The 55336-nt window shown below is 66.0% G+C and carries 52 protein-coding genes (2 of these 52 only partly in view); 30 read left to right on the top strand and 22 right to left on the bottom strand.

The window, feature by feature from the left end; genetic code table 11:
- Together ACX36O_RS10950 and ACX36O_RS10945 are read right to left on the bottom strand one after the other, a co-directional pair.
- Window positions 1-2590, bottom strand: partial view of a translocation/assembly module TamB domain-containing protein gene (locus ACX36O_RS10950; RefSeq protein ID WP_488359776.1) — the 5' portion only. Its footprint begins 2003 nt before the window's first position; 2590 of the gene's 4593 nt are visible here — the first part of the coding sequence; it begins with the start codon at window positions 2588-2590; its stop codon lies beyond the left edge, outside the window.
- Entirely contained in the window at window positions 2590-4749 is a 2160-nt protein-coding gene (locus ACX36O_RS10945) for an autotransporter assembly complex protein TamA (RefSeq protein ID WP_213361547.1), read from the bottom strand. The genes ACX36O_RS10950 and ACX36O_RS10945 overlap by 1 nt, the downstream gene beginning before the upstream one ends.
- Window positions 4750-5211: 462 nt before the next feature.
- Between ACX36O_RS10945 and ACX36O_RS10940 the strand changes: the two genes are divergently transcribed.
- Window positions 5212-5910 (top strand): outer envelope protein, encoded by a 699-nt coding sequence (locus tag ACX36O_RS10940; protein WP_349772152.1) that lies wholly within the window; start codon window positions 5212-5214, stop codon window positions 5908-5910.
- A 26-nt stretch (window positions 5911-5936) separates the two neighbouring features.
- Here the strand turns inward: ACX36O_RS10940 and ACX36O_RS10935 are convergent, their stop codons facing one another.
- The 5 genes from ACX36O_RS10935 to ACX36O_RS10915 form a co-directional block, all read right to left on the bottom strand.
- Entirely contained in the window at window positions 5937-7121 is a 1185-nt protein-coding gene (locus ACX36O_RS10935; protein ID WP_488359775.1) for a vWA domain-containing protein, read from the bottom strand.
- Window positions 7115-7732, bottom strand: a complete 618-nt coding sequence (locus tag ACX36O_RS10930; protein WP_371686586.1) for a GNAT family N-acetyltransferase — start codon at window positions 7730-7732, stop codon at window positions 7115-7117. Before ACX36O_RS10930 ends, ACX36O_RS10935 begins: the two co-directional genes overlap by 7 nt.
- 101 nt (window positions 7733-7833) lie before the next feature.
- On the bottom strand, window positions 7834-8682 hold the full coding sequence (locus tag ACX36O_RS10925) for an AAA family ATPase (protein ID WP_488359774.1): 849 nt from the start codon (window positions 8680-8682) through the stop codon (window positions 7834-7836).
- A 157-nt stretch (window positions 8683-8839) separates the two neighbouring features.
- A complete protein-coding gene (locus ACX36O_RS10920; RefSeq protein ID WP_213361542.1) occupies window positions 8840-9715 on the bottom strand; it encodes a PPK2 family polyphosphate kinase in 876 nt (291 codons plus the stop codon).
- Window positions 9716-9742: 27 nt separating this feature from the next.
- On the bottom strand, window positions 9743-10180 hold the full coding sequence (locus ACX36O_RS10915) for a DUF1841 family protein (protein ID WP_213362733.1): 438 nt from the start codon (window positions 10178-10180) through the stop codon (window positions 9743-9745).
- 279 nt (window positions 10181-10459) lie between these two features.
- Here ACX36O_RS10915 and ACX36O_RS10910 point away from each other — a divergent pair, with 279 nt between their 5' ends.
- From ACX36O_RS10910 to ACX36O_RS10900, 3 genes are all read left to right on the top strand, one after another.
- A complete protein-coding gene (locus ACX36O_RS10910; protein ID WP_371686583.1) occupies window positions 10460-11134 on the top strand; it encodes a nucleotide-binding protein in 675 nt (224 codons plus the stop codon).
- Window positions 11135-11299: 165 nt separating this feature from the next.
- Complete coding sequence (locus ACX36O_RS10905) at window positions 11300-11893, top strand: malonic semialdehyde reductase (RefSeq protein ID WP_213361539.1); 594 nt, start codon at window positions 11300-11302, stop codon at window positions 11891-11893.
- Window positions 11894-11906: 13 nt separating this feature from the next.
- The gene (locus tag ACX36O_RS10900; protein WP_213361537.1) at window positions 11907-12674 is read left to right on the top strand and encodes a sulfite exporter TauE/SafE family protein; all 768 of its coding nucleotides are present in this window, start codon (window positions 11907-11909) and stop codon (window positions 12672-12674) included.
- 73 nt (window positions 12675-12747) lie between these two features.
- Here ACX36O_RS10900 and trmL read toward each other — a convergent pair whose 3' ends face one another.
- A complete protein-coding gene (gene trmL / locus ACX36O_RS10895; RefSeq protein ID WP_213361535.1) occupies window positions 12748-13215 on the bottom strand; it encodes a tRNA (uridine(34)/cytosine(34)/5-carboxymethylaminomethyluridine(34)-2'-O)-methyltransferase TrmL in 468 nt (155 codons plus the stop codon).
- A gap of 254 nt (window positions 13216-13469) precedes the next feature.
- Here trmL and ACX36O_RS10890 point away from each other — a divergent pair, with 254 nt between their 5' ends.
- The 6 genes from ACX36O_RS10890 to ACX36O_RS10865 all read left to right on the top strand — a co-directional run bounded on the left by ACX36O_RS10890 (window position 13470) and on the right by ACX36O_RS10865 (window position 21122).
- The gene (locus ACX36O_RS10890; RefSeq protein ID WP_213361531.1) at window positions 13470-14153 is read left to right on the top strand and encodes a TetR/AcrR family transcriptional regulator; all 684 of its coding nucleotides are present in this window, start codon (window positions 13470-13472) and stop codon (window positions 14151-14153) included.
- 82 nt (window positions 14154-14235) lie between these two features.
- Window positions 14236-16032: an acyl-CoA dehydrogenase C-terminal domain-containing protein gene (locus ACX36O_RS10885; protein WP_213361524.1), complete on the top strand. Its 1797-nt coding sequence runs from the start codon at window positions 14236-14238 to the stop codon at window positions 16030-16032.
- A gap of 100 nt (window positions 16033-16132) precedes the next feature.
- On the top strand, window positions 16133-16570 hold the full coding sequence (locus ACX36O_RS10880) for a DUF2147 domain-containing protein (protein WP_213361517.1): 438 nt from the start codon (window positions 16133-16135) through the stop codon (window positions 16568-16570).
- 91 nt (window positions 16571-16661) lie between these two features.
- The gene (locus ACX36O_RS10875; protein WP_213361516.1) at window positions 16662-19061 is read left to right on the top strand and encodes a 3-hydroxyacyl-CoA dehydrogenase/enoyl-CoA hydratase family protein; all 2400 of its coding nucleotides are present in this window, start codon (window positions 16662-16664) and stop codon (window positions 19059-19061) included.
- Between the two features lie 19 nt (window positions 19062-19080).
- Window positions 19081-20277, top strand: a complete 1197-nt coding sequence (locus ACX36O_RS10870; RefSeq protein ID WP_371686582.1) for an acetyl-CoA C-acyltransferase — start codon at window positions 19081-19083, stop codon at window positions 20275-20277.
- Between the two features lie 80 nt (window positions 20278-20357).
- Entirely contained in the window at window positions 20358-21122 is a 765-nt protein-coding gene (locus tag ACX36O_RS10865) for an enoyl-CoA hydratase (RefSeq protein ID WP_213361514.1), read from the top strand.
- A 3-nt stretch (window positions 21123-21125) separates the two neighbouring features.
- On the opposite strand, the gene hemG is transcribed toward ACX36O_RS10865, so the two are convergent.
- Window positions 21126-21653: a menaquinone-dependent protoporphyrinogen IX dehydrogenase gene (hemG, locus tag ACX36O_RS10860; RefSeq protein ID WP_213361513.1), complete on the bottom strand. Its 528-nt coding sequence runs from the start codon at window positions 21651-21653 to the stop codon at window positions 21126-21128.
- Window positions 21654-21749: 96 nt separating this feature from the next.
- On the opposite strand from hemG, the gene ACX36O_RS10855 reads away from it, so the two are divergent.
- Window positions 21750-22253, top strand: a complete 504-nt coding sequence (locus tag ACX36O_RS10855) for a thioesterase family protein (RefSeq protein WP_213362731.1) — start codon at window positions 21750-21752, stop codon at window positions 22251-22253.
- Between the two features lie 13 nt (window positions 22254-22266).
- Here ACX36O_RS10855 and ACX36O_RS10850 read toward each other — a convergent pair whose 3' ends face one another.
- A complete protein-coding gene (locus ACX36O_RS10850) occupies window positions 22267-23247 on the bottom strand; it encodes a ComF family protein (protein ID WP_488359773.1) in 981 nt (326 codons plus the stop codon).
- Between ACX36O_RS10850 and ACX36O_RS10845 the strand changes: the two genes are divergently transcribed.
- A complete protein-coding gene (locus ACX36O_RS10845; RefSeq protein ID WP_213361510.1) occupies window positions 23246-24196 on the top strand; it encodes a class I SAM-dependent methyltransferase in 951 nt (316 codons plus the stop codon). The two genes, ACX36O_RS10850 and ACX36O_RS10845, sit on opposite strands and share 2 nt — an antisense overlap.
- A 75-nt stretch (window positions 24197-24271) precedes the next feature.
- On the opposite strand, the gene ACX36O_RS10840 is transcribed toward ACX36O_RS10845, so the two are convergent.
- Window positions 24272-25045 carry a class I SAM-dependent methyltransferase gene (locus ACX36O_RS10840; RefSeq protein WP_213361509.1) on the bottom strand — a complete coding sequence of 258 codons (774 nt, stop codon included), beginning with the start codon at window positions 25043-25045 and terminating at the stop codon, window positions 24272-24274.
- Between the two features lie 94 nt (window positions 25046-25139).
- Here ACX36O_RS10840 and ACX36O_RS10835 point away from each other — a divergent pair, with 94 nt between their 5' ends.
- Complete coding sequence (locus ACX36O_RS10835; protein WP_213361508.1) at window positions 25140-25814, top strand: SCO family protein; 675 nt, start codon at window positions 25140-25142, stop codon at window positions 25812-25814.
- A gap of 78 nt (window positions 25815-25892) precedes the next feature.
- On the opposite strand, the gene ACX36O_RS10830 is transcribed toward ACX36O_RS10835, so the two are convergent.
- The 3 genes from ACX36O_RS10830 to ftsY form a co-directional block, all read right to left on the bottom strand.
- Window positions 25893-26630 carry a ZIP family metal transporter gene (locus tag ACX36O_RS10830; RefSeq protein ID WP_213361507.1) on the bottom strand — a complete coding sequence of 246 codons (738 nt, stop codon included), beginning with the start codon at window positions 26628-26630 and terminating at the stop codon, window positions 25893-25895.
- A 250-nt stretch (window positions 26631-26880) separates the two neighbouring features.
- Window positions 26881-27837, bottom strand: a complete 957-nt coding sequence (gene rpoH / locus ACX36O_RS10825; RefSeq protein ID WP_250131041.1) for an RNA polymerase sigma factor RpoH — start codon at window positions 27835-27837, stop codon at window positions 26881-26883.
- A 252-nt stretch (window positions 27838-28089) separates the two neighbouring features.
- Window positions 28090-29241: a signal recognition particle-docking protein FtsY gene (gene ftsY / locus ACX36O_RS10820; protein WP_213362729.1), complete on the bottom strand. Its 1152-nt coding sequence runs from the start codon at window positions 29239-29241 to the stop codon at window positions 28090-28092.
- Window positions 29242-29639: 398 nt separating this feature from the next.
- Between ftsY and rsmD the strand changes: the two genes are divergently transcribed.
- The 4 genes from rsmD (at window position 29640) to ACX36O_RS10800 (ending at window position 32015) form a co-directional block, all read left to right on the top strand.
- Window positions 29640-30398, top strand: coding sequence for a 16S rRNA (guanine(966)-N(2))-methyltransferase RsmD (rsmD, locus tag ACX36O_RS10815; RefSeq protein WP_213361505.1), 759 nt, complete (start codon window positions 29640-29642; stop codon window positions 30396-30398).
- 78 nt (window positions 30399-30476) lie between these two features.
- Complete coding sequence (gene coaD, locus ACX36O_RS10810; protein ID WP_213361503.1) at window positions 30477-30965, top strand: pantetheine-phosphate adenylyltransferase; 489 nt, start codon at window positions 30477-30479, stop codon at window positions 30963-30965.
- Complete coding sequence (locus ACX36O_RS10805) at window positions 30962-31249, top strand: DUF1294 domain-containing protein (protein ID WP_488359772.1); 288 nt, start codon at window positions 30962-30964, stop codon at window positions 31247-31249. Before coaD ends, ACX36O_RS10805 begins: the two co-directional genes overlap by 4 nt.
- 43 nt (window positions 31250-31292) lie before the next feature.
- Window positions 31293-32015 (top strand): 2'-5' RNA ligase family protein, encoded by a 723-nt coding sequence (locus tag ACX36O_RS10800; RefSeq protein ID WP_371687106.1) that lies wholly within the window; start codon window positions 31293-31295, stop codon window positions 32013-32015.
- 67 nt (window positions 32016-32082) lie between these two features.
- Here ACX36O_RS10800 and recJ read toward each other — a convergent pair whose 3' ends face one another.
- The 3 genes from recJ to bioA all read right to left on the bottom strand — a co-directional run bounded on the left by recJ (window position 32083) and on the right by bioA (window position 36432).
- Complete coding sequence (gene recJ / locus ACX36O_RS10795; RefSeq protein ID WP_371687107.1) at window positions 32083-33792, bottom strand: single-stranded-DNA-specific exonuclease RecJ; 1710 nt, start codon at window positions 33790-33792, stop codon at window positions 32083-32085.
- 3 nt (window positions 33793-33795) lie between these two features.
- Window positions 33796-34827: a phosphoglycerate mutase gene (locus tag ACX36O_RS10790; protein WP_371687108.1), complete on the bottom strand. Its 1032-nt coding sequence runs from the start codon at window positions 34825-34827 to the stop codon at window positions 33796-33798.
- Window positions 34828-35067: 240 nt separating this feature from the next.
- On the bottom strand, window positions 35068-36432 hold the full coding sequence (gene bioA / locus ACX36O_RS10785) for an adenosylmethionine--8-amino-7-oxononanoate transaminase (RefSeq protein WP_213361497.1): 1365 nt from the start codon (window positions 36430-36432) through the stop codon (window positions 35068-35070).
- A gap of 166 nt (window positions 36433-36598) precedes the next feature.
- Here bioA and ACX36O_RS10780 point away from each other — a divergent pair, with 166 nt between their 5' ends.
- The 4 genes from ACX36O_RS10780 to ACX36O_RS10765 are packed head-to-tail and all read left to right on the top strand — an operon-like array spanning window position 36599 to window position 39865.
- Entirely contained in the window at window positions 36599-37852 is a 1254-nt protein-coding gene (locus ACX36O_RS10780) for a lipoprotein-releasing ABC transporter permease subunit (RefSeq protein ID WP_488359771.1), read from the top strand.
- Window positions 37845-38558 (top strand): lipoprotein-releasing ABC transporter ATP-binding protein LolD, encoded by a 714-nt coding sequence (gene lolD, locus ACX36O_RS10775; RefSeq protein ID WP_213361495.1) that lies wholly within the window; start codon window positions 37845-37847, stop codon window positions 38556-38558. Before ACX36O_RS10780 ends, lolD begins: the two co-directional genes overlap by 8 nt.
- A 30-nt stretch (window positions 38559-38588) precedes the next feature.
- On the top strand, window positions 38589-39029 hold the full coding sequence (locus tag ACX36O_RS10770; protein WP_488359770.1) for a DUF6970 domain-containing protein: 441 nt from the start codon (window positions 38589-38591) through the stop codon (window positions 39027-39029).
- Complete coding sequence (locus tag ACX36O_RS10765) at window positions 39026-39865, top strand: TatD family hydrolase (RefSeq protein ID WP_213361492.1); 840 nt, start codon at window positions 39026-39028, stop codon at window positions 39863-39865. Before ACX36O_RS10770 ends, ACX36O_RS10765 begins: the two co-directional genes overlap by 4 nt.
- 65 nt (window positions 39866-39930) lie before the next feature.
- Here the strand turns inward: ACX36O_RS10765 and ACX36O_RS10760 are convergent, their stop codons facing one another.
- The gene (locus ACX36O_RS10760) at window positions 39931-40776 is read right to left on the bottom strand and encodes a mechanosensitive ion channel family protein (protein WP_371687109.1); all 846 of its coding nucleotides are present in this window, start codon (window positions 40774-40776) and stop codon (window positions 39931-39933) included.
- A 51-nt stretch (window positions 40777-40827) separates the two neighbouring features.
- On the opposite strand from ACX36O_RS10760, the gene ACX36O_RS10755 reads away from it, so the two are divergent.
- The 6 genes from ACX36O_RS10755 (at window position 40828) to ACX36O_RS10730 (ending at window position 46205) form a co-directional block, all read left to right on the top strand.
- Window positions 40828-41352: a DNA-deoxyinosine glycosylase gene (locus tag ACX36O_RS10755; protein ID WP_213361491.1), complete on the top strand. Its 525-nt coding sequence runs from the start codon at window positions 40828-40830 to the stop codon at window positions 41350-41352.
- Between the two features lie 92 nt (window positions 41353-41444).
- Entirely contained in the window at window positions 41445-43127 is a 1683-nt protein-coding gene (locus ACX36O_RS10750; RefSeq protein WP_213361490.1) for a DASS family sodium-coupled anion symporter, read from the top strand.
- 38 nt (window positions 43128-43165) lie between these two features.
- Entirely contained in the window at window positions 43166-43948 is a 783-nt protein-coding gene (locus ACX36O_RS10745; protein WP_213361489.1) for a class I SAM-dependent methyltransferase, read from the top strand.
- A 2-nt stretch (window positions 43949-43950) separates the two neighbouring features.
- Entirely contained in the window at window positions 43951-44883 is a 933-nt protein-coding gene (locus ACX36O_RS10740; protein WP_213361488.1) for a DMT family transporter, read from the top strand.
- Window positions 44884-44907: 24 nt separating this feature from the next.
- Complete coding sequence (locus ACX36O_RS10735; protein WP_213361487.1) at window positions 44908-45711, top strand: SDR family oxidoreductase; 804 nt, start codon at window positions 44908-44910, stop codon at window positions 45709-45711.
- A gap of 173 nt (window positions 45712-45884) precedes the next feature.
- Entirely contained in the window at window positions 45885-46205 is a 321-nt protein-coding gene (locus tag ACX36O_RS10730) for a BON domain-containing protein (protein ID WP_213361486.1), read from the top strand.
- A gap of 88 nt (window positions 46206-46293) precedes the next feature.
- On the opposite strand, the gene ACX36O_RS10725 is transcribed toward ACX36O_RS10730, so the two are convergent.
- Entirely contained in the window at window positions 46294-47229 is a 936-nt protein-coding gene (locus ACX36O_RS10725; protein ID WP_371687112.1) for a DMT family transporter, read from the bottom strand.
- 98 nt (window positions 47230-47327) lie between these two features.
- Here ACX36O_RS10725 and ACX36O_RS10720 point away from each other — a divergent pair, with 98 nt between their 5' ends.
- Entirely contained in the window at window positions 47328-48323 is a 996-nt protein-coding gene (locus ACX36O_RS10720; RefSeq protein WP_488359769.1) for a quinone oxidoreductase family protein, read from the top strand.
- A 182-nt stretch (window positions 48324-48505) separates the two neighbouring features.
- On the opposite strand, the gene ACX36O_RS10715 is transcribed toward ACX36O_RS10720, so the two are convergent.
- Window positions 48506-50581: an ATP-dependent helicase gene (locus ACX36O_RS10715; protein ID WP_488359768.1), complete on the bottom strand. Its 2076-nt coding sequence runs from the start codon at window positions 50579-50581 to the stop codon at window positions 48506-48508.
- Between the two features lie 216 nt (window positions 50582-50797).
- On the opposite strand from ACX36O_RS10715, the gene ACX36O_RS10710 reads away from it, so the two are divergent.
- Both ACX36O_RS10710 and ACX36O_RS10705 read left to right on the top strand, forming a co-directional pair.
- A complete protein-coding gene (locus ACX36O_RS10710) occupies window positions 50798-51784 on the top strand; it encodes an AEC family transporter (RefSeq protein WP_213361479.1) in 987 nt (328 codons plus the stop codon).
- A gap of 299 nt (window positions 51785-52083) precedes the next feature.
- Window positions 52084-53604, top strand: a complete 1521-nt coding sequence (locus ACX36O_RS10705; RefSeq protein WP_213361478.1) for a catalase — start codon at window positions 52084-52086, stop codon at window positions 53602-53604.
- A gap of 118 nt (window positions 53605-53722) precedes the next feature.
- Here ACX36O_RS10705 and ACX36O_RS10700 read toward each other — a convergent pair whose 3' ends face one another.
- Together ACX36O_RS10700 and pip are read right to left on the bottom strand one after the other, a co-directional pair.
- Window positions 53723-54277 (bottom strand): hypothetical protein, encoded by a 555-nt coding sequence (locus tag ACX36O_RS10700; RefSeq protein WP_213361477.1) that lies wholly within the window; start codon window positions 54275-54277, stop codon window positions 53723-53725.
- 212 nt (window positions 54278-54489) lie between these two features.
- A protein-coding gene (gene pip, locus ACX36O_RS10695; RefSeq protein WP_213361476.1) for a prolyl aminopeptidase crosses the window boundary here: on the bottom strand, window positions 54490-55336 show its 3' portion. The gene runs 149 nt beyond the window's last position; the window shows 847 of its 996 coding nt (coding positions 150-996); the start codon falls outside the window, past its right edge; the stop codon is at window positions 54490-54492.

Genomic DNA, 55336 nt, shown 5'->3' with positions numbered 1-55336 from the left:
TGTGTGCGTTGCCCGGTACGGAGCCGGTCAGGTCGATGCGAAAGGCGCCGGTTGTCGCTTGCAGGGTGTTGCCGGATTGCAGCAGGCGGATCTGCACCGGGTTGGCGAGGGCCGCCTGCCAGGCCTTGTTCTGCAAGGTATCGCGTAGCTGCAGTTGCGTGGCCTGCAGGTTGGCCTGCCAGCCGTTGGCCAGCTTGCCGCCACTGCCGCGCAGCGCCACGCGCATGTCGCGCGTGCCTTGCTGCATCTCGCTGCGGCCCTCGATGGCGGCGTTGGCCAGTGTGCCGTTCACACTCAGGCGCGTGTTGCGCAGGTAGGTGGCGGATTCTGCCGGCTGACCGGCGGTGTTCAGGGTGAGGGCGGGGGCGTCGAGCAGGGCGTTCAGTTGGAGGTTGCGCCCGTTGTTCTGCCAGCCGCCGCGCCAGCTGCCGTCCAGCCGGATGCTGCCGCTGGCGATCTGCTTGCGCAGGCCTTCGGTGCCCGGCCATTGCTGCAGCCAGTTCAGGGTTTGCTGCAGATTGGCGACGGCCAGTTGCAGCCTGCCCTGTCCGTTAGCCTCGCTCAGCATGCCCTTGACGCTGCCACGGGTGCCGGGCAGCGCGAGGTCGAGATCGGCCTGCGCGGCCTTGGTCGGCACCGAGTAGCTGCCGCTGCCTTTCAGTTCGGCATCGTGCGAGCGGGCCAGGATGCGTGGCAGGGTGACGGTGTCGTTCTGCCACTTTCCCTGCACGTCGATCACATCGACGGCCAGGCCCTTGGCCGCCTGCGCGGCGCGGCCCTTGCTGTCGCCGTCCGAGCGCAGCAGGATGGTGAAATCGACGGGCACCTGGGCCAGCGCCTGGCCGCTGGTCAGCGGCGAACTGGCTTTCAGCGCTCCGCTGATCGGGGCGGCGGCCAGTCGCGTGTCGATCAGGCCGGGGTTGAGGTGGCTGACGGTGACGTCGCCGGTCCAGCCTTGTTCCGGCAGGTAGCGGCCGCTGCCTTGCAGCGTGCCGCCGTTGCGGCCCTGGTTCAGCAGCAGGCGCTGGATGTCGAGCGCGCCGCGCTGGTAGTGCAGCTGGGCATCGAGCTGGCTCAGGGGCAGCAGGCCCTTGTCCCAGGCGCCTGCTTCGTCGTTGCTGGCCTGGATCCAGGCTTTCCATTGCGTGTCACCCAGGAAGCCGAGCATGCCGGGAGCCTGGCTCGCTGGCGGGGCCGAGGCGGGGGAGCGGGGAACATGGGGTGTGGCTTGCGCCACCTTGCCGGACGCGACCGGCTCCAGCGCCAGCGCCCCGTGCAGGCGCGTGCGCGGTGCGCTCGGCCAGAAGGCCTGCACGTCCAGTTGCTGCCATTGGGCGCGGGCACGGGCCAGCGGCTGGGTTTTCCAGGGATGGACACCGGCCTGCAGCTGCAGGCGCGTGCCTTGCGTCGCAGGGACTTCGGCTTGCGCTTTGGCGGCGGGGGCAGGGGCCGACGCCTGGCCCCCGGTCGCCGCAGGAATCAGCTGCAAGGGCACCACGGTCGCATCCACATCCAGCAGCGCATCCGGCCCGGCCAGCGTCCCGCGGATCTGTGCGCTGGCCTGCAGGCGCTGCGCCGGCATGCTGTTGCTGGCAGGCAGGTGCAGCAAGCCCCGGGCGCTGATGTCGGTGCGCATGGGAGCCTTGCCATCGATTCTGGCATCGGCCTCGTAAGTGCCGTTGGCTACGGTCAGGCCATCCAGGCGCAGGGTGTGCTGCGCCGTGACGCGGTCGTAGTCGTAGCGCCCGTGCAGGTTGGTGATGACGGTATCGCGCGCGGGGACGGTGGGTGCGGGCGCTGCCTCTGCAGGCAACAGTTCCTCGCCGCTGGCTGCCGAGGCGGCGAGCCCGGCCGCAGAGGCGACCAGCTCTGCCGGTGTGGCGGCACTGCCGGACACGGCCGGCGCCTGCAGGCGCTTGCGCTGGACGGACTGCTCCCGCCTGTCCTCGGCGCGCTTGGCGGCCGAAGCCTTGGCTGCTGCCTCTTCGGGCGACTGGTACTTGATATCCTCATCCTGCTGCTTGCCGACGATGCGCAGCGTGTCGATCCGGAACGGCAGTTCCACGCTGACCGGCAGCGTGAACGACTGCAAGGCTTGCTTGGGCGCAGTGACCGGCTTGGCGATGCGAGTGTCCTGCAGCGTGGCGGTGCGCACGTGCACCTTGCTGAAGCGCGTCGCGCGGTCCCACAGGGCGGCCAGCTCCCAGCCCACGTCCACATTGTCGAGTGTCACCACCAGTTCGCCGCCGGTGTAGCCGCCTGCGTCGGTGCCCTGGCTGGTCCAGATCAGGCGGTCGATATGGCCGCCCTGGCGCACGGTGCCACTCACGCCGTCGGCTTGCAGCGTCATGGTGGAGGGCATGTAGCCCTGGATGATGTGCAGTACGGTAGCCAGCGACTGGTCGCGTGCCGACCAGTACCAGACGCCGGTGCCGACCAGCCCGATCAGCAGGATCAGGCCGAAGATGGACCAGGCGCTCCAGCGCGCGGTGCGCCGGGCGGCGCGGCCCAGACGCTGGCGGCGCGTCAGCGCGGGCGGTGCGTCGCTGGCAGCTGCAGGGTCGACGGGAGGAAGAGGCGCCTTTGCCATCAGAACGTGAATCCCAGGTTCATGTGCAGCCGCACCTTTTTGCTCTGGATGCCGTAGGCCACCGACATCTGCACCGGCCCCACCGGGCTGCGCCAGAGCGCACCGGCACCCACGCCCACCTTGAGCGGGCGCAGGTCCTGCGGGCGGTTGGCGACCGAGCCGGCATCCATATAGACCACCGTATCCCAGTCCGACGGCTTGCCGCGCAGGAACAGCGGACGGCGGTATTCCAGGCTGCCGGCCACCATGTAGCGGCCGGGTTCGCCGTAGCCGTCGCCGGAGTCCACCCCGATATCCTGGTAGCCATAGCCGCGCACGGTGGCATCACCGCCGGTCAGGAACAGCAGGTTGTAGGGGATGACGGCGTCCTGCTTGGCATAAAGCCCTGCCCCTTCCAGCCGCACCACCAGTTCGCCGTTGCGGCGCTTTAGCACGCTGGAAGCTGTCGGCGCCTGCAGCAGCGGTTGCGCACTCAGGCCTGCGGCATTGCCGGTGGCGATGGCCTTCAGGTCCTGACGCAGCGGCAGTGCCTTGCCCACGCCTTCGCGCAGGCCCTCGTCCAGCGACAGGAAGCCGAGGTAGCGTGCGGCAAAGCGGCCAAATGGTGTGCGCTGCGGCTGCAGGGTAAAGCCGCCGCCCACCTCCAGCCCGATGCCGTAGCCGCTGGTGGGATAGGTCTGGCTGTTGAAGCGGCGGTAGGTCCACACATAGTTGGCGCTGAGCGCCTGCGACGCTTCCTTCTCCCCATCGCTGAAGCGGGTGCTGCCGTGGTCGTACTGCAGGTAGTAGGTGCGGTCGATGCTCTTCTCGAGCTTGGTGCGGCCGAAGCGCAGCTGTTGCGTATTGAAGATGATGTCGTCGTACTTCTCGCGCGTGACCGAGGCGTTGGCCAGCCAGCGCCAGAGCTTGTCATCGGGCGGCGCCAGCAGGCTGGTGCTGAAGGCCTGGCGCACCTTGTCCACCTGCAGCTTGTTGATGCCGCGCCAGCCGAAAACCGGCTCCTTGTTGTGCGTGTGGTCGATCGAGACGCGCGGCCCGCGATCGGTGCTGAAGCCAACGCCCAGCACCAGCTTCTGCAGCTTGGCCTCTTGCACCTGCACCAGAACCGGGGCGTTTTCCGGGTTGGATTCGGGGGTGGTGTCGATGCTGACGAAGGCGCCGGTGTAGTAGCCGCTGTCGAGCAGGCGCTGCTGCGCATCGACCATGTCGCGCTGCTTGTAGTCGGCGCCGGGCCGCACGCGCGTGAGGCGTTCGATGATGACCGGATCGTAACGCTCGGCGCCCTTGATCTGCACCGGGCCGTACTTGTACACCGGGCCGGAGTCGTAGTCGATGCGCAGGTTGGCGCTGCTGGTATCGGGGTCGATTACGGCCTGGCTCTCGGCCAGCTTGGCGGTGGGGAAGCGCTCAGCCTGCAGACCCCGCAGGGCCAGCGTCTTGGCATCGCTCCAGGCCGTTTGCGTGAACGGGTCGCCCTGCGGCAGGCCCCAGCCGTTGTAGATCTCGCCGAGCTGGGGCAGGGCGGGCGGGTAATTGGTGATGGCGCCGCCAAAGGTCAGGTCGACCTGCTGCACCACGGTGCGCGGGCCGGGCTCGACCGTGATCACGACCTCGGGCAGCGGGCCGCGCGCTTCGGCGGTGGTACTGGCCACGTGGGCCTGCAGTTCCTGCCGGATCTCGGGCGTGAAATAGCCTTGCGTGCCCAGCAGCTGGCGGATATTGGTTTCGGAGTTGCTCAGCAACTGGCGCAGTTCGGCATCGTCCAGGTCGGACACCTTCTGGTAGCGCTTGAGTTCCAGATGACGCTCCAGCAGCGTGCGGATATCGTCGTCGGGCGATTCGATGCGGATGTCGAAGGACTTGCCTTGCGAAACGGGGGAGAAGGCAGGGTCTTCGCTCGCGGGCGTCGTGCCCTCCGCACCGGTTTGCGCCAGATCGGCAGCCGGCTGCGGCTGGGCGGAACGGGTGCTTTCTGTGCTGGCGGGCTGTGGCGCCAGTTCGCTGGCCGTGGCCGCCTGGGCATGAGCGCCCGTGCACGCACCCGCCAGCACGGCTCCAGCCAGCAAGGGGAGGGGCAGGGGCCAGGGCAGAAAGCGGCAGGACGAAAGCGTGGATTGCAAGGGACTGGACAGGCGGGCAGTGGCTGGAGCAGTGGCCATCGAGCGCGCTGCAAGAAAAAAGCACGCACGCGCGACCCTGCCTCGGGGCAACGCACACTGTAGCGCATTCTGCGTGCCTGTCTGGTGCCCAGATGTAAACAGGAATCCTTTCAGTCACCGTTTACGCAGGCGGCAGTGGCGGTGCCGACCGCGGACCAGGCTTCTGCCCGCGCTGACGGACTCCTTGCCTGTTGCTTGCCCGATAGGGCGAGCGTCCTGACAGCGCAATTTGTCTGACGAAGCAGACAAGCGCAAGGTGCCGGCTGGCACAATGCCCGGCGCGATTCACCGGGGCATGCGGATGCCCCGTTTTCTTTCCCTCAACACACCATGTCCCTCTTTACCCCCACGCGAGCAGCGCTTGCTGCCGCCCTGAGCATGACCACGCTGGCCGCCAGCGCCGCCGAATGGAGCGATTTCTCGCTCACCTATACCTACGGCACGCGCTAAAAGGAACCCTATGTGGCCGATGGCGCGCCCATCGCCAAGAACATCGTCACCGCCCGCTATGTGGATGGCGACAGCTGGGGCGGCAACTTCGTCAACCTCGACCTGCTGAAATCCGACGCGGTCGACAACAAGGCCACCGAGGCCTATCTGATCTATCGCCGCCTGTTCGATTTCGGCAAGATCAGCCAGAAGGACCTGAGCTTCGGCCCGGTCAAGAGCGTGGGCGCCACGGTGGGTTTCGACCTGAACACCAAGAACAGCCCCGAATACGGCTCACGCACGCGCACCTTCGTGGCCGGCCCGACCTTCATCATGGACGTGCCGCAGGGCTTTCTGAACCTGAGCGTGCTGGCGATGTGGGAAAGCAATGACCCGGCCGCAGCCAAGCTGCCCAGCCGCTACTGGTACAAGACGCACCCGGTGCTGGACTTGTCCTGGGGCATTCCGCTGGGCAACAGCAACTGGCAGTTCGGGGGCTACGGGCAGTACATCGCGGCCAAGGGGCAGAACGAGTTCGGCGGCCCGACTTCGCCCGAAACCCATGTCAATGCGAACCTGATGTATGACCTCGGCCCGAAATTCGGCCTGCGCCAGGGCCAGCTCAAGGCCGGTTTCGGCTATGAATACTGGCGCGCCAAGTTCGGCAACCCCGTCAGCGTGCCGGGCGCGACCGCGAAAACGCCCTACGTGAGCGCGGAATACCACTTCTGAGCCAGGAGGGCCCAAGGCCCCCGCGCTCACAACAGCGTCTTCATCCCCGTTTCCAGCCCCTGCAATGTCAGCGGCACCATCTTTCCGTGCCCGACGATCTGCTGGATGATGTCGATGCTCTGGCGGTACTGCCACACGCCCTGCGGTTCCGGGTTGATCCAGATGTGCTTGGGAAAGGCCTGCAGCAGGCGCTGCAGCCACACCGCGCCGGCTTCCTCGTTGTTGTACTCCACGCTCCCGCCGGGCTGCAGGATCTCGTAGGGACTCATGGTGGCGTCGCCCACGAAGATCAGCTTGTAGTCCTTGTTGTACTTGCGGATGATGTCCCAGGTCGGGAACTTCTCGGCGTAGCGGCGGTGGTTGTTCTTCCACATGTAGTCGTAGACGCAGTTGTGGAAGTAGTAGAACTCCAGGTGCTTGAACTCGGTCTTGGCCGCGCTGAACAGCTCTTCCACGCGCTGGATGTGGTCATCCATGGTGCCGCCCACGTCCATCAGCAGCAGCACCTTCACCGTGTTGTGGCGTTCGGGCTGCATGCGGATGTCGAGCCAGCCGGCATTGGCGGCGGTGGCGCGGATGGTGTCGTCCAGTGCCAGTTCCTCGTGCGCTCCCTGGCGCGCGAACTTGCGCAGCTTGCGCAGGGCCATCTTGATGTTGCGCGTGCCCAGTTCCTGGCTGTCGTCGTAGTCGCGGTAGGCGCGCTTTTCCCACACCTTGACGGCGCTGCGATTGCGGCTGGCGCCGCCGATGCGGATGCCGGCCGGGTTGTAGCCGCCGTGCCCGAAGGGCGAAGTGCCGCCGGTGCCGATCCACTTGTTGCCGCCGGCGTGGCGCTCTTTCTGCTCCTCGAGCCGCTTCTTCAGCGTCTCCATCAGCTCGTCCCAGCCCATGGCCTCGATCTTGGCCTTTTCCTCGGGCGTGAGCAGCTTCTCGAAGGTCTGCTTCAGCCAGTCCGCGGGAATTTCCTTCAGGATCTCGCCCACATGCTCGATGCCCTTGAAATACATCCCGAAGGCCTGGTCGAACTTGTCGAAATGGCGCTCGTCTTTCACCAGGCAGGTGCGGGCCAGGAAGTAGAAGTCGTCCATACTGCAGGCGTCGCTTTCGGGGCCGACCACATTGGCCTGCAGCGCTTCGAGCAGCGTCAGGAATTCGCGTACCGACACCGGTACCTTGGCGTTGCGCAACGCCTGGAAAAAGGGGATCAGCATGGGGAATCCTTGTAGAAGGCCAGGCGGTACAGCAATTGCGCCCTGGCTTCGGGCCATTCGCCGGCCGCCATGCTGTACATGACGGTATCGCGCACGGTGCCGTCGCGGCGCAGCGCGTGGTGGCGGATCACGCCATCCTTTTTGGCGCCGAGGCGCTCGATGGCACGTTGACTGGCAAAGTTGAAATTGTCGGTGCGCCAGCCCACCATGGCGGCCTTGAGCGTCTCGAAGGCATGCTCCATCAGCATCAGCTTGGCGGTGGTGTTCACATGGCTGCGCTGCACGCTGCGCGCGTACCAGGTGTGGCCGATGCACAGGCGGCGGATGGGGGCGTCGATGTCGTGGTAGCTGGTGGTGCCGAGCACACGTTCGCTGGCCTCATCCATCACGGCAAACGGCAGGCGCGTGCCGGCTTGCAGCATTTGCAGGGCGGTGTCGATGTAGGCCGCTTCGTCGCCGGGAGCGGGCACGCTGGTTACACGCAGCTTCCAGAGCTCCCCGTCGCGGGCAGCGGCCGCCAGTCCCTCGGCGTGCCGGGGTTCGAGCGGTTCCAGCCGCACGCCGTTGCGGCGCAGCGTGATGGGAAAGGTCCAGGTCGTGGCGTTGTTCATGGCGCGGCTCCGGTAATGGCGAAACGGGGTTGCTGGTCAGCGCATCCTGCTCAGCAGCGATGACGGTTCTGTGACGCAGCCGCCTGCTTCGCCTGCGCGGATCAGCGATTGCGGTTCTGCATCGCCACCAGCTTCTCGAACAGGGCCAGATCCTGCTCGTTCTTCAGCAGCGCGCCCAGCATGGGCGGCACCTGCATCTTGCCGCCTTCGCTGGCCTTGAGCGCGGCGGGCGGCACCTCTTCGGCCAGCAGCAGCTTGAGCCAGTCCAGCAGTTCGGAGGTGGAGGGCTTCTTCTTGATGCCCGGAATGCTGCGCAGCGTGGTAAACGATTCGATTGCCGCGCCCAGCAGTTCCTGGCGCAGGTTGGGGAAGTGCACCTCGACGATTTTTTCCAGCGTGGGCGTGTCCGGGAACTGGATGTAGTGGAAGAAGCAGCGGCGCAGGAAGGCGTCCGGCAATTCCTTTTCATTGTTGGAGGAGATGAACACCAGCGGGCGGTGCTTGGCCTTGATCAGCTCGCGCGTCTCGTAGCAGTAGAACTCCATGCGGTCCAGCTCGCGCAGCAGGTCGTTCGGGAATTCGATGTCGGCCTTGTCGATCTCGTCAATCAGCAGCGCGACCGGCTGGTCGGCGGTGAAGGCCTGCCACAGCACGCCCTTGACGATGTAGTTCTGGATGTCCTTGACGCGGTCGTCGCCCAGCTGCGAATCGCGCAGGCGGTTGACCGCGTCGTACTCGTACAGGCCCTGTTGCGCCTTGGTTGTGGACTTGATGTGCCACTGCAGCAGCGGCATGCCCAGCTCGCTGGCGACTTCCTCGGCCAGCATGGTCTTGCCGGTGCCGGGCTCGCCCTTGACCAGCAACGGGCGCTTGAGAGTGATGGCGGCATTGACCGCGAGTTTCAGGTCGTCGGTGGCGACGTAGTGGGAAGAACCCTGGAATTTCTGCATGGTGGAGAATCCGTTGATCAGGCGATAAGAATGGGTTAGGTGAGGAAAGGCATCGCGGTGTGTCGGTACGTGTTGCCATTCGCACGGTAGTGAAAGCTGCCCCGCACGATGCTGCACACCGCTTGCCGGCATGGTGCCGCACGGCGGCAGCGCAGGCTTATTCGATTGTCAGCCCTTTCAGCTCCTTGTTCGGCGGCGGATAGTCGAGCTTCAGCTCCTTGAGCCGGTCGCGCACCAGTGTGCCGATCATCAGGTTGCGGTGCGTCTTGCTGTCCGAAGGGATGATGGTCCAGGGCGCCCAGGGCGTGCTGGTGGCGCCGAGCAGGGCGCCGTAGGCATCGCTGTAGGCATTCCACTGCTTGCGCGCTTCCAGATCGTCGAAGTTGAACTTCCAGTTCTTGGTCGGATCATCCACGCGTTCCTGCAGGCGCTCGCGCTGCTCTTCCTTGCTGATGTGCAGCATGCACTTGATGATGACGGTGCCGGTCTCGGTCAGCATGCGCTCGAAGTCGTTGATCTGGGCAAAACGCTGGCGCGTGGTCTTCTCGTCGATCCAGCCCTTGACCACCGGCACCAGCACGTCTTCGTAATGGCTGCGGTTGAACACCACGATGTCGCCGGCGCGCGGCATGGCCTGGTGGATGCGCCACAAGTAGTCGTGGGCGCGCTCTTCCTCGGTGGGGGCCTTCCAGCCCACGGTGTGCACGCCCAGCGGGCTGGTACGGGCGAACACGCCACGCAGCGTGCCGTCCTTGCCGGCGGCATCGCGCCCCTGCAGCACCACCAACACCTTGTGGCAGCGGCAGGCCAGCAGTACGTCCTGCAGCTGGTTGATCTCCTCGGCCAGCACCTCGACCTGCGCCTTGTCCATCTCCTTGTCGCCGCTGGAGTAGGGCTTGGCGCCGGGGTCGTAATCCTTCAGGTTGACCGGCCTGGCCTGTGCATAGGCGCCGTAGCCTTCACCGGCATCACCGCCCTTGGCGGGCGCGGGTTGCCATTCCTTCAGCAGCTTGCCGTTCTTGTTGTTGGCCATGGTGAATGTCCTTGTGCTCACAATAAATCAGTCCTGCGTGGCCTTGCGCTGCACGCAGTCGATATACGACTGCCCGTCCGGCGGGCGGCCGGCGCGCTGGCTTTCCCACAGCATGCGGCCCAGGCAGTCCATCACGGCGTGGTGCGCATCGTGCAGATCGCCGCGGCGCGCGGCCAGCAGCTCCACGGCCTGGCGGATGCCGCGCGGCTGGTCGATGCTGCACTGCTCGCTGATGGTGAGGTGCATGGACAGGTGCAGAAAGGGATTGGTGCTGCCTGCCTCGTCGGGCTGGTGCATGCTGGCGATGGCGGCGTCCACGTCGGCAAAGTCGGCGTGGTATTCGGGATGTTCGTCCATCCAGCCGGCAATCAGCGTTTCCATGGCGTCCAGCGGCTGGCTGGCGCGCCATTTGGCGTAGGTGGCGCAGAAGTAGCGGCGCACATCGGTCTGGCTGGGTTGCATCAACATGGGAAACGGCTCTCGCAATGGGTTCTGCGTCTATTCTTACATGCTTGCGCAGGCTGTGCAGGGCGCGACAGCGGCGGCGGCTGGCCTGTTTTCTGCCGGCAGAAACGAAAAACAGCAAAAAGCAATCCCGAACGACCGTTTTGCGGTAGATGACAACGCCGTTTAGGGGGTACAGTGCGCTGATGCCCCGCAGGGGCGACGCCCGGCCGGTTCGGGTGCCGTTGTCCATGGCCGGCACGCAGGCGCGGGTGCCGTGTTCACGAGGAGGTCGTTTCCATGCCAGTCGTCGTTGTGATCAACCCCAAGGGGGGAGTCGGCAAGTCCACGGTGTCCACCAACGTGGCGGGGTATTTTGCGTCCAAGGGCGCCCAGGTGATGCTGGGTGACGTGGACAAGCAGCAGACCTCGCGCTGGTGGCTGGAACACCGCCCGGCCCATGCCAACCCCATCCTTCCCTGGGACATCGACGACGAGCACAAGCTGAAAGTGCCCAAGGGCGTGACGCATGTGGTGCTCGACACCCCCGCCGGTCTGGACGGCAAGGCACTCAAGGAAGTGCTCAAGCTCGCCACCAAGGCCATCGTGCCGCTGCAGGCCAGCGTGTTCGACATGCACGCCACGCACGAATTCCTGCGCGACCTGGCCGACTACAAGAAGGCCGCCCGCATCGACATCGGCCTGCTGGCCATGCGCGTCAAGGACAACACGCATTCCTTCCAGCACCTGCAGGACTTCTGCAAGGAGCTCCCGTTCCCGCTGCTGGGTGCCGTGCGCGATACGCAGAACTACGTGCACCTGGCCGCCCAGGGCCTCACCCTGTTCGACGTGACGCCCGGCCGCGTGCAGCGCGACCTGCAACAGTGGGAGCCGATCACGCGCTGGCTGGACGAGCCGGCCCGGCCGCAAACGGGCACGGGCAAGCACGCCTCGGATCCGAACGCCTGGTACTGATTGCGGCAGGCGGGCAGGGCGGCATACGGCGTCCGGCGCTGGCCGGTTCCGCAGCCGTATCGCCCGGATGCCCCTACGCCGCTGCGGGGATGTCGGCAGGGCGTCGTGCGCAAGCGCGAAGCCCCTGCGCATACTGCAGGTTTTGTCACTGATTCCGCACGACCCATGTCTTCCAACCGCCTGAATGACGCCGCCCTGGCGCAACTGTTCCTGGATGCCCGCACCGCCAACGGTTTTACCGATGAGCCGGTAGCGCCCGAGTTGCTGCAGCAGATCTACGATCTGGCCAAGATGGGGCCCACTTCGATGAACTGCCAGCCCGCGCGCTATGTGTTCCTGACCACGCGCGAGGCACGCCAGCGCCTGCTGCCCTTCCTGATGGAGGGCAACAAGGCCAAGACGCTGGCGGCCCCGGTCTGCGTGATTGTCGCCACCGACACACGGTTCCATGCACACATGGACAAGACCTGGCACGACCCGTCCGGCCAGCAGCTGTTCGCCGGCAACGAGGCGCTGGCTGCCGCCACGGCACAGCGCAACGGCACGCTCTCGGGTGCCTACTTCATGCTGGCCGCACGCGCCCTGGGGCTGGACTGCGGCCCGATGAGCGGTTTCGACGCCGCCGGCGTCAACCGCGAGTTCTTCCCGGATGGCCGCTTCCAGGCCAACTTCCTGCTCAACCTGGGCCATATCGACAACAGCAAGACTTTTCCGCGCAACCCGCGCCTGAGCTTCGACGACGCCTGTCAGGTGCTGTGACCGGTTTGCTGCGATGCCGCTGCCCCTGATCACCGACTGGCATTTCTACGCCTTCGCCATCCCCGCCGTGCTGCTGCTCGGCATCAGCAAGAGCGGCTTCGGCGCCGGCTTCGGCTCGCTCGCCGTGCCGCTGATGGCCATGAGCGTGAGCGTGCCCAAGGCGGCTGCCATTCTCATGCCCTTGCTGCTGGTGATGGACCTGATGGGCATCCACGCCTTCCGGCGTCATGTGGACTGGCCGCTGTTCAGGCGGCTGATTCCCTGGGCGCTACTGGGCACGGTCATCGGCACCGTGCTGTTCGGCTATCTGAGTGCGCCGGTGGTGGCGGGCATCGTCGGCATATTGACCCTGCTGTTCCTGGCGCAGCGCCTGCTGTTCCCGCCGCGTGCCGACAGCCCGGCGCCCCCGCACTGGCTGGGCCATCTGCTGACGACCACATCCGGTTTCACCAGCTTCGTGGCGCACGCCGGCGGGCCGCCGCTCAATGCCTACGTGATTCCGCTCAGGCTGCCGCCGCTGCTGTTCACCGGCACCATGGCCTATATGTTCTTCATCATCAACCTGAGCAAGTGGGTGCCGTACGGCTTTCTCGGCCTGCTCAACTGGGAGAATCTGGGCACCTCGCTGGCGCTGTTGCCGTTTGCGCCGATCGGCGTGTTCATCGGCGTGCGCATCGCGCACCGCATTGATCCGCTGTGGTTCTACCGGCTGGTGTACGCGGGCATGTTCCTGACCGGCTGCAAGCTGGTGTGGGATGGCGCGAAACATCTGATCGGGTGATCCGCCATTGCTTCGCGCGTTGCGGCTGAGGCAGGCGAACGGTCACAGCGTGTCCGGGCGCCAGGCTTGTCTGTCAGCGCGTGGCAAATCCGCACTGCCGCCACGCCTCATACACCACCACCGCCACCGCATTGCTCAGATTGAGGCTGCGCTGCCCCGGCAGCATGGGCAGGCGCAGCCGCTGTCCGGCGGGAAACTGATCGCGGATTTCCGGCGGCAGACCGGCCGTTTCGCAGCCAAAGACCAACCAGTCGCCCGGCTGGAAGTGAACGTCATGCGCCGGCTGCGACCCCTTGGTGGTGAGCGCAAACAGGCGTGCGGCATCGGGCTGCGCATCCCGCAGAAAACTGCTCCAGTCCGCATGCCGCTGCACGCTGGCGTACTCGTGGTAGTCCAGCCCGGCCCGGCGCATCTGCTTGTCTTCCATGCTGAAGCCCAGCGGCTCGATTAGGTGCAGCTGGCAGCCCGTGTTGGCCGACAGGCGGATCACGTTGCCGGTGTTGGGCGGAATCTCGGGGTGGACCAGGACGATGTGGAACATGGGCCGCAAGTGTACGCCAGCCGGTGATGTAGACCAAAAGGGTGGGCTAACCCCATCCCCCGCACGGCCGTACGTGCTTTACCATCGCATCCTGGATCACTGTTACATCTCGCATGTTGTATCTGCACAAGCCGTGGGCAGTGTCCTGGACGTCATCCCGATGCAACGCGAGCAGATCGGGACAAACCCTGAATTTCGCGGTTGGCGTTCATAAATAGCACGACCGTTCGCATTCTTTGTTATAGTCTCCAGCCATGTCCAACCCCAAGCACCTTTCTTCGCAAACCGCTGACAGCGCCGACGGCGCCAAGCGACGCGTCCTGCAAAAAGGTCAGCAGACCCGTGCGGTGCTGCTGGACGCAGGCCTGTCGCTGGCCAGCCAGCTCGGCCTGGAGGGCATCAGCATTGGTGCCCTGGCGGAAATGGTGGGCATGAGCAAGTCCGGCGTGTTTGCCCATTTCGGCTCGCGCGAAGATTTGCAGATTGCCATCGTGGACGAGTACTACCGCCGTTTCGAGCATGAGGTGTTCCAGCCCGCGCTGGAAGTGCCGCGCGGCCTGCCGCGCGTGCGCGCCATGTTCGAAAACTGGATCCGCCGCGTGACCGAGGAGGAAGTGCAGTCCGGCTGCATCTTCATCAGCGGTGCGGTGGAATTCGATGACCGCGAGGGCCCGGTGCATGACGCGCTGCAGCGCGCCATCAATACCTGGCTTGCCGCCCTGCAGCGCGCCGTCGAGCAGGCCAAGCAGGAGGGCCACCTGCGCCCCGATGCCGATGCCCTGCAGATGGTCTTCGAGGTGCACGGACTGATTCTGTCCGCGCACTACGAAGCCCGCTTCCTGCAGAACCCGGCTGCCATCGACCGCATCCATCGCGGCTTTGAACGAATCGTGGCGTATTACGCCTCGCCCGCTGCTGCCCCTGGCAGCGGCACCTGACAGTGCGTGCGTGCAGCCGGGCTGGCCGGATGGCACCACGTTTGGATTGATCGACCCGCATACAGCAACAGGAGACTGAACGATGCCTACTTACAACCCGCCGCTGCGCGACATGCAATTCGTGCTGCACGAGGTCTTCAACGTGACCGAAGACTTCCGGCAGATGCCTGCCTTTGCCGAGGTGGATGCCGACACCATCAATGCCGTGCTGGAAGAGGGCGGCAAGTTCGCCTCCCAGGTGATTCAGCCGCTGAACATCAGCGGCGACACCGAAGGCTGCACGCTGGACAAGGCGACCCATGAGGTGACGCCGCCCAAGGGCTACAAGGAAGCCTACCAGCAGTACGTCGAAGGCGGCTGGCCGGCGCTGAGCTGCGATCCCGAATTCGGCGGCCAGGGCCTGCCTGCCACCATCAACGGCTGCTTCTACGAGATGCTCAACGGCGCCAACCAGGCCTGGACCATGTACCCCGGCCTGAGCCACGGCGCCTACGAAGCCATGCTGGCCCACGGCACCGACTGGCAGAAAAAGGTCTATCTGCCCAAGCTGGTGAGCGGCGAGTGGACCGGCACCATGTGCCTGACCGAGCCCCACTGCGGTACCGACCTGGGCCTGCTGCGCACCAAGGCCGAGCCCGAGGCCGACGGCAGCTACCTGATCAGTGGCGAGAAGATCTTCATCAGCGCCGGCGAGCACAACATGGTGGACAACATCGTGCATCTGGTGCTGGCCCGCCTGCCCGATGCGCCGGCCGGCAGCAAGGGCATCAGCCTGTTCGCCGTGCCCAAGTTCAATGTCGATGCCGAAGGCAATATCGGCGAGCGCAACGGCATCTACTGTGCCGGCCTCGAGCACAAGATGGGCATCCACTCCAACGCCACTGCCCAGCTGGTGCTGGACAAGGCACGCGGTACCCTGATCGGCCAGCCGAACAAGGGCCTGCAGGCCATGTTCGTGATGATGAACGCGGCGCGTCTGGGCGTGGGCAACCAGTCCCTGGGCCTGACCGAAGTGGCCTACCAGAACGCCCTGGCCTACGCCAAGGACCGCATCCAGATGCGCAGCCTGTCTGGCGTGAAGGCCAAGGACAAGCCGGCCGACCCGATCATCGTGCACCCCGATGTGCGCCGCATGTTGCTGACGGCCAAGGCCTATGCCGAAGGCGGCCGTGCCCTGAGCGTGTACGCAGGCATGCTGCTCGACAAGGAGCACAACCACCCCGACGAGAAGGTGCGCAAGGACTCCGGCGAAATCCTGGCCCTGCTGACTCCGATCGTGAAGGCCTTCCTGACCGAGAACGGCTTCAAGGCCACGGTGGAATGCCAGCAGGTGTTCGGCGGCCACGGCTACATCAAGGAATGGGGCATGGAGCAGTTCGTGCGCGATGCCCGCATCAACATGATCTACGAAGGCACCAACACCGTGCAGGCGCTGGACCTGCTGGGCCGCAAGGTGCTGGGCAACCAGGGCGCCACGCTGAAGAAGTTCGGCAAGGAAATCGCCGTGTTCATCGAATCCGAAGGCGTTAACGAGAAAATGGCCGAGTTCATCAACCCGCTCGCCATGCTGGCTGACCAGATGACCAAGTTCACCACCGAGATCGGCTTCCGCGGCTTCCAGAACGCCGACGAAGTGGGTGGTGCGGCCTTCGACTACATGAAGGTCGCCGGCCATCTGGTGTTTGCCTACATGTTTGCCCGCATGGCCCAGGTGGCCCTGCAGAAGATCGCCGAAGGCAATACCGATCCGTTCTACCAGGGCAAGCTGCAGACGGCACGTTTCTACTTCGCCAAGCTGTTCCCCGAAACGCTGACGCTGATGAAGACGGCGCGCAACGGCGTGAAGGTGCTGCTGGATACCGACGCGGCCCTGGCCTGATCGATCACTGCCGCAGGCGGGCGCACGCCTGCCTGCGGAGCGCTTCCCCTTTCCCTTTCCATCCCCCACCACACCACAGACATATTTCCAGGAGACAAGGATGAAAAAGATCACCACTTTCGCACTCGGCCTGCTGCTGGCCGGCGTTTCCTTCGCTGCCGACATGACGCCCGTGGGCACCTGGCGCAGCGTCGACGACAAGACCGGCGCGGCCAAGGCCCAGATTGTCATCAGCGACAAGGGCGGCGTGCTCACCGGCCGCATCGAGAAGCTGCTGCGCAAGGAGGCTGACCCGAACGCCGTCTGCGAGAAGTGCACCGATGACCGCAAGGGCAAGCCCATGGTGGGCCTGGAGATCATCCGCGGTGCCAAGAAGGCCGAGGGCAAGGACGTGTGGGAAGACGGCAAGATTCTTGACCCCGAAAGCGGCAAGAACTACACGCTGCGCCTGACCCCGAAGGACGGCGGCAGCAAGCTGGATGTGCGTGGCTCGGTGCTGGGCATCGGCCGTACGCAGACCTGGGTGCGTGTGAAGTAAGGCCGCGCCCCTGACACAACCGACAACCGACTGCCGGAGCCGGTGCTGCAGCATGGGCTGACAGCCCGCCCGGCGGATCAGAAAGAGAGCCATGTCCCGATTCCAAGTGAAGAAAGTCGCCGTACTGGGCGCCGGCGTGATGGGCGCGCAGATCGCCGCCCACCTCGTCAACGTGAAGGTGCCGGTGGTGCTGTTCGACCTGCCGGCCAAGGAAGGCCCGAAGAGCGGCATCGCCCTCAAGGCCATCGAGAACCTGAAAAAGCTCAAGCCCTCGCCGCTGGGCGTGGCCGACGATGCCGAGCTGATCCAGCCGGCCAACTACGAAGAACACATGGGCCTGCTCAAGGACTGCGACCTGGTGATCGAGGCGATCGCCGAGCGTATGGACTGGAAGACGGACCTGTACCACAAGATCGCGCCGCACGTGGCGCCGCACGCCATCCTGGCTTCCAACACCTCCGGCCTCTCCATCACCAAGCTGAGCGAGGCGCTGCCCGAGAGCATCCGCCCGCGCTTCTGCGGCATCCACTTCTTCAACCCGCCGCGCTACATGTATCTGGTGGAGCTGATCGCCACCCCGGGCACGCAACCGCAGATTCTGGACGACCTGGAAACCTTTGCCGTCAGCGTGCTGGGCAAGGGCGTGGTGCGCGCCAAGGACACCCCCAACTTCATCGCCAACCGCGTCGGCATTTTCGGCATGCTGAGCACCATGGTCGAGGCCGAGAAGTTCGGCCTGACCTATGACGTGGTGGATGACCTGACCGGCAAGAAGCTGGGCCGCGCCGCCTCGGGCACTTTCCGCACCGCCGACGTGGTGGGTATCGACACCATGGCGCACGTGATCAAGACCATGCAGGACAACCTCTCGGAAGAGAGCGACTCCTTCTACCGCCACTTCGGCACGCCGGGCGTGGTGGCCAAGCTGATCGAGAAGGGCAACCTGGGCCAGAAGACCAAGGCCGGCTTCTTCAAGAAGGTCGGCCGCGACATCCTGCGCTACGACCTGGCCGAAGACGAGTATGTGCCGGCCGGCGAGAAGAGCGACGAGGTGTATGGCCGCATGCTGAAGAAGCCTGCCGCCGAGCGCCTGAAGCTGCTGCGCAATGCCGAGGGCAACCAGGGCAAGTTCGTCTGGGCCGTGCTGCGCGACCAGATGCACTACGCCGCCGTGCACCTCAAGGACATCGCCCACAACGCCCGCGACGTGGACTTCGCCATGCGCTGGGGCTACGGCAGCAAGCAGGGCCCGTTCGAGCTGTGGCAGGAAGCCGGCTGGCTCGACGTGGCCAAAATGATCCAGGAAGACATCGAGAAAGGCGAAACCCTGAGCAGCCAGCCGCTGCCGGACTGGGTGTTCAACGGCCCGGTGGCCGAGCGTGGCGGCGTGCACCAGCCCGAAGGCTCATTCAACCCGACCACGGGCGCCTTCGAGCCGCGCTCCAGCCTGCCGGTGTACCAGCGCCAGCACTTCCCCGAGAACGTGCTGGGCAGCCAGGCGGCCGATCCGGCCACCGCAGGCAAGACCATCCACGAAGACGGCGCCGTGCGCCTGTGGACGCTGGATGACGAGGTGCTGATTGCCACCATCAAGACCAAGATGCACACCATCAGCCCCGACGTGGGCGAGGGCCTGGCGCAGGCGGTGGAACTGGCCGAGAAGGAATACCAGGGTCTGGTGATTTGGTCCAACGACGAGTGGTTCAGCGCCGGCGCCGACCTGCAGACCGTGCTGCCCGCCTTCATGGCCGGCGGTGCCATCACCGTGAACGGCATGGAGCAGGAGCTGCAGGAACTGATGCTGCGCCTGCGCTATGCCCAGGTGCCGACCATTGCCGCCGTGCGCGGCCTGGCGCTGGGCGGCGGCTGCGAAATGGCCGTCTACAGCAGCGCCCGTGTGGTCGCCATGGAAAGCTACATCGGCCTGGTGGAAGTGGGCGTGGGCCTGATCCCGGGTGCCGGCGGCCTGACCTACATCGCCCGCCGCGCCGCCGAAATGGCCGAAAAGAGCACCGGCAAGGACCTGCTGCCCTTCCTGACCGAGGGCTTCACCAGCGCCGCCATGGCCAAGGTCGGCACCAGTGCGCTGGAAAGCCGCAAGCTCGGCTACGTGCTGGACAGCGACGTGATCGTGGCCAACAAGGACGAGCTGCTCTACGTGGCGATCCAGCAGGCCAAGGCCATGTTCCAGATGGGCTACCGCCCGCCGCACAAGCGCCTGTTCAAGGTCGCCGGCCGCGACGGCATCTCAACCATCAAGGGCTCGCTGGTCAACATGCGTGACGGCGGTTTCATCAGCCAGCACGACTACGACATTGCCGGCATGATCGCCCACATCGTCTGCGGCGGCGACGTCGACCCCGGCACGCTGGTGAACGAGGACTACCTGATGCAGCTCGAGCGCGAGGCCTTCACCACGCTGCTGGGTCATCCCAAGACGCAGGATCGCATCATGTACATGATGAACACCAACAAGCCGCTGCGCAACTGAGCGAGGACAGAGAATCACCATGAGCAAGCAAATGCAAGACGCTTACATCGTTGCGGCAACCCGTACCCCCATCGGCCGCTCGCACAAGGGCTTTTTCAAGCACACCCGTCCCGAGACGCTGCTGGTCAAGGCAATCCAGTCGGCCCTGGCCCAGGCGCCAGGCCTGGATCCGAACAGCATCGAGGACGTGATCTGCGGTTGTGCCATTCCCGAAGCCCAGCAGGGCCTGAACGTGGCGCGCATCGGCGCCGTGCTGGCCGGCCTGCCCACCAGCGTGGGCGGCATCACCGTGAACCGCTTCTGCGCCTCCGGCCTGAGCGCCGTGGCCATGGCAGCCGACCGCATCCGCGTGGGTGAAGCCGACGTGATGATCGCCGCCGGTGTGGAAAGCATGAGCATGGTGCCCATGATGGGCAACGCGCCGTCGCTGCACCCGGACATCTTCAAGAGCGATGACGTGGGCATTGCCTACGGCATGGGCCTGACGGCCGAGAAGGTCGCCCAGCAGTGGAAAGTGAGCCGCGAGGCGCAGGATGCCTTCGCGGTCGAGTCGCACCGCCGCGCCATCGCCGCCATGCAGTCCGGCCAGTTCAAGGACGAAATCACCCCGATCGAGATCGAAGAGCGCAATCTGGACCTGGCCAGCGGCAAGGTGAATATCAGCACGCGCACCGTCGATCTGGACGAGGGCGCCCGTCCGGATACCACCCTGGAAGGCCTGGCCAAGCTGCGCACCGTGTTTGCCGCACGTGGCACCGTCACGGCCGGCAACAGCTCGCAGACCAGCGATGGCGCCGGTGCGCTGATTCTGGCCAGCGAAGCCGCGGTGAAGAAGTACAACCTGCAGCCGCTGGCGCGTTTCGTCAGTTTTGCCAGCAAGGGCGTGCCGCCGGCCATCATGGGTATCGGCCCGATCGAGGCGATTCCGGCGGCGCTGCGCTATGCCGGCCTGAAGCAGGAAGACATCGACTGGTACGAGTTGAACGAGGCGTTTGCCGCGCAATCGCTGGCCGTGGTCAACACGCTGGGCCTGGACATGGCCAAGGTCAACCCGATGGGCGGCGCGATTGCGCTGGGCCACCCGCTGGGCGCCACCGGTGCCATCCGCTCTGCTACCGTGGTGCACGCGCTGCGCCGCAACAACCTGAAATACGGCATGGTCACCATGTGTGTGGGCATGGGGCAGGGCGCTGCGGGCATTTTCGAGCGCGTGTAAGTACACTGGCTGTACGCGCCCCGCATCTGGCACGGGCTGGAGGCGGGGCGTTGTTGTCTGTCTTCCCAGAAAGCAATTCCATGAGCGACATCCTGTTCCATACCGAAAACGGCCTGGCCACCATCACCTTCAACCGCGTCGAAAAGAAGAATTCCTTCACCGCCGCCATGTATGCGTCCATGGCGCAGTTCCTCGAGCAGGCCGCGCAGGACGACGCCGTGCGCGTGGTGGTGTTCCAGGGCCATCCCACGGTGTTTTCGGCCGGCAACGACATTGCCGACTTCCTGCACAACCCGCCCTCCACGCCGGAGGCACCGGTGTTCCAGTTCCTGCAGCAGATCAGCGCCTTTCCGAAGCCGGTGGTGGCCGCCGTGGCCGGCCCGGCGGTGGGCATCGGCACCACGCTGCTGTTCCACTGCGATCTGGTGTACGCCGGCGACAACGCGGCCTTTGCCATGCCCTTCGTGAACCTGGGTCTGTGCCCGGAGGCCGGCTCCAGCCTGCTCGCACCGCGCCTGATGGGCCATGCGCGCGCTTCCGAGGCACTGCTGCTGGGTGAACCGTTCCAGGCCGAAGCCGCGCTGGAAATGGGCCTGGTCAACCGCATCGTGCCGCCGACCGAAGTGAATGCACTGGCCCAGCGCCAGGCCGCCAAGCTGGCCGGCAAGCCGATGTCTTCGCTGCTGGAAACCAAGCGCCTGCTCAAGCAGACGCAGGCCAGGGACATTCAGGTGCGCATGGCGGAGGAAGCCAGCAGCTTCGGCCGCATGCTGCAGGAGCCGGCGGCGAAGGAGGCGTTCACGGCATTCATGGAGAAGCGCGCACCCGATTTCAGCAAGTGCTGATCCTTACTGCTCCGCCAGCTTGCGCCCGAAGGCCTCCACCTGCGCCCAGTCGGTAAAGTCCGTCACCGAGCGCGGGTCGGTCGGACCCTTGGTCATCCACATGATGAAGCGGATGACGTTGCGGTCCAGCGTGCCGAGTTGCGGGTAGTTGATCTTGCCGCCGAACACGCCGACCAGCGCCGGCTTCCACGGCACCTTGGCCAGGAATTTGCGCGTGTAGGGGTTGGTCTCGGCGGTCTGCTTGGCCGGCTTGCGCGCCACGGCATTGACGGCATAGAAGGCCGTCGGCTTGCTGGCAAGCAGGGCGGCATGGCGCTCGACAAATGCGTACAGCGCCGGCCGGAAATGGCCGTAGCGGATGCTGGCGCCGATCACGATCTGGTCATAGTCAGCCAGCGGCAGTGCGGGCGTTTCTTCCAGCCGGATCAGCTCGGGCGCATGGCCGCTGGCTGCCAGCTGCGCGTGCAGGCGGCGACCGATTTCCAGCGTATGGCCATCGACAGTGGAGCAGGTGATCAGAATACGTTTCATGAAACAGGCCGCCAAGGCGGCGAACAGGAAAGGCCGCGCACGCGCCGCCTACAATTTGACACAATGGCAATCATACCCATGCAGGACATCTCCACCATGACCACGAGCCTCCGACCCCTTTCCTTTGACCAGTTGGCCCAGGTGGAGCTGGAGGACGCGTTTGTGCGTGCCTCGGTCGAGATCTTCGAGGAGCGGATCACCTTCAACAAGGTGCTCGGCCTGCGCGCCACGCTCTGCACCCCGCTGGTGAGCGAAGCCGTGCTGGAGATGCGCCCCGAGCTGATCGGACATTATGGCCACAATCGCATCCACGGCGGCGTGATCAGTGCCTCGCTGGATACGGTGGCCGGCCTGGCGGTGATGAATGCCATCGGTGCGCGCTATGCCCATGAGCCGGTGGAGCAGCGCCTGCAGCACTTCTCGCGCCTGGGCACCATCGACCTGCGCGTGGACTACCTGCATCCCGGCATCGGCACGCGCTTCCGCATGCGTGCCGAGGTACTGCGGCTGGGGGCCAGGCTGGCCAGCACGCGCATGGAGTTTCTGTCGGAAGAGGGCAAGGTGCTGTCGCTGGGGACGGCCTCTTACATCGTTTCCTGAGGCGAGACCCGGTTCAGGGGAGTGGCACCACGGCCGGGCTGGCGCCGGGTTGTGGCGGCGGGCGCTCGAAGCCCGGCTTTTCGGTGCGCGCCAGCACCACGCCCACCACGGTCGCACAGCCGGCACGCTGCAGGGCGAGCGCGGCTTCCTGCAGCGTGCTGCCGCTGGTCATCACGTCGTCGATCAGCACGGCCCGTGCGCCATACAGGCGCGGTGCGTGCAGTGCCTTGGCGGCAAAGGCGCCTTCCAGGTTGCGCAGGCGCTCTTCCAGCGGCAGTGTGCTTTGCGCCACCGTATGCCGGGTACGCACCAGCCAGTCGTGACGCAGGCGGGCGAGCTCCGGGGCCAGTCCGTATCTGCGTGCAATCTGGCGCCGCAGGGCGCGGGCCAGCAACAGCGTCTGGCTGAAACCACGCTCGGCCAGACGCTCGCGGTGCAGCGGCAGCGGGACCAGCACGTCGCACTGCCGGATCGCTGCCGCGATGCCTGGCTGGGCCGCCATGCGCTCGGCCAGCGCCGGGGCCCAGCCGGGCTGCCGGCCGAACTTGAAGGCGTCGATGCAGCCCTGCCAGGGCCACTGGTAGGAAAGGGCGGCGTGCACGGCATCCAGACCATCGAGAGGTTCGGCCAGACAGTCGTCGCAGAGTGGGGGCATCATGGCAGCCGACGCAGCCGACGCAGCCGACGCAGCCGACGCAGCCGACGCAGCCGACGCAGCCGACGCAGCCGACGCAGCCGATGCAGCCGATGCAGCCGATGCAGCCGATGCAGCCTCAGCGGGCAAGCGGATGGCGCACCCGGCACAGCGCAACACTGGCTGTCCCTGTCCGGCAATGCACTCGCTGCAGATCAGCTCGCGCGGCCAGCCATGGCAGACCGCGCAGCGTGCGGGCAGCCGCAACTCGCCGGCAAGGCGCTGCAGCCAGCCCTTGCGCGCGGCCGGGTGCAGGCGCAGCGGGCGGGAGTTTTCATCCTTTTCTGGAACAATGTTCATGCCCGAACTATATACTCCGCGATCAGTGAAACCGAGCACCACGCCCCCTTCCATCGACCCCGTCGCTGCCCGCCGCTGGCAGCAGTTATCCCTGCCGCACAGCCCCTGGCTGCATGAGGAAGTCGCGCGCCGCATGGAGGAGCGCCTGCAGTGGATCACGCTGCAACCTGCCAGCTGGCTGCACTGGCAGCCGCTCAAGGGGGGCACGCAGGCGCATGCGCTGCTGCAGCAACGCTACCCGCAAGCCACGGCCTGGGCGATCGAGCCCGACGCGGCTCCTGACGTGCAGTCCCTCCTGCAGCAGCGCCTGGAGTCCTCCCAGGGGCAATCCGGCTGGCTGGAACGTACCCTGTCGCGCCTGCGTGGCCAGCGTCTGGGCACCCGGACCGATGCGATTGCCCCCGGCAGCATCGACATGCTCTGGGCCAACATGGCGCTGCATGGCGCTGCCGATCCGCAAGCGCTGCTGGCGCAATGGCGCAGCCTGCTCGCGGTGAACGGTTTCTTGATGTTTTCTGCGCTCGGCCCTGATACCCTGCGCGAAATCCGCGATCTGTACCAGCGCCTCGGCTGGCCGGCGCCCACGCACCAGTTCACCGACATGCACGACTGGGGCGACATGCTGGTGCAGGCCGGTTTTGCGGAGCCGGTGATGGACATGGAGCGCATCACGCTGACGTTCAATTCGCCCGAGCGGCTGCTGCAGGAGCTGCGCGAGCTGGGACGCAACGTGTCGGTGGAACGCGGCAGCCTCACGCGCGGGCGCCATTGGCTGCGCGAGCTGCACCAGGCACTGCGCACGCTGGAGCGCGAAGGCAGCATCCCGCTGACCTTCGAGGTGATCTACGGCCACGCGCTGCAGCCGGAGCCGCGCCACAAGGTGGTGGAAGGCACCACTGCCATCCCGCTGGACCAGATGCAGCAGATGCTGCGCAAGCCGCGCGGCTGATCCGGCTGGGGCAACGGCGATGCAGGGTGCCTGTACGGAACGGCCCCCAACCGGCTCCCGCGCCGTCGCTGCGAGTCAGTCCCTGATGGCCTGGTATTCCGAGAAGATCCCCAGTTCCACATGCCGGCGCGCACCGGCAAAGCCGCAGCCCTGCAGGGTCGCCAGAATCTGCGCTGGCGGCGCGCAGGCCTCGATGCTGTCCCAGTAGTAGCGCCACATGCGCGGTGTATGTGCCCTGGCGCGGCTCAGCCAGGCCAGCGTCGGCACCCAGCCGCGCATATAGCCCTTGAGCAGCGCGGTGCCCAGCGCGCTTTCCGGCTTGGTGATCTCCAGAATGCACACGCGCCCGCCCGGGCGCAGCACGCGGTGGAATTCGCTGAAGGCGGCCTCCACATCGCCCACATGGCGCAGCGCATAGCCCATGCTGACGAAATCCACGCTGGCATCGGGCACGGGCAGTTTTTCGGCCTTGCCCTGCAGCAGGCGCACCTTTTCCAGCAGCGGGCTGGCCTGCATCATGCCGGGACTGGGATCGACGCCGGTCACCAGGGCCGGATCGCCCACGATGCGGATGGCCTGCGCCGCGACCAGACCGGTGCCGAAGCCGACATCGAGCACCTGCATGCCGCGCTGCAGGCCGGCGCGCTCCAGTGCCTTGCCGCGGTAACCGGGGCCGGTGCCGAAGGCCAGCATGCGCTCCACGCGATCGTAATCGGCAGCTGTGCTGTCGAAGATGCCGCGCAGAAAGCCGGCACGTTCGTTCTCGTCGCCGTAATAGGCGGTCAACGGTGCATGGGGCTGGTGCACCGGGGCCGGAGCGGCTGGCGGAAGGTCTGGCTGCTGGGACATGGCAAGGCAATCCTGATCAAGAAAACGGCATACCTTAACACGGTTGCGCGCGGGGCCGGCGGCAGGGAGCCGGCACCGCCCGTACAATGCGTGCATGCAAAGCCTCCATTCCCCAAGCGCCCCTGCCGCGGGGCAGCCACGGCGCGCTGCGCTGCGCTGGATCGGCGCCGGTGCCGGCGGCCTGTTGCTGGCTGCCTGCGATGTCGGCAGCGTGAGCGAGCTGGGCAAGGCCGGCGGCCTGCCCAATGCCAAGTTCAACAGCCTGGACATCAGCGGCGGCAAATACGCCAAGGACTTCTCGCTGCTGGACATGAACGGCCAGCGCCGCAGCGTCGCCGACTTCCGCGGCAAGGTGATCGGCATGTTCTTCGGCTACACGCAGTGCCCGGATGTGTGCCCGACCACGCTGACCGAAATGGTGCAGGTCAAGCAGCTGCTCGGCGCCGATGCCGACCGTTTCCAGGTCATTTTCGTCACCGTCGATCCCGAGCGCGATACGCCGGCGCTGCTCAAGGAATACATGGCCAACTTCGGCCCGGATTTTCTGGCGCTGGTGCCCACGCCGGAAGAGCTGCGCAAGACCATTGCGCCCGGCTACCGCGTGTACTACAAGAAAGTGCCGGGCAGCAAGCCCGAGCACTACACCATGGACCACACCGCCGGCACGCTGCTGATCGACAAGCAGGGCCGCATGCGCCTGCACAGCAACTACGGCGCCAAACCGGAACTGGTGGCAGCGGATGTGAAAGCGCTGCTGGCCGAGTCTTAAACGCCCACTGGCGACGGGAGGCCTCCGCGCGCACGCTGGCCGAACGCCAGCCGCCGTTGCGCCCTCTTGAGGCGGGGTTCAGCCTTGCCCGAACAACTGGATGGCCCAGAACACCAGGAAGCCTGCAAACAGCACCAGCGTGAAGAACGGTTTTTCTTCCACCTCGTGCGCCTCCATCAGCAGCTCTTCCGTCACCAGGTAGAGCAGGGCGGCCGCACTGAAGGCCAGCACGGTGCCGATGGTGTCGTGCGAAGCCTGCGCCAGCAGCAGGCTGCCCGCCAGGGCGCAGCACAGCACCGTCAGCCCCAGCGCGCCGGACACGGCAATGATCTTCCAGCCGCGGATGCTGTCGGAGGCCAGCGCCAGGCCGAGGAACAGCAGTTCCACCGACAGACCGAGCGCCAGGATCATGCCGGTTTCGCCGCCCGCGGCAAAGCCGGCGCCAATGATGAAGCCGTCCACCGCCACGTCGATGAAGGTGGCCAGCAGCAGGCCGGTGGCCATGCCGGCAGCGGCCTGGCCGCTGGCAATCGCGCGCTGCTCTTCGGCATGTTCCAGCTTCATGGTCCAGAGCTTGAGTCCGTACATGAACATGCTGCCGGCTGCAAAGGCCGCCAATACGTGCCAGGGGGCCGGATGCTCGCGCGCGATTTCCGGCAGCAGCTCGACGGCCAGCGCTGCCAGCACCACGCCTGCCGCAAAGTGCTGGATCATGCTGCGCGTCTGGTGGCTCGGGGCCCAGACCGCCGCGAGAACCCCGCCAGCCAGCGCCACCAGCGCAGGAATGGCCATCAGCATCAGGGCATGGGAGTTCATGGGGGACTTCACTTTCCGGGGGGGCGAACAGTTCATTGTAGAACTGCGGTTTTTCGGACAAGCGAAGCGCTGACGGAAAATCTTCGGGCAACCGCACAATGGTGCGCAGGACATTCCCCCGCCGGCACACCAGTGGCGCAGAGTGACGTTCCGGGCCGGATTCCGCAATCGCTGTGGCCGCGTATCCTGCAGCACCCATGAAAAAGGCCGCTCATCCGAGCGGCCCCACAGGCTGTCAGGCGCCTAGGGCTCAGGCATACTCCACCAGCGCCGTCTTCATCTTCTTCATGGCCGCCGACTCGATCTGGCGGATGCGCTCGGCGCTCACGCCGTACTCGGCGGCCAGTTCGTGCAGCGTCATGCCGCCGGAGCCGTCGTCGTTCACGGCCAGCCAGCGCTGTTCCACGATGCGGCGGCTGCGCGGGTCGAGCGTGTCGAGCGCGGCGGCGATGCCGTCGGTGGCCATCACGTCGCGTTGCTGGGCTTCCAGCATGGCGGTGGGCTCGTGGCTGGCATCGCTCAGGTAGGCGATCGGGCCGAAGGCCTGCTCGCCGTCATCGCTGGGAGCCGGATCGAGCAGCACATCGCCGCCGCTCATGCGCGTTTCCATCTCCATCACTTCCTCGCGCTTGACGTTGAGGTCTTTCGCGATGATGTCGATTTCCTGCTCGGTGAGCGTGTCGCGGTGCATGGCCGCATCGTCCAGGCCGGCGATGGCCTTGAAGCCCTGCTTCTTGCTGCGCAGGTTGAAGAACAGCTTGCGCTGCGCCTTGGTCGTGGCGACCTTGACCATGCGCCAGTTCTTCAGGATGTACTCGTGGATCTCGGCCTTGATCCAGTGCATGGCGTAGCTCACCAGGCGCACGCCCTGATCCGGATCGAAGCGCTTGACGGCTTTCATCAGGCCGATGTTGCCTTCCTGGATCAGGTCGCCGTGCGGCAGGCCATAGCCCAGGTACTGGCGCGACACGGCCACCACCAGACGCAGGTGCGACATGATGAGGCGACCGGCGGCGTCCAGGTCGTTGTGGTCTTTCAGTTTCTTGGCGTAGTCATGCTCCTGCTCGGGCGTGAGCATGGGCATGCGGTTGACCGCGCTGATGTACGCGTCAAGATTGCCCAGTGCGGGCAAGGTGGCCACTGCCGACCAGTTGGGGGCAATGGCAATGTCTTGGGTCTTGGTGGAGGCAACAGCCCTATCAGCCATGTGTCTTCACTCCTTTCAGGGTATTGGATACATCTCTTGCCGAGATGTTCCTCATTGGCGAAAGATATTAGCACTCCTGAAAGTCGAGTGCTAAATCTGCCGGGAAAACCTGTAACAAATCAGGGGCTGTCGCAGAATTGCGAGAGCCATCGGGGCAAATGCTTCTACGCCTTGTTGCACATTCTGATGCCTGGGCCCTCCACGCGGCGTAGGACACTGCCCCGGATGCGCGACAGCTCCGGGAAATGCCGCTCAACCCAGCAGCGCCTGCGCAAATTCGCGCGCATTGAAGGTTTCCAGGTCTTCCAGTTTTTCGCCCACACCGACGAAATACACCGGAACCGGTTTCTCGCGCGCAATCGCGCACAGCACGCCGCCCTTGGCGGTGCCGTCGAGCTTGGTCACGATCAGGCCGGTCAGTTCCAGTGCGTCGTCGAACGCCTTGACCTGTGCCAGCGCGTTCTGGCCGGTGTTGCCGTCGATCACCAGCAGCACCTCGTGCGGTGCGGTGACGTAGGCCTTGGTGATGGTGCGGCGGATCTTCTTGAGCTCGTCCATCAGGTGCAGCTGGGTGGGCAGGCGGCCGGCAGTATCGACCAGCACCACGTTCTTGCCGCGCGCGCGGCCAGCGGCGACGGCATCGAAGCTCAGGGCCGCCGGGTCCCCACCGGCGTTGCTGACGATCTCGACCGTGTTGCGGTCGGCCCAGATGGCGAGCTGCTCGCGGGCAGCGGCACGGAAGGTGTCGGCAGCAGCCAGCAGCACGCTTTGCCGGTGGTCGCTCAGGTGCTTGGTGAGTTTGCCGATGGAGGTGGTCTTGCCGGCGCCGTTGACGCCAGCCACCATGATCACGGTGGGCGTGTGCTCGCCGATCACCAGTTGCTTTTCCAGCGGCTGCAGCAGTTCGGCAATGGCATCGGTCAGCAGGGTGCGCACCTGCGCCGGATCGGTGGCCTTGGCGGCCTTGACGCGGCGCTTGAGGTCTTCCAGCAGGTATTCGGTGGCCTGCACGCCGGCATCGGCCATGAGCAGGGCGGCCTCGAGGTCTTCGTAGAGTTCCTCGTCGATTCGGGTGCCGGTAAAGACGGTGGTGATGCTGCTGCCGGTGCGGCGCAGACCGGTCTTGAGGCGGTTGAACCAGCCGGCGCGGGTGGCGGTGTCAGCTGCAGCCGCTTCGTCGTCGGCGACCGGCTCGTCTGCGGATGCCGATGCCGATGCCGATGCCGCGGCGGGCGTTTGCGCCTCGGGAGTGGCGGCAGGTGCCTGTTCGGCGTGGCGCGGCGCCGGCGACTTGCTGCTGGCTGGCACATCGTCGGCTTCTTCCGGTGTAGCCGCGAGGGCGGCTTCGGTCAGGGCGGCTTCGTCGATGGGCGTGGGCTCCAGCGCGGCGAAACTGCTGTCCATGGCATCGTGCTGCAGCGCCTGGATCAGGGCCTGCTCGGCCAGCGGTAGTTCGCCGGAGGCGGCCGGGGCGTCGGCACTGGCCGGGCTTGCTTCGTCGCCCCCGAAACTGCGGCGCAGGCGGTTGAGCCAGCCACCGGAGGCGGGGACCTGTTCGGTTGCCGGAGCTTCGGGCGCAGCCTGCACGCCCGTCTCCGCAGTCGTCTCCGGCGCTGCCTCGGCAACGGGGGTTTCGACAGGGGATTCGGGGGCGGCAGGTTTTTTCTTGAAGAAGCTGAACATGGCAGAGTGGAGTGGGCGCAAGGCGGGCAACTCCCTCATTGTACGAAGTGCATGGGTCGGGCACATGACAGCCCGCAAGATATCCGGCGAAACCCCCTTTTTATCCTATGATTTCCGCCATGGGACGTTCCAGCCTGTCATTGTCAGCCATCGAAAAACGCCTGCGCAGCCAGGCGCAGTCGCCGCATGCCGAGCCAGATGCCGCCGAAGCGGGGGCGAAAGGCGTTGCGCATCCTGCCAAATTTGCTCCCGGAGGGCGCGCATCAGCGGCCGGCACGGGGAAAAAACCGGGTCAGGCGCCAGCGCGCGCAGCCGGCCAGGTCCGCATTGTCGGCGGCCAGTGGCGCCGTCGTCTGCTGCCGGTGGCGGCCGGCCCGGGCGTGCCGCCCGGCCTGCGCCCCACGCCCGACCGCGTGCGCGAAACGCTGTTCAACTGGCTGGGCCAGGACCTTGGCGGCTGGCACTGCATCGACCTGTGCGCCGGTACCGGTGCCCTGGGCCTGGAGGCCGCCTCGCGCGGCGCCGCCAGCGTGCTGCTGGTGGAGCAGCATGCCGCGCTGGTGCGCCAGTTGCGCGAACTGAAGGAGCTGCTGGGCGCCGATGCCGTGCAGGTGCGCCAGGGTGATGCACTGGCCGTGCTGCACGAGGCGGCGCGCCGGCCCGGCAGCATCGACCTTGTCCTGCTCGATCCTCCGTTCGACGCCGACTGGTATGCCAAGGCCCTGCAGGCCGCGTTGCCGGTGCTGCGCGCGGGAGGCTATCTGTATCTCGAGGCCGGCCGTGAATGGAAGCCGGAGGAACTGGCCGGGCTCGGCTGGCAGCGCTGGCGCCATCTCAAGGCCGGCCAGGTGCATGCGCACCTGCTGCAGCCCGCCTGAGCGCCATCACCATGCAGGACTGATTGCCGGCGCCCCGTGCGCAGCCCCACAAACCCCCGATTCATTGCAGGAGACACCATGACCAGGATCACCGCCATCTACCCCGGCACCTTCGACCCGCTCACGCTGGGGCACGAGGAGCTGGTGCGCCGCGCCTCGCAGCTGTTCGATCATCTGATCGTGGCGGTGGCGGCCGGCCACCACAAGAAACCCATGTTCGACCTGAACGAGCGGCTGGACATGGTGCGCGAGGCGGTGGCCAAGTACGGCAATGTGACAGTGGAAGCCTATGACGGCCTGCTGCGTGATTTCGTGGTGGCGCGCGGCGGCAAGGCCATGGTGCGCGGGCTGCGCGCCGTGACCGACTTCGACTACGAATTCCAGCTCGCCGGCATGAACCGCCACCTGATGCCGGAAGTGGAGACCGTGTTCCTCACGCCGAGCGTGCAGTACCAGTTCGTCAGCAGCACCTATGTGCGCGAGATCGCCACGCTCGGTGGCGAGGTGGATGTGTTCGTCTCGCCGAGCGTGTTCCGCCGGCTGATGGACAAGGTGGGCCGCGCATGACGCTGGCCCGCTGGCTGGTCGTGGTGTACGTATCCGCCAGCCTGTGTGCCTTCATTGCCTACGCCTGGGACAAGGCCGCGGCGCGCGCGGGAAAGCAGCGCATTCCCGAGAGCTTTCTGCATCTGCTGGGGCTGCTCGGCGGCTGGCCCGGCGCCTGGCTGGCGCAGCAGCTGTTCCGGCACAAGACGCTCGAGCCGCCGTTCCGCATCGTGTTCTGGTTGACGGTGTTGTTGAACCTGGCGGTTCTTGCGGGCGGCTTGTACTGGCTGGCGCAGGGTGGTTGACGCGGCGACGGGCTTGCGCGCGCGAGGCGAGACAGGGCGTCCAGTGCGTCTGCAGCGCAATGTATGCGGTGATTTTTCGGCCTGGCATCGCGGACGTCCGTGGTTTCTGCTGTGGGCGCTGGATGTCGACGTACCGGAGCTGCGACCATCGTTCACTCGAGCGCAGCGGCAGCTGGCGCCCTGGTTGCTCGATGGCTATCGCCGCCAGCCGCATGTGACGCTGGGACTGTGCGGCTTTCCCGTGCAGCAGGAGGCGGGCGGATTCCGGCATGCCGAAGACGGAACGCCGAAGGTGGCCGATCCAGAGGGAGCCTCGGCCGATGCCTGCCCCCGGGCTGCGTTGCACAGGCACATGCAGGGGCTGTCAGGGGCGGGCTTGGGGCCGTTCGAGATCGAGGTGGGTCGAGTGGGGACTTTTGCCACGGCCCCTTTCCTGGTGGTGCGCCACGCTGGCGAGCTGGATGCGCTGCGGACGGCGCTGGCGCTCGATCCGGCCTTGCAGCACCTGGATGATTACCTGCCGCACGTGACGCTGGGTCTGTATCGTGAATCCTGGTTGCTGGGTGACTTGCTGCCCAATCTGGCGGTGTTGGACATGCTGCCTCCCGTATCCGTGCATGTGCAGGAGGTGGCGCTGATGGCCTACGCCGCTGCGCAGGTGGGTGGGCCGCTGGTGACAGTGGCGACATTCGATTTGTCCAGCCGGCGCTTGCGCTGGCATCCTGCTGCCAGCTGCGTAGTGGGAACGGCCTGGCTGGAGGGCTGACCTGGCTGCAGGGCTGACCAGATGGCCGGAGAGCCGTCAGGCACATGCGTAGCCCGTGCGGCAGCCGTCAGTCCGCCATCCCTTCCACCACGAACTGCACGCTCTCGCGCCCCTGCCAGCTGTTGATGTCCAGCCGGTAGGCCAGATGCGCCCGCGCCGGCAGCGGCTCGCTGCGGCCGAACCAGATGCCGTCCACGGTTTCGCCGTGGTGGCGCAGCTGCAGTTTCAGGTGGCGCTCGCCCACCAGGCGTTGCTGGAGCACCTCCATCTCCTCGCTGAACACGGGTGCGGCAAAGCCCTGGCCCCAGACGGCCTGCTGCAGGCTGGCGGCCACATCGGTGCGTCGGAACCGGGCCGGCAGCGCGCCATCGGTTTCCAGCGTGCGCTGCAGCGTGGCGGCATCCAGCCACTCCTCGGCGACTTGTGCCAGCGCCTGCTTGAACACCTCCAGGTGCTCGCGTGCAATGGTGCAGCCCGCCGCCATGGCGTGGCCGCCGAACTTCTGCAGCACTTCCGGATGGCGCTTGGCCACCAGATCGAGTGCATCGCGCAGATGGAAGCCCGCAATCGAGCGCCCCGAGCCTTTCAGCAGATGCTCCATGCCGGGCGCCGCACTGGCGGCAAACACGAAGGTGGGGCGGTGCAGCCGGTCCTTCAGGCGCGAGGCGACGATGCCGACCACGCCTTCGTGGAAGCTGTCGTCGAACACGCTGAGCGCGGCCGGAGGCTCCTGCAGCGTGGCCTGCAGCTTCTCGGTCAGCGTGAAGGCCTGCGCGCCCATGCCGTCCTCGATGCTGCGGCGCTCGCGGTTGATGGCTTCGAGCTGCTGCGCCAGTTCGGTGGCGCGCAAGGCATCGTCGGCGAGCAGGCATTCGATGCCCAGCGTCATGTCGGACAGGCGGCCTGCGGCGTTGATGCGCGGGCCGAGCGCAAATCCGAAATCGAAGGTGGAGGCAGTCTGCCAGGGACGTCCGGACACCTGGAACAGCGCGCGCATGCCGGCCGGCATGGCACCGGCACGCACGCGGCGCAGGCCCTGCGCCACGATGCGGCGGTTGTTGGCATCCAGCCGCACCACGTCGGCCACGGTACCGAGGGCGACCAGCGGCAGCAGCGTATCCAGGCGTGGCTGCTGGCCATCGGCAAACGCACCGCGCGAGCGCAGCTCTGCACGCAGGGCCAGCAGCACATAGAACATCACGCCCACGCCGGCCAGTGCCTTGCTGGGAAAACGGCAGTCCGGGTGATTGGGGTTGACGATGACGTCGGCATCGGGCAGTTGCGGGCCGGGCAGGTGGTGGTCGGTCACCAGTACCTGCAGCCCGAGTGCCTGTGCCTGGCGCACGCCGTCCACGCTGGCGATGCCGTTGTCCACCGTGACCAGCACATCGGCGCCGGTGGCACGCACGCGCCCGGCGATCGGGGCGGTCAGGCCGTAGCCATCCACCACGCGATCCGGTACCAGATAGCTGACGTGGCGTGCGCCGAGTAGGCGCAGGCCGCGCACTGCGACCGCGCAGGCAGTGGCGCCGTCGCAGTCATAGTCGGCCACGATGCAGATGGATTTGCCGGCGGCCATCGCATCGGCCAGCAGGCGCGCTGCCTCGCCGGTACCGAGCAATCCGGTGGGCGGCAGCAGGTGCGTCAGGGCATCGTCGAGTTCGGACGGCTGGGTTACGCCGCGTGCCGCATAGAGCTGGGCCAGCAGGGGATGCAGGCCGCCTTGCTCGAGCGCCCAGCGGGCGCGCGGCGGCACGTCGCGCTCGATCAGGCGCATGGCTTACAGGGCCTTGAGGATCGTGGCGGCACGGCTCGGGCGCAGGGCGCGACCGGCTTTCTGAAGCAGGGACACGGGGGCCGCATTCCAGGTCATGGCGCGGCGTTCGCTGCACAGGGTGATGCGCAGGCGCTGCACCTTGCCTTCCTTGTGGCGCTGCAGCAGCGGGCCGAATACGGCCTCGTCCAGCCACTTCCAGGCGGTGAGCCAGGCCTGCCAGTCCTCACGCTGGGCCGGGGTGACGAGCTGGCGCAGCAGGTGCGGCTGCAGGGCGTCCTCGGCCTCGGGCAGTACCGGCACTTCGGTCGGCAGAATGCCGGCGCCACTGACCCAGAACGAGTTGACCGGCAGTTCGTTGTGCGCCAGGCGGCGTTCGTTCACCGGATGGGTGTAGAGCAGCATCTGCATTTCGCTTTGCAGGCGCTGCAGCGGCGCGGCGCGGGCGGCCGTGGGGCTGGTGCTGGCGCGGGTGGAGGTCGGCATCCAGCTCTCGACGTTGCGGCCGCAGACGCGGTCGAGCGAGGCGGTGCGCAGGTTTTCGAGCATGCGGCCATGGGCCAGCCATTGCACGATGCCGGATTTGTCCACCGGCAGTTCGACCAGGTGCAGGCCTTCTTCGGCAAACCAGGGTTGCATGGATTCGCACAGGCTGTGCGCCTCTTCCGGTTTGAGCGCGAGCTCGGCCGGGTGCGCCATGGTGACATGGTCGGCATGGATTTGCCAGTGGCACAGCGTGACCAGGCCCCAGGCCATGGGCAGCTTGGAAGCCACCCCGAGCAGGCGCGCGGTGTGCGCGGCCCAGGGCATCTGGCCGTCAAGGCAGAGTTCTTGCGGCCAGGCCAACGCTTCGGCCAGCTTGTGCTCATGCGGCGTGCTGTAGCTGTACTCGTCGCATTCCCATATCGGATCGGCCTGCAGGCGGTCGAGCAGGGCCGGCAGATTGCCCAGCGAGAGCTGCTGCAGGGCCTGCTGGCAGCCTGGGGAGCTGGCCGAAGCAAAGGGAACGATCAGATGGTGGGCAAGAGCAGCGGACATGGAGGCAGGGAACAGACGGCGGAACACAGGCCTGCCGTGCCGGCCAACCGGCCACGCGACGACAATTGACTTCTATTGTAGAAGGCCTTGGACTTTATGTGTAAAGCCGCACCGCCGCGCTGGGCGGTGTTACGTGTCTGTTGCAATATGCGGCGGGCGTTCGCGGTCAGCAAGGGGCCGATGGCAGGGCTTATGCCAAGCTGGGCAGGATTGCTTGCTACTGGCCGGGCCATTCCGTTGTTACGCCGGTTTCAGCACATCGTTCAGGCTAGCGAGCGCCCCCTGCGCCAGATGCGTCACTTCGCTGTGGTTCAGGATGTAGGGGGGCATCATGTAGAGCGTGTGGCCGATCGGGCGCAGCAGCAGGCCGTGGCGGCGTGCCGCGAGGTGGTAGCGCTGGGCGAAGCTGCCGCCCGCCATGCCGTCTGCGGCATCGTCGGCAGAAATCGCCGGGATGGCTTGCGGATCCACATCGAAGGCCCAGATCAGGCCCTGGCGCCGCGCATGGCGCACCGCGCCGTGGCTGGCCAGCGGTTGCAGCGCATTGTCCAGCCGCTCTGCCAGCAGCTCGTTCATGCACAGTACGTCGTCATTCTCGAAGATGTCCAGGCAGGCCAGTGCGGCGCGGCAGGCCAGCGGGTTGCCGGTGTAGGAGTGCGAGTGCAGAAAGCCCATCCGCACGTCGTCGTCGTAGAAGGCCTGGTAGATGGCATCGCGCGTGAGCACCAGCGACAGCGGCAGGTAGCCGCCGGTAATGCCCTTGGACAGGCAGAGGAAGTCCGGCCAGATGCCGGCCTGTTCGCAGGCGAAGAAGCTGCCGGTGCGGCCGCAGCCCACGGCAATCTCGTCGGCGATCAGGTGTACCTGGTGGCGGTCGCACAGAATGCGCAGCTGCTGCAGGTAGGAGGGATCGTGCATGGCCATGCCGGTGGCGCACTGCACCAGCGGCTCGACGATGACGGCGGCGATCTCGCCGGCGTGTTCGGTCAGCAGCGCATCCATGGCCTGGATGGCATGGCAGGCGGCCTTGGCCGGAGTTTCGGCGCTGCGCGCATCCGGGCTGGGGGCCATGAAGGCATGCTGCAGCAGCGGATGGTAGGCATGGCGGAACACGTCCACGTCGGTCACGCTGAGCGCGCCCAGGGTTTCGCCGTGGTAGCTTTTTTCCAGATAGACGAAGCGGTGCTTGTCCGGCAGACCCTTGTTGCGCCAGTAGTGCGCGCTCATCTTGAGGGCGATCTCCACCGCCGAGGCCCCATCCGAGCCATAGAAGGCATGGCCGAGCTGGTGCTCGGTGAGCGTGGCCAGGCGCTCGGACAGTTCCACCACCGGCGCATGGGTGCAGCCGGAAATCATCGCGTGCTCGAGCTTGCCGAGCTGGTCGATCAGTGCCGCATTGATGCGCGGGTTGGCATGGCCGAACAGATTGACCCACCAGCTGCTGATGCCGTCCAGATAGCGGTCGCCGTTTTCGTCCTGCAACCAGGCGCCTTCGCCGCGCACGATGGCAAGCGGCGGCAGCTTCTCGTGCTGTTTCATCTGGGTGCAGGGGTGCCAGACGCTGCGCAGGCTGCGCTGGCTCAGGGAATCGGGCGAAAAGTGCATGGCTCAGGGAAAAGTCCGCGACAGGCCAAGTGTAGCCTGACGATATGTTGCAACCTTGCATGCCTGCTCACAGGGGAGGGGGAATGCGGCATGCCACAATAGTCTTCGCTCCGGTGTGCCATGGCATTCCGGGGACTCAACAGGCGAGGCATACAACCAAGAACACATGCAGACTCCGTACGAACTATTGCTGGGCTGGCGCTACACACGCGCGGGCCGCTCCACCCGCCGCAACGGGTTCATCTCCTTTATTTCGGCAGCGTCCATCGTCGGCATTGCGCTGGGCGTTGCGGCGCTGATCATCGTGTTGTCGGTCATGAACGGCTTCCAGAAGGAAGTGCGTGACCGCATGCTGGGCGTGGTCTCGCACATCGAAGTGATGAGCGTGGACGGCAGCGGCCTGCAGGACGTGCCGGGCCTGCTGCAGCGCGTGAAGACGCAGCCCGAGGTGGTGGGCGCCGCGCCCTTCGTCAACGGCCAGTCGCTGATCGCGCATGGCGAGGACATGCGCGGCGTGCTGGTGCGTGGTATCGAGCCCGAGCTGGAGCCGCAGGTGGCCAACGTGGCTGCCAGCAATCAGGAAGTGCTCAAGCAGCTGCAGCCGGGCAGCTTTGGCGCCGTGCTGGGCGTGCAGCTGGCGCGTTCGCTGGGCGTGCAGCCGGGAGACAAGGTGACGCTGGTGGCGCCGAGCGGCCAGGTGACGCCGGCGGGCGTGATGCCGCGGCTGAAGCAGGTGACGGTGGTCGGCACCTTCGACTCGGGCCATTACGAATTCGACGCCGGCATGGTGATGCTGCACGTGCAGGATGCGGCGCGCATCTTCCAGCTGGAAGGGCCGAGCGGCGTGCGCCTGAAGATCCGCGACCTGAACCAGGCGCCCATCGTGGCCGGCCAGATCGGCAACGCGCTCGACGGCCAGTACCGCATCAGCGACTGGACGCAGCAGAACCGCAGCTGGTTTGCAGCCGTGCAGGTGGAAAAACGCATGATGTTCATCATCCTGACGCTGATCGTCGCCGTGGCGGCCTTCAACCTGGTGAGCACGCTGGTGATGAGCGTGCAGGACAAGCGCGCCGACATCGCCATCCTGCGCACGCTGGGCGCCTCGCCGCGCAGCATCATGCGTATCTTCATGGTGCAGGGTGCCACGGCGGGCATAATCGGCACGCTGTCGGGCCTGGCGCTGGGCCTGCTGATCGCCTTCAATATCGACGTGATCGTGCCCTTCATCGAGAACCTGCTGCAGACCTCCTTCCTGCCGCAGGACATCTACCTGATCAGCAAGATGCCGAGCGATCCTGAGGCGAGCGATATCGTGCCCATCGTGGTGGTGTCGCTGATTCTGGCCTTCCTGGCCACCCTGTATCCGAGCTGGCGCGCCAGCCGTGTGAACCCGGCGGAGGCGCTGCGCTATGAATAATGCTGTCCACAACGGCCCGGTGCTGCAGGCCAGCGGTCTGACCAAGCGCTTCCACGAGGGCAAGAATATCGATCTGACGGTGCTGCGCGGGGTGGATCTGGCGGTGCAGGCCGGCGAGACGGTTGCCATCGTCGGTGCGTCCGGTTCCGGCAAGAGCACGCTGCTGCATATGCTGGGCGGGCTGGATGCGCCGACCAGCGGCACCGTGCACATCATGGGCAAGGAACTGTCGCGCCTGTCGCTGGCGCAGCAGGGCGAGTTGCGCAATGCGCATCTGGGCTTTGTCTACCAGTTTCACCATCTGCTGCCGGAGTTCACCGCCGCCGAAAACGTGGCCATGCCGCTGTGGGTGCGCCGCATGGGCCGGCCCGAGGCGCGCAAGCTGGCGCTGGACATGCTGGCGCAGGTGGGACTGGGCGAACGTGCCGAGCACCGTCCGGCCGAGCTCTCCGGTGGCGAGCGCCAGCGCGTGGCGATTGCGCGCGCACTGGTGACGCGACCTGCCTGCGTGCTGGCCGACGAGCCGACCGGCAACCTGGATCGCAACACGGCCGAACAGGTATTCGGTCTGATGCTCCAGCTGGCACGCGACCACAACACGGCGTTTGTGCTCGTCACGCACGACGAACAATTGGCCGCGCGCTGCGACCGCCAGTTCCGCATGGATCGCGGGCAGCTGATGCCGATGCTGCCGCAGGCCGCCTGACGGCACGCCGGCTGCACCAGGGAGAAAGTCATGCGCAACTCGGGATTCAGGCGTTTGGCGTGGTTGGTGGCCAGTGCGGGTGTGCTGGCGGGCGCGGGCACACTGGCAGGCTGCGTGCATCCCGGCGCTTCGGGATTGGCCGATTTGCCGCCCTGGCTGCAGTCGCATCTGGCGCGCGTCAATGCCGATGAGCGCAACCCCTCCGTGATTGCGGTGTGGGAGTGGCCGTATCAGGGGCGCACGGTCTACGAAATCCAGGCCGGCTGCTGCGACCGTTTCAATGAACTGTATGACGCGCAGGGAACCTACCTGTGTGCTCCTTCCGGGGGCTTTACCGGCCGTGGCGATGGCAAGTGCCCTGATGCGGCAGCCGCCCGCGAGGCCGCTGGCGAGCAGGTGCGCAAGCGCTGGTTCCACATGGCTCCCCCGCACCCCGCAGACCGTGCCGGCAGCGCTCCCGATTTGCCATGATTCCCTGGATCGACACCCATTGCCACCTCGATGATGTCGCGTTCGCGCCCGACCGCGATGCGGTGCGCGCCCGTGCCCGCGACGCCGGTGTCGGGCTGTGCGTGATTCCCGCCGTTGCCGTGGACAATCTGGCCGCCGTGCAGCGGCTGGCGCGGCGCTGGGGCGATGGCTACGGGCTGGGCATCCATCCCATGTGCGTGCCCACGGCCCAGGAGGACGATCTGCAGGTGCTGGAGCAGGCCTTGCAGGCCGCGCAGGACGATCCGCATCTGGTGGCGGTCGGCGAGATCGGCCTGGACTTTTTCGTGCCGGGGCTGGAAACACCGGCCATGCGCGACAAGCAGGCATTCTTTCTGCACGAGCAGCTGAAACTCGCGCGCCGCTTTGACCTGCCGGTGCTGCTGCACTCGCGCCGCTCGGTCGACGCCGTGCTCGGGCAATTGCGGCAGGTGACGCCGCCCGGGGGCATTGCGCATGCCTTTGTCGGCAGCCGGCAGCAGGCCGATGCGTTCATCGGGCTGGGCTGCAAGCTGGGCTTTGGCGGGGCTGTGACCTTCGAGCGGGCCACGCGGCTGCGTGCACTGGCCACCGGGCTGCCGCTGGACAGCATCGTGCTCGAAACCGATGCGCCCGATATCGCGCCGCACTGGCTGTACGTGACGGCGGAGGAGCGCGCGGTGGGCAAGCCGCAGGCGCGCAACACGCCGGCCGAGATTCCCGGTATCGCGCAGACCCTGGCGCAATTGCGTGGCATGCCGCTGGCCGAGGTGCAGGAGCAGACCGGTCGCAATGCCCTGGCCGTGCTGCCGGGGCTGCAGCGTTTGCAGCACGCATGACGCATTCCGGATGAAAAAAGCCGCCAGCGGCGAGCTGGCGGCTTTGCGCGGGGTGAAAACCTGCCTCAGGCCTGCACCGGGGCAGCGGCTGGCAGCGGCAGGCCGCGGTAGCTCATCGGCGTCTCCGGTATCGGATAGCCGGCCGCGCCGAAGGTATCGACAATGGCCTTGTGCGTGTCGAAATACACCTGCCAGTAGTGCTGGTTGTTGGTGTAGGGGCGCACGCACAGCTTGGGGCCTTCGGGGGTGAACTCGAGGATCTCGATGTCCGGTGCCGGCGCTTGCACGACGTTGGGGAGCGCGGCAATCACCGGGCGCAGGCGCGCGATGGCGTCCTGCACGTCCACGCCGTTCGCGACCTTGGCCACGCAGTCCACGCGGCGCACCGGTAGTGTGCTGAAGTTCTGGATGTTGTCCGAGAAGATCTTGTTGTTGCCCACCATGGTGGCCACGTTGTCGGGGGTGACGATGGTGGTGGTGAACAGGCCCAGCTCGGTGACGGTGCCGGTCACGCCGCCAGCCTGCACGAAATCGCCGACCTTGTAGGGACGCAGCACCTGCATGAACACGCCGGCGGCAAAATGCGCCAGCAGCCCGCCCCAGGCTGTGCCGATGGCCAGGCCGGCGCCAGCCAGCAGGGCGGCAAACGAGGTAGTCTCCACGCCGAACAGGCCCAGAATGGCCAGGATCAGCACGATGGTCAGCAGCACCGACAGGATGGACTTGAGATACTTCACCAGCGTCGGATCGAGCTTGCCGGCGCGGTCCAGCCCCTTGCCGACCAGTCCCACGGCCAGGCTGATCAGCCAGCGGCCGACGATCCATGCCACAATCGCACCGATGATTTTCAGGCCGATGTCCACGCCTTGCGTGGCGATGAAGGTTGATACGTTGTCCAGATTGATGTTCATGAGCGTGCTCCGGAAAATGAGGAAGGCAGGCCAGAGCCTGCACGCTGCTGCATGGTAAGGACTAGATCGTCCGAAGCGGCCGCAACGCCGCTGAAAGGACTGGCTCCTGTGATCGATGTCACGGCGCGGGTGCTGGTGCTTGGCAGCTTTCCCGGCGTGCGCTCGCTGCAGCTGCAGCAGTATTACGCGCATCCGCAAAACCATTTCTGGCGCATTCTGGGCACGCTGTGGAACGAGCCGCTGCCGCAAATGGATTATGTGCAACGCTGCCAGGCCGCGCAGGCGCACGGCCTGGGCATCTGGGACGTGTATGCGTGCTGCGAGCGCGCCGGCAGTCTGGACAGCGCCATCCGCAATGCCGTGGTGAATGACTTTGCAGCGCTGCAGTTGCGCTGTCCGCAACTGCAGGCCATTGCGCACAACGGCGGAGAAAGCTGGCGGCATCACAAGCACACGCAGTCGCTGGGCCTGCCGGTGTACAAGCTGCCTTCCACCAGTCCGGCCAACGCCAGCTGGACGTTCGAGCGCAAGCTGCAGGCCTGGCGCGAGGTGCTGCAGGCGCACGGGGTTGCGTGAAAAAAACTTCTCGGATGGCTGCAAAAAAAATGTGGAAGCGTGCCGGGGGATAGTGCCACAATCGATTGGCATGGCAACTCTGGGGAACGGTTATGGGTTTCAAACGCATCCCGATGCTGATCGCTGTGGCGCTTGGATTGCTGATCTGGTTCGTGATTCCGGTGCCCGAAGGGGTAACTGAAAACGCCTGGCATCTGCTCGCGCTGTTTGTTGCAACGATTGCTGCCATCATCGGCAAGGCCATGCCGATCGGCGCCCTGTCCATCGTGGCGATCACGCTGGTGGCCGTCTCGGGAGTCACCGGGAACGAGGGGGCTGCCAAACCGGCGGTGACTGCGCCGGTTGCGGCAACAGCTGCCAGCGCAGCCGGGCCGGCACCAGTCGCGGGTGCATCCGCTGCTGCCGCGAAGACGGCCACGGTGGCGTCTTTGCCGGCAACGGCCCAGGCCCCGGCCGCCAGCGCTTCTCCGGCTGCACCGGCATCGGCGGCTGCAGCCAAGCCGGTAGTCAAGCCAGAAGCCAGGAAGCCGTCCACGCCCGCCGACCTGATCCGCGATGCCCTCTCGGCCATGTCCAACTCGCTGATCTGGCTGATCGGCATTTCCATCATGATTTCGCGCGGCCTGATCAAGACCGGCCTGGGGGCGCGCATCGGCTACTGGTTCATCTCGCTGTTCGGCAAGAAGACGCTGGGCATCGGCTATGCGCTGGCGTTGAGCGAACTGGTGATCGCGCCGGTCACGCCCAGCAACACGGCGCGTGGCGGCGGCATCATCCACCCGATCATGCGTGCCATTGCCGACAGTTTCGACTCCAAGCCGGAGAATGGCACGCAAGGCCGCATCGGACGCTATCTGGCGCTGACCAACTACCAGACCAACCCGATCACCTCGGCCATGTTCATCACCGCCACCGCACCCAACCCGCTGGTGGTGGACCTGATCGCCAAGGCCACCGGCAGCCAGATTCACCTGAGCTGGAGCCAGTGGGCGCTGAGCATGCTGCTGCCTGGTCTGGTGGCGCTGCTGGTGATGCCGCTGGTGGTGTACTGGATGAACAAGCCCGAGATCACCAACACGCCCAACGCCACCGAGTTTGCCCGTGGCAAGCTGCGTGAACTGGGTGCCATGCAGCGCGGCGAAAAAATCATGGTGGCCATTTTTGCCCTGCTGCTGTTCCTGTGGGCGGGCGTGCCGGCCATGCTGTTCGGCAAGCAGTATGCGGTCGATCCGACCACCACGGCCTTCATCGGCCTGTCGCTGCTGCTGCTGACCGGCGTGCTGGAATGGGATGACGTGCTCAAGGAAAAGAGCGCCTGGGACACCATCATCTGGTTCGGCGCGCTGGTGATGATGGCCGACTTCCTCAACAAGCTGGGGCTGGTGGCCTGGTTCTCCGGCAGCCTGAAGGACGGGATCGGGGCGCTGGGCCTGGGCTGGGAAGGCGCGAGTACCTTGCTGCTGCTGGCCTACCTGTATGCGCATTACATGTTTGCCAGCACCACGGCGCACATCACCGGCATGTTTGCCGCCTTCTATGCTGCCGGCCTGGCACTGGGAGCGCCGCCCATGGCGTGGGCGCTGATCATGGCGGCGGCGTCCAACATCATGATGACGCTGACGCATTACGCCACGGGGACGGCACCGGTGATTTTCGGCTCCGGCTACGCCACCCTGGGTGAATGGTGGCGCACCGGTTTCGTGATGAGCGTGGTCAACCTGCTGATCTGGCTGACGGTGGGTACGCTGTGGTGGAAGGTGCTCGGCTTCATCTGATCCGGGCGCCGCGGGGGCGGCCTCTTACAATCCTCGCCATGGCCAAGAAACGTTCCCGAGCATCCCCCCCCGCGTCCGGCGAGCTGCCGCCCGTCAACTTCACCGAAGACGGCGAGTGCCGCTACCTGCACCTGGGCACGGAATGGATCCAGGGCGCCATGCGGCTGGACGATCCGCTGGTACTGGAGCTGGAGTACATCCAGCGCATGATGGCCTGGCTGCTGTTCATGGACCCGGACAGCGTGCCCGAGCGCCACGCCATGCAGCTCGGCCTGGGTGCCGCCAGCCTGACGCGCTTCACCCACCAGCGCATGGAATTGCTCACCTCCTGCATCGAACTCAACCCGGTGGTGTATGCCGCCTGCCGCCAGTGGTTCCGCCTGCCGGACAACAATGCAACGCTGAATGTGGTGCTGGCCGATGCCAGCCGCGAAATCCGCCAGCCCGAGTGGCAGGGCGCGATCGATGCGCTGCAGGTAGACCTGTACGACCACGAGGCTGCCGCCCCGGTGCTGGACGACGCCGATTTCTACCAGGACTGCCGCAACCTGCTCACGCCGGACGGCATCATGACGGTGAACCTGTTCGGCCGCAGCAGCAGCTTCGACCAGAGCGTGGAGCGCATTGCAGCGGCCTTTGGCGACGAGGCGCTCTGGGCCTTCAAACCCACGCGCGAAGGCAACACCGTGGTGCTGGCGCAGCGCACGGCCAGCCGCCCGAGTCGCGCCGTGTGGGAGCAGCGCGCCGACATCATCCGCGAACGCTGGGGCCTGCCGGCCAACAAGTGGCTGAACGCGCTGCGTCCGCTGGTGCGGCGGTAACGATGACGGTTGAGAACCGTTCCACTGCCGACAGCCAGGCGCAGCAGCGTCGCCTGTTGTACTCCGGCATCGGCCTGGCCATGCTAGGCGCCATCAGCTTCAGCGGCAAGGCCATCATCGTCAAGCTGGCCTATCGCTGGCAGGTGGATGCCATCACGCTGCTGATGTACCGCATGCTGCTGGCGCTGCCGGTATTCCTGCTGATGGCCTGGTGGGCGGGCCGCCGGCCCGGCGCGCAGCCTCTCACGCGCAGGGACTGGGGCGGGGTGTTGCTGCTGGGTTTCAGCGGCTATTACCTGGCCAGCTATCTGGATTTCGTCGGCCTGCAATACATCAGCGCCTCGCTGGAGCGGCTGATTCTCTACCTCAATCCCACGCTGGTGCTGCTGCTGGGCTGGCTGCTCACGCGCAAGCCGGTGGGCCGGGGCCAGTGGGCCGCGATGGCATTGAGCTACGCCGGCGTGCTGCTGGTGTTTGCGCACGAGGTGCGCTGGGACGGGGCGCGCACCCTGCTTGGCGCGGCGCTGGTGTTTGCCAGCGCGCTCAGCTACGCCATCTATCTGGTCGGCAGCGGGCGCATGGTGCAACGGCTGGGCTCGCTGCGGCTGGTGGGGCTGGCATCCAGTGTGGCGGCGGGATTCTGCCTGCTGCAGTTCGTGGCGATGCGGCCCTTGTCGGCGGCGCTGGTGCCCGAGCCGGTACTGTGGCTGTCGCTGCTCAATGCGATCGCCTGCACGGTGCTGCCGGTCTGGCTGGTGATGCGGGCCGTGGAGCGCATCGGTTCCGGGCTGGCCTCGCAGGTGGGCATGGTCGGGCCCATGGCCACCATCGCCATGGGCGCGCTGCTGCTGGACGAACCATTTACCGGCTGGGTGCTGGCGGGTACAGTGCTGGTACTGGCCGGGGTGTTTGCCGTGACCTGGCTGAAACGCTGAACAATACGAACCAAGGAGACGGACATGGATCTGGGCATTGCAGGCAAGTGGGCGCTGGTGTGCGGCGCCAGCCGGGGGCTGGGTTTCGGCTGCGCCGCGGCGCTGGTGCAGGAGGGCGTGAACGTGCTGGTGGTGGCGCGCCGCCCGGACGTACTGGCCGAGGCTGCGAAGGAGCTGCGCGAGCTGGCGCAGGACTATCGTGGCAGCACGCCGCAGGTGCTGGCACTGGCCGCAGACGTGACCAGCGAGTACGGCCGCCAGCAGGTCTTTGCCCAGCACGACAGCTTCGACATCGTGGTCACCAACGCCGGCGGCCCGCCGGTAGGCGACTTCCGCGACTGGGACCGCGACATGTGGATGCAGGCGGTGGATGCCAATATGCTCACGCCGATCGCCCTGATCCGCGCCACCATCGATGGCATGGCCGAGCGCGACTTCGGCCGCATTGTCAACATCACCAGCAGCGCGGTGAAGGCGCCGATCGATATCCTCGGCCTCTCCAACGGCGCGCGCAGTGGCCTGACCGGCTTTGTCGCAGGCCTGGCGCGCAGTCCCGAACTGGCGTCGCGCAATGTCACGCTCAACAACCTGCTGCCCGGCAAGTTCGATACCGATCGTCTGGCCAGCACCTTTGCCGGCATCGCCGGCGAGAGCGGCAACAGCGAGGATGCGGTGCGCGCGGCGCAGCAGGCCAGCATTCCGGCGCAGCGCTTCGGCTCGCCGGCGGAGTTCGGCGCCGTCTGCGCCTTCCTGTGCAGCCAGCAGGCGGGGTATCTGACCGGGCAGAACATCCTGCTCGACGGCGGCGCTTATCCCGGCACTTTCTGAAAGCAGGCTGTAGGCAGGCTCCCACAGCCATCCCCTGAGGCTTCCGACAGGCCGGTGCACGGTCATGCCTGAAGATGACATCCAACCGCAACCTGGGCGTCACAGACGCAGCGGCGGCGGTGTCGGCCCCATGGCCGGCATGTGTTGACCTTCAAACAAGACTGGAGCCTCTCATGAAAGCATCCGCCAAACTCATCACCATCGCGGCCATCACCGGCGTCATGACCCTGACGGCCACCGGCTGCTCGGTGGCGCGCGACCAGCAGACCGTGGGCGCGTATATCGATGACGCCGCCATCTCCACGGCCATCCGCGCACGCTTCATCGAGGACCGCCTGGTGTCCGCCGCCGCCATCAAGGTGGAAACGCTCAATGGCGAGGTGCAGCTGACCGGCTTTGCCAAGACGCAGGCCGAGAAGGACCGCGCCGAGGAACTGGCACGCATGACCAGCGGCGTGAAGTCGGTGCGCAACAGCATCGTGGTGCGCCCGTAAGTACGCGCAGCATCCATCAAAGCAACAAGGGCCGGAAATCTCCGGCCCTTGTTGCTTTGGGTCGGGTGTGCACGTCAGCCTTGGCTGGTTATCGCTGCCGCGAGGAAACCAGAATCCCCGCCACAATCAACGTGAATGCCACCGCGTGGTACCAGGCCGGCATGTCGCCCAGGAACAGGGCCGAGAGGATGGCTGCGAACAGCGGCGTGAGGTTGACGAAGAACCCCGCCACCGTCGGCCCCACCATCTGCACGCCGCGGCTCCAGAACGCATAGGCCAGCACGGCCGGGCCGATCGCCACATAGGCCAGCGCACCGAGCAGCTTCGGGCTCCAATCGATATGCAGATGCGGCTGCAGCGCCCACTCCACTCCGGTAAATACGCCCGACCAGGCCAGCCCGAACACCACCTGCGCCAGCACGAAGGCCTGCCACCTGGCACGCACGGTTGCCGGTTCGCGCGTATGCAGCAGCATCCAGCTGTAGAGCGACCAGGCGATCGTCGCCGCCACCATGTACAGATCGCCAATCACCAGCTGCAGTTGCAGCAGGTTGTTCCAGGTGCCCCGTGACAGCACGAACAGCACCCCCGCCAGCGACAGCACGGCGCCGCCCAGCTTGTAGCGCGTGATCGGGGCATCGTAGAACAGGCGGCCGATCAGCATCATCCACAGCGGCATGCTGCTGGCCACCAGCGTCACGTTCACCGGCGTGGAGGTTTTCAGCGCCATGTACTGGAACATGTTGTAGCAGCCGATGCCCAGCAGGCCGAGGATGGAATAGCGCTTCCAGTGTGTCCACAGCGGGCTGCTCGGGCGCAGTGTCTGCCAGGCCATGGGAAGCAGGATCAGTGCCGCCAGTGCCCAGCGCACCAGGTTGAAGGTGACTGGCGGAATCAGGTCGGTGACTGCGCGGCCGACCACCGCATTGCCTGCCCACAGCAAGGGGGGCAGTACCAGCATCAGCGCGGCGCGTGGAGTCAGGCCACTGCTGGCCGATGGGGTAGGGGAAGACATATGGGGCATCACTGTAGCAAGAAATGCGGGATGGCACCGGCGCAGGGGCAAGCGGAAAGCGGCTAGGATGCGGTGGGAAAGCAACACCGGATTTCAAGGAGAACCCCATGCCCGTACTGACCAGCCGCGCCATCCAGATCGACGCTCCCGGCGGCCCCGAAGCCATGCAGCTGCGCCAGATCGAGGTGCCCGAGCCGGGGCCGGGCGAGGTGCGCGTGGCGCACCGTGCCGTGGGCCTGAACTTCATCGATGTGTACCACCGCACCGGCCTCTATCCGCTGCCCATGCCGGCCACGCTGGGCATGGAAGCGGCGGGCGTGGTCGATGCCGTCGGCAGCGGCGTGACGCACCTGCAGCCGGGCGAGCGTGTGGCCTACGTGGCCGCCACGCCGGGCAGCTATGCCGATGCCCGCACTTTGCCGGCCGACACCGTGTGCCGCCTGCCCGATGGGCTCGGCTTTGACGTGGGCGCCGCCATGATGCTCAAGGGCCTGACCGCGCAGTACCTGCTGCGCCGCGTGCGCGGCCAGCACGAAGTGGTGGCGGGCGATTTCATCCTGTTCCACGCCGCCGCCGGCGGTGTCGGCCTGATCGCCTGCCAGTGGGCGCGCGCCATGGGCCTGCAGCTGATCGCCACTGCAGGCAGCGACGAAAAATGCGCGCTGGCGCTGGCCAACGGGGCTGCCCATGCCATCAACTACCGCAAGGAAAACTTTGCCGAGCGCGTGCGCGAAATCACGGGCGGTGCGTGCGTGAAAGTGGTCTACGACTCGGTCGGCAAGGACACCTTCGAGGGCTCGCTGGACTGCCTGATGCCCTTCGGCCTGATGGTGAGCTTCGGCAACGCTTCCGGCCCGGTGCCGCCGGTGGCGCCGGCGCTGCTGGCGCAGAAGGGCTGCCTCTACCTCACGCGCCAGACCCTGTTCATGCACATGCGCGGCCGCGAAGCGACGCAGGCCATGGCCGATGACCTGTTCGCCGCGGTGGAAAGCGGCGATGTGAAGATCCACATCGACCAGCGTTTTGCGCTGACCGATGTGCAGGAGGCGCACCGCACGCTGGAGGCGCGACAGACTACGGGGTGTAGTGTGCTGATGCTGTGAGAGGGCGCGCCGGCTAGCCGCTTGCGCTGTGGCTGGCAGGGGCTTGAAAGTACGCGTTGTGATGGAGATTACAGTCGCTTGGTCGAGGTAACAAGCGGTTTTGAGTCGGCTGCTTCGGTCAGGGAGATGCTCTTCAGCTCGGCCCGGCTCAAGCGCTGATCGTGAAGAACGTCGCCAGGTCGTCAGTTCTGCGACTTGCTGGCCGCGCTCGCCGCGGCCTTCTTCGCAAACTCCGCCCGCAACGCCTTCAGCTTCTCGCGCGGATCTTCCTTCACGGTCGCCTTGTCCAGCGCCATTTCCTTGATGAAGCGGCTCGGCGAGGTAGCGACGATGTCGCGGCCCTTCTTGCGCTTTTTTGGCCAGCTCACGGCAAGCGAGCGCTGCGCGCGCGTGATGCCCACATACATCAGCCGGCGTTCTTCCTGGATACGCTGCAGCAGGCCCTCGCTGTCACCTTCGGCATCCTCCACCCGGAACGGCAGCATGCCCTCCGTCACCCCCACCAGCATCACATGCGGCCATTCCAGTCCCTTGGAGGCATGCAGCGTGGACAGCGTGACCACGTTCTGATCCTGCTCGCGCTCGCTGATGGTGGAGAGCAGCGCCACGTTCTGCGCGATTTCCAGCATGCTGCGGATTTCGCTTTGCGTGGTGACACCGGCCACATCCTCGATCACGCCGCCGCAGCGCTGCGCCATCCAGTCGCAGAATTCCAGCACGTTGTTCCAGCGCGCTGCGGCGATCTTCTCGCTGTCCTCGCTGTCGTACAGGTATTTCTCGAAGTGGATTTCCTTGAGCCAGTTGGCCAGGAATTCCCTGGCCGCCTCGGCGCCGGTGGTGGACTTGGCACGGAATTCCAGCTCGTTCAGGTAGCGGCCGAACTCGTGCAGGCCGTCCACCGCACGCTTGGGCAGGGCGGCCGCCAGCGAGGCGCTGAACAGGGCCTCGAACATGCTGATCTTGTACTTGCCGGCAAACTCGCCCAGTTGCTGCAGCGTGGTGTGGCCGATGCCGCGCTTGGGCGAGGTGATGGCGCGCAGGAAGGCTGGGTCATCGTCCTGGTTGGCCAGCAGGCGGAACCAGGCGCACAGGTCCTTGATCTCGGCGCGATCGAAAAAGCTGGTGCCGCCCGAGACCTTGTACGGAATCTGCGCGCGGCGCAGCGCGGTTTCCAGCAGGCGACTCTGGTGGTTGGCACGGTAGAGCACGGCAAAATCCTTGAACTCCTTGTGCGCCGAGTTGGCGCGCAGGCTCTGGATGCGCGCCACTACGCGCTCGGCCTCGTGCTCCTCGTTGTCGGCATCGACCACGCGCACCGGCTCGCCATCGCCCAGCGCGCTCCACAGCTTCTTGGGGAACAGCTTGGGGTTGGGGCCGATCACGTTGTTGGCGGCTTCCAGAATGGTGCCGGTGGAGCGGTAGTTCTGCTCCAGCTTGATCACCTTGAGGCTGGGAAAATCTACCGGCAGCTTGCGCAGATTGTCCAGCGTGGCGCCGCGCCAGCCGTAGATGCTCTGGTCATCATCGCCCACGGCGGTGAAGCGCGCATCGGCTTTGTCGGGCCAGCCGACCAGCAGCTTGAGAAGTTCGTACTGGGTGGCGTTGGTGTCCTGGTATTCGTCCACCAGCACGTGGCCGAGCGCCTTCTGCCATTTTTCGCGCACGTCGGAGTGGTTCTGCAGCAGCTTGAGCGGCAGGCCGATCAGGTCGTCGAAATCCACGCTCTGGTAGGCCGTGAGGCGCTCCTGGTAGAGCTTCATCACCATGGCGGCGCTGCGGTGCTCGTCGTTGCCCACGGTGCACTGGGCCAGCGCGGTGTCGGCGTTCAGGCCCTGGTTCTTCCACAGGCTGATGGTCCACTGCCACTGGCGCGCTACGGCGGCGTCGGTGGTGCCGCCGCAGTCCTTGAGCAGGGCCAGCACGTCATCGCTGTCCAGGATGCTGAACTGTGCCTTCAGGCCAAGCGCCGCGCCATCCTCGCGCAGCATGCGCACGCCGAGCGCGTGGAAGGTGCAGATGATCACGTCCTTGGCCGCCTTGCCGATCAGCCCCTTGGCGCGTTCGCGCATTTCGGCGGCGGCCTTGTTGGTGAAGGTGATGGCGGCGATGCGCCTGGGCTCGCAGCCGGCCTGGATCAGGCGCGCGATCTTGTGCGTGATCACGCGTGTCTTGCCCGAGCCGGCACCGGCCAGCACCAGGCAGGGGCCGTGCAGGTAGTTGACTGCTTCTTGCTGGGAGACGTTCAGGCCGGCGGACATGGGCTCAGGGGAAACTGCAAAGGGGATCAAGCAAAAAACCCGCCGCAGCGGGTTTGGAGGCGGGCACCGCAAAAGGGCGCCAGATTGCGGTCTAGTGTAGCCGATCCCGTGCGGGCAGGCGGCAGGGCTTGATCTTTGCTGCAAGCCCCGCAACACCGGCTCGTTGGCGCTAGCATGTGCATCTGGAACCCACAAGAACAAGCAGGGAGACAAGGCGTGCTGGCCATCCTCGGAGTGACTTTTCCGTTTTTTGCACTGGTGCTGTGCGGCTATGTGGCGGCGCGGCGCGAGATGCTGCCGCTGGCGGCCATTCCGGGCCTGAACAGCTTCGTGCTGTACTTCGCGCTGCCGGCCATGCTCTACCGCTACAGCGCGCAGACGCCAATCGCCGAGCTGCTCGACACGGCGCTGCTCAGCGTCTATCTGCTGGTAGCGGCCATCATGATCACGCTGACCATCGTGGTGACCAAACGCGGCCGCATTGGCTGGAACGACGCCGCCCTGGGCGCGCTGGTGGCGACCTTTCCCAACGTGGGCTTCATGGGTGTGCCGATGCTGGTCGCGCTGCTGGGCGAGGTGGCGACCGGCCCCATCATCGTGCTGCTGGCGGCGGATATGGTGGTGACCTCTTCGGTCTGCATTGCGCTGTCGCGGCTGGATGGCGATGCCGAAACGGCCACGCTGCCCCCGTCCCGCCGTCTGCGGCTGGCCTTGGGCAAGGCCTTGCGCAGCGTGCTCGGCAATCCGATGGCTTGGTCCATGGTGCTGGGCGCTCTGGCGTCGGCCACGGGCCTGCATCTGCCTGCCGCACTCGACAAGACGGTGGCGCTGCTCGGCAATGCTGCGTCGCCGGTGGCGCTGTTCACCATCGGCGCCGTGCTGGCGCGTGCCAACATGGTGGCGGGGCAGGGCCGTCAGGGGCAAGGCGGCTGGAGTGGCGTGTGGCCGGTGGCCCTGTTCAAGCTGGTGCTGCACCCGCTGCTGGCCTTCGGCATGGGCAAGGCCGGACAGGCAGTGGGCCTGCCCCTGAGCGATGCGGTGATCACCGTGATGACCATGGCCGCCGCACTGCCCAGCGCCAGCAACGTCTCGCTGCTGGCCGAGCGCTTCGGGGCCGATACGGCACGCATCGCCCGCATCATCCTGCTCACCACCGTGCTTGCGTTCGGCAGCTTCACGCTGGTGGCCAGCTGGATGAGCTGAAGCATTGGAAATTCCTATTAATCAAATAAATACTATTGCATTGATGATTTGATAGATAAAAACTACAGTAAACCCATCGCCGGTTTGCAGCGGCATGGGGCTGCTGCAGAACTCGGCGAAATACACCGGAGGTTCCGTCATGTCCGCCACCATCCATTCTTCTGGCCCGCTTCCTGCGCTTGGCGCGTCGTCATGGCGGCAGGACTGGATGCACCGCCTTGCTGCCATGGCAGAGGCCTATGGCGCCCATCTCTGAGCTTTCGCACCTGTTCCAGACCCACATCAAGGAGGAATCCGTCATGCAATCCAAGTGCCCCGTCACCCATTTGACCACCGACTTCGGCGCCCCTGTTCCTACCAACCGCGACAGCCTCACCGCCGGCCCGCGCGGCCCGCTGCTGGCACAGGACGTGTGGCTGCAGGAAAAGCTGGCCAATTTCGTGCGCGAGGTGATCCCGGAGCGCCGCATGCACGCCAAGGGCTCCGGCGCCTTCGGCACCTTCACCGTGACGAAAGACATCACCCGTTACACGCGCGCCGCCATCTTCAGCGAAGTCGGCAAGAAGACCGAGATGTTCGCCCGCTTCACCACCGTGGCCGGCGAGCGCGGCGCGGCTGATGCCGAGCGTGACATCCGCGGCTTTGCCCTGAAGTTCTACACGGAAGAGGGCAACTGGGACATGGTCGGCAACAACACGCCGGTGTTCTTCATCCGCGATCCGCGCCAGTTCCCGGATCTGAACAAGGCCGTCAAGCGCGATCCGCGCACCAACATGCGCAGCGCGCAGAACAACTGGGACTGGTGGACGCTGGTGCCCGAGGCGCTGCACCAGGTCACCGTGGTGATGAGCGATCGCGGCATTCCCGCCAGCTACCGCCATATGCACGGTTTCAGCTCGCACACCTACAGCTTCTGGAACAAGGACGGCGAGCGCTTCTGGGTCAAGATGCACTTCCGCACCCAGCAGGGCATCAAGAATCTGACCGATGCCGAAGCCGCTGAGCTGGTGGGCCGCGACCGCGAAAGCCACCAGAAGGACCTGTACGAGGCCATCGAGCGTGGCGACTTCCCCAAGTGGACCATGTACGTGCAGATCATGCCCGAAGCGGATGCCGAGAAGTACCGCCTGCATCCGTTCGACCTGACCAAGGTCTGGTACAAGGGCGACTACCCGCTGATCGAGGTGGGTGAGTTCGAACTCAACCGCAATCCGGACAACTTTTTCGCCGACGTGGAGCAGAGCGCCTTTGCGCCAAGCAATCTGGTGCCCGGCATCGGCGCCAGCCCGGACCGCATGCTGCAGGCACGCCTGTTCAACTACGCGGACGCGCAGCGTTACCGCCTGGGCACCAACTACCACCAGATTCCGGTCAACCAGGCGCGCTGCCCGGTGCACAGCAACCACCGCGACGGTCTCGGTCGTGTCGATGGCAACTACGGCAGCCTGCCGCATTACGAGCCCAACAGCTTCGGACAGTGGCAAAGCCAGCCCGATTTCCAGGAACCGCCCCTCAAGCTGACCGGCAACGCTGCGCACTGGAGCTACCACGAGGACGACAGCAACTACTTCGAGCAGCCGCGCAAGCTGTTCCAGCTGATGACGCCGGAGCAGCAGGAGGCGCTGTTCGGCAACACGGCCCGCGCCCTGGGCGACGCGCCGGAATTCATCAAGTTCCGCCACATCCGCAACTGCCATGCCTGCGATCCGGCCTACGGCGCAGGGATTGCCCGGGCGCTGGGACTGGATCTGCAGAAGGCGCTGGACTCGAAGCAGGATGATCCGATGTTCGGCAATCCGCTGGTCGCGCTGCCCGCCTGATTGCACGGGGCGGAACGGAAAAAGGCTCGCAGTTGCGAGCCTTTTTATTGCCCGGTGCGTGAACAACCGGGCGGCAGGTACATGAACCAGCGTGGTTCATGACCTGGTTTTATGCCATTCAGGGCTTGGCGTTAGCCGGTTTGGTGGAGGTGGAAATGGCCTCCGGATTCATCTGCGTGGTGGACTTGTGCACCTGCTTGCGCACGCCCTTCTTGTAGCCGGTGTTCTTGCCCTTCACGGCCTTCTTGGCCTTGGGGCCAGCCTTGACGGCTACCGGCTTTTCGGCAGCAGCAATGGCAGCGGGAGAGGCCTGCGGCGGCAGGGTATCGCCCATGCTGCTCAGCGGAGCGGTGGTTTCGCTGCTGCGCAGGATGCCGCCACCCTGCACGCTGCCGACGCGGTCGCCGGCGCCACGCACGCGCTCTTCACAGGCTTCCTTGAAGCCGGCGGGCAGCGGGGCGCAGCGGGCCAGGGCGTTGGCGGCATATTCGCTCACGGGTTCGGTCGTCAACTGGCCCGGAGCGCCGCGCGCGGCAGCCGCTTCGTGCGCACCGGCGGACTGGTAGCCCTTGCGTGCGCCGCTTTCGCTCGGCGGTGCACTTTGGGCGGAAACGCCAAACGAGGCGGCGAGGGCGGCAGCCATCAGGGCAGTGCGGAAGGCAATACGTGTCATGTCTGATATCTCCTCTGGTTGGTATGGGTCAGGACAGAGCCTGCCAGTGCAGTCTAAGCCGGCGCCGGGCGGCGGTCGTGTAGTCCTGCACAGACAGAGTGTAGTCGCGCCAGTCCGGCATGCCGCCGGGCCGCGTGCCGGGATATTCCCGGTGCGCAGCAGCGCTTGCGTCCACGGACAGCATAGCGTGTTCCGGACAGGGGGCAAGGGCTTCAGGCAAAGCGGTCGGTAGCGGCCAGCAACTGCTCCTGGATGCCGGGCTCCGTCACGGCATGGCCGGCATCACCCACCCAGTGCAGTTCCACCTGCGGATTCACGCGCGACCAGGCCTGGTACAGATCCCAGGCCGTGGTGGCCGGGGTGCAGACGTCATAGCGGCCCTGCACGATGACGGCGGGAATGTCCTTCAGACGATCCACATGCGCGATCAGCTGGCCTTCATCCAGAAAGCCGCCATGGGTGAAGAAGTGGTTCTCGATGCGCGCGAATGCCAGCGCGAAATGCGGATTGGCGAAGGCCTCGGCCGCCGCGGTGGGCAGCAGCGAAATGGTGCGGCCTTCCCAGGTGGCCCAGGCCTGCGCCGCCTGCAGGCGCGTGGCCTCGTCATCGCCGGTGAGGCGGCGGTGGTAGGCGCCTACCATGTCGTCGCGCTCCTCTTGCGGAATGGGCGCCAGATACTCCTCCCACAAATCGGGAAACAGGTAGGAGGCGCCGGCCTGGTAGAACCAGTCGATTTCATGCTGGCGCAGCGTGAAGATGCCGCGCAGCACCAGCGCGCTCACATGCCCGGGAAACTCTTCCGCATAGGCCAGTGCCAGCGTGCTGCCCCAGGAGCCGCCGAATACCAGCCACTTCTCCGCGCCCAGCATGCTGCGCAGGCGCTCGATGTCGCTCACCAGGTGCCAGGTGGTGTTGTTCTCCAGGCTGGCATGCGGCGTGGAGCGGCCGCAGCCGCGCTGGTCGAACAGCAGCACGCAGTACTTTTCCGGATCGAACAGGCGGCGGTGGTTCGGGTTGCAGCCGGCGCCCGGCCCGCCGTGCAGGAATACCGCCGGTGTG

The organism is Brachymonas sp. KE5 (assembly GCF_057773645.1).
Note: the sequence above shows the minus strand (reverse complement) of the source record. Positions and strands in the feature narration are given on the sequence as shown.

What these genes read in the sequence shown, in the direction of transcription:
- ACX36O_RS10945 (WP_213361547.1), bottom strand. Translation starts at nt 4,749, where the DNA reads ATGGCCACTGCTCCAGCCACTGCCCGCCTGTCCAGTCCCTTGCAATCC.
- ACX36O_RS10935 (WP_488359775.1), bottom strand. Translation starts at nt 7,121, where the DNA reads ATGCTGATCCCCTTTTTCCAGGCGTTGCGCAACGCCAAGGTACCGGTG.
- ACX36O_RS10930 (WP_371686586.1), bottom strand. Translation starts at nt 7,732, where the DNA reads ATGAACAACGCCACGACCTGGACCTTTCCCATCACGCTGCGCCGCAAC.
- ACX36O_RS10925 (WP_488359774.1), bottom strand. Translation starts at nt 8,682, where the DNA reads ATGCAGAAATTCCAGGGTTCTTCCCACTACGTCGCCACCGACGACCTG.
- ACX36O_RS10920 (WP_213361542.1), bottom strand. Translation starts at nt 9,715, where the DNA reads ATGGCCAACAACAAGAACGGCAAGCTGCTGAAGGAATGGCAACCCGCG.
- ACX36O_RS10910 (WP_371686583.1), top strand. Translation starts at nt 10,460, where the DNA reads ATGCCAGTCGTCGTTGTGATCAACCCCAAGGGGGGAGTCGGCAAGTCC.
- ACX36O_RS10905 (WP_213361539.1), top strand. Translation starts at nt 11,300, where the DNA reads ATGTCTTCCAACCGCCTGAATGACGCCGCCCTGGCGCAACTGTTCCTG.
- ACX36O_RS10900 (WP_213361537.1), top strand. Translation starts at nt 11,907, where the DNA reads ATGCCGCTGCCCCTGATCACCGACTGGCATTTCTACGCCTTCGCCATC.
- trmL (WP_213361535.1), bottom strand. Translation starts at nt 13,215, where the DNA reads ATGTTCCACATCGTCCTGGTCCACCCCGAGATTCCGCCCAACACCGGC.
- ACX36O_RS10890 (WP_213361531.1), top strand. Translation starts at nt 13,470, where the DNA reads ATGTCCAACCCCAAGCACCTTTCTTCGCAAACCGCTGACAGCGCCGAC.
- ACX36O_RS10885 (WP_213361524.1), top strand. Translation starts at nt 14,236, where the DNA reads ATGCCTACTTACAACCCGCCGCTGCGCGACATGCAATTCGTGCTGCAC.
- ACX36O_RS10880 (WP_213361517.1), top strand. Translation starts at nt 16,133, where the DNA reads ATGAAAAAGATCACCACTTTCGCACTCGGCCTGCTGCTGGCCGGCGTT.
- ACX36O_RS10875 (WP_213361516.1), top strand. Translation starts at nt 16,662, where the DNA reads ATGTCCCGATTCCAAGTGAAGAAAGTCGCCGTACTGGGCGCCGGCGTG.
- ACX36O_RS10870 (WP_371686582.1), top strand. Translation starts at nt 19,081, where the DNA reads ATGAGCAAGCAAATGCAAGACGCTTACATCGTTGCGGCAACCCGTACC.
- ACX36O_RS10865 (WP_213361514.1), top strand. Translation starts at nt 20,358, where the DNA reads ATGAGCGACATCCTGTTCCATACCGAAAACGGCCTGGCCACCATCACC.
- hemG (WP_213361513.1), bottom strand. Translation starts at nt 21,653, where the DNA reads ATGAAACGTATTCTGATCACCTGCTCCACTGTCGATGGCCATACGCTG.
- ACX36O_RS10855 (WP_213362731.1), top strand. Translation starts at nt 21,750, where the DNA reads ATGACCACGAGCCTCCGACCCCTTTCCTTTGACCAGTTGGCCCAGGTG.
- ACX36O_RS10845 (WP_213361510.1), top strand. Translation starts at nt 23,246, where the DNA reads ATGCCCGAACTATATACTCCGCGATCAGTGAAACCGAGCACCACGCCC.
- ACX36O_RS10850 (WP_488359773.1), bottom strand. Translation starts at nt 23,247, where the DNA reads ATGAACATTGTTCCAGAAAAGGATGAAAACTCCCGCCCGCTGCGCCTG.
- ACX36O_RS10840 (WP_213361509.1), bottom strand. Translation starts at nt 25,045, where the DNA reads ATGTCCCAGCAGCCAGACCTTCCGCCAGCCGCTCCGGCCCCGGTGCAC.
- ACX36O_RS10835 (WP_213361508.1), top strand. Translation starts at nt 25,140, where the DNA reads ATGCAAAGCCTCCATTCCCCAAGCGCCCCTGCCGCGGGGCAGCCACGG.
- ACX36O_RS10830 (WP_213361507.1), bottom strand. Translation starts at nt 26,630, where the DNA reads ATGAACTCCCATGCCCTGATGCTGATGGCCATTCCTGCGCTGGTGGCG.
- rpoH (WP_250131041.1), bottom strand. Translation starts at nt 27,837, where the DNA reads ATGGCTGATAGGGCTGTTGCCTCCACCAAGACCCAAGACATTGCCATT.
- ftsY (WP_213362729.1), bottom strand. Translation starts at nt 29,241, where the DNA reads ATGGACAGCAGTTTCGCCGCGCTGGAGCCCACGCCCATCGACGAAGCC.
- rsmD (WP_213361505.1), top strand. Translation starts at nt 29,640, where the DNA reads ATGGGACGTTCCAGCCTGTCATTGTCAGCCATCGAAAAACGCCTGCGC.
- coaD (WP_213361503.1), top strand. Translation starts at nt 30,477, where the DNA reads ATGACCAGGATCACCGCCATCTACCCCGGCACCTTCGACCCGCTCACG.
- ACX36O_RS10805 (WP_488359772.1), top strand. Translation starts at nt 30,962, where the DNA reads ATGACGCTGGCCCGCTGGCTGGTCGTGGTGTACGTATCCGCCAGCCTG.
- recJ (WP_371687107.1), bottom strand. Translation starts at nt 33,792, where the DNA reads ATGCGCCTGATCGAGCGCGACGTGCCGCCGCGCGCCCGCTGGGCGCTC.
- ACX36O_RS10790 (WP_371687108.1), bottom strand. Translation starts at nt 34,827, where the DNA reads ATGTCCGCTGCTCTTGCCCACCATCTGATCGTTCCCTTTGCTTCGGCC.
- bioA (WP_213361497.1), bottom strand. Translation starts at nt 36,432, where the DNA reads ATGCACTTTTCGCCCGATTCCCTGAGCCAGCGCAGCCTGCGCAGCGTC.
- ACX36O_RS10780 (WP_488359771.1), top strand. Translation starts at nt 36,599, where the DNA reads ATGCAGACTCCGTACGAACTATTGCTGGGCTGGCGCTACACACGCGCG.
- lolD (WP_213361495.1), top strand. Translation starts at nt 37,845, where the DNA reads ATGAATAATGCTGTCCACAACGGCCCGGTGCTGCAGGCCAGCGGTCTG.
- ACX36O_RS10770 (WP_488359770.1), top strand. Translation starts at nt 38,589, where the DNA reads ATGCGCAACTCGGGATTCAGGCGTTTGGCGTGGTTGGTGGCCAGTGCG.
- ACX36O_RS10765 (WP_213361492.1), top strand. Translation starts at nt 39,026, where the DNA reads ATGATTCCCTGGATCGACACCCATTGCCACCTCGATGATGTCGCGTTC.
- ACX36O_RS10760 (WP_371687109.1), bottom strand. Translation starts at nt 40,776, where the DNA reads ATGAACATCAATCTGGACAACGTATCAACCTTCATCGCCACGCAAGGC.
- ACX36O_RS10755 (WP_213361491.1), top strand. Translation starts at nt 40,828, where the DNA reads ATGGTAAGGACTAGATCGTCCGAAGCGGCCGCAACGCCGCTGAAAGGA.
- ACX36O_RS10750 (WP_213361490.1), top strand. Translation starts at nt 41,445, where the DNA reads ATGGGTTTCAAACGCATCCCGATGCTGATCGCTGTGGCGCTTGGATTG.
- ACX36O_RS10745 (WP_213361489.1), top strand. Translation starts at nt 43,166, where the DNA reads ATGGCCAAGAAACGTTCCCGAGCATCCCCCCCCGCGTCCGGCGAGCTG.
- ACX36O_RS10740 (WP_213361488.1), top strand. Translation starts at nt 43,951, where the DNA reads ATGACGGTTGAGAACCGTTCCACTGCCGACAGCCAGGCGCAGCAGCGT.
- ACX36O_RS10735 (WP_213361487.1), top strand. Translation starts at nt 44,908, where the DNA reads ATGGATCTGGGCATTGCAGGCAAGTGGGCGCTGGTGTGCGGCGCCAGC.
- ACX36O_RS10730 (WP_213361486.1), top strand. Translation starts at nt 45,885, where the DNA reads ATGAAAGCATCCGCCAAACTCATCACCATCGCGGCCATCACCGGCGTC.
- ACX36O_RS10725 (WP_371687112.1), bottom strand. Translation starts at nt 47,229, where the DNA reads ATGCCCCATATGTCTTCCCCTACCCCATCGGCCAGCAGTGGCCTGACT.
- ACX36O_RS10720 (WP_488359769.1), top strand. Translation starts at nt 47,328, where the DNA reads ATGCCCGTACTGACCAGCCGCGCCATCCAGATCGACGCTCCCGGCGGC.
- ACX36O_RS10715 (WP_488359768.1), bottom strand. Translation starts at nt 50,581, where the DNA reads ATGTCCGCCGGCCTGAACGTCTCCCAGCAAGAAGCAGTCAACTACCTG.
- ACX36O_RS10705 (WP_213361478.1), top strand. Translation starts at nt 52,084, where the DNA reads ATGCAATCCAAGTGCCCCGTCACCCATTTGACCACCGACTTCGGCGCC.
- ACX36O_RS10700 (WP_213361477.1), bottom strand. Translation starts at nt 54,277, where the DNA reads ATGACACGTATTGCCTTCCGCACTGCCCTGATGGCTGCCGCCCTCGCC.